The sequence below is a fragment of the Pseudomonas sp. genome, assembly GCF_036404235.1.
Lineage (GTDB): Bacteria > Pseudomonadota > Gammaproteobacteria > Pseudomonadales > Pseudomonadaceae > Aquipseudomonas.
In genome coordinates, this window is record NZ_DASWOT010000004.1 from 1 (window position 1) to 57,671 (window position 57,671).

The window sequence follows — 57,671 nt, forward strand, 5'->3', positions numbered from 1 at the left end:
CAACCTCAAGGCCGCCAAGGACAAGAACCCCGACGTGCGCGTGCAGTTGCAGGCCGACAACGGGGTGAACTATGGCGAAGTGGCGCGGGCCATGGCCTCGATTGAGCGGGCGGGGATTACCAAGTTGTCGGTGATTACCGCCAAGTGATCAGGGCGTCTCGCGCCAACAGTTCCGTGAACACGGTATTCGTAGGTTTCCCGTTTTTCTATCACTTCGATAGCAAGCGTTGATTCGCCGTATGCTGATCTCGGGCCTATTCTCCAAGCACTGAAAACAGTGCTTATTCGGTTTCAGGCTGGCTCGACGTCAGGCTGATCCGAATTCAGGAGAGAGATCATGCCCAAGTTCATCACCCAGCTGCACATCGAAGATTTCTTCAGCAACGCCAATAAAACCGGCATCTCATCGCACATCGCGCAGTCTTCGCTGGCGTTTGCGCTGTCGATCGTTTCGGGGTTGTTGCTGCTCGACGGCGCGCTGTGCGCCAGTGTGTCTTCCGCAGCTATCGGCATACTCGGCTTGATTGCCGCGCAAGCGATCAAAACCCGGAGCCGATAAGGGCTCGGGGCGCACGGCAATCAATACGCTAAATATCGTTGTTCAACCAAAAACCACCACGGTCTGGCGACTGATCGCCACCAACTCCCCATTCGGTGCCCACAACGCCGCTGCCGTATGGCCATAACCATCGCGGGCGTGCTCGATCACAGCCCGATACTGGGTCCAGTCATGGGTGGTCAGCTCGGGCAGAGGCTGCACGAACTCGATCGTCCAGGTCAGTGAGCTGCCCGGCGCCGGTTTATTCAAATGCGGCAATAGCGCAGGCGGCCAAGTGTCCACCAGTACCAACAGATGCGCTTCGCTTAGCCTCTCTTTTTCAACATCCTTCAAACGCGCGTAGCCTCCAATCGCAGGCGACTTGGTGTTGGAGAACGGCATCCCGCCCAACGCCCAACGCATTTCGATAAAGCGCAAATATTCGGGCATGACGCCAGGAATGAATGGAAATTGCGCGACCTCCTCCACCGGTTTGAACACCGGCGCAGGCTCGGCCTTGACCGCAATCATCGATTCACGCGGGGCGCCAAAACTGCCCTGAATCAATGTCATTACCTCACCGTCCTGCGTGGCGCGGCCCAATACCTGACTGACTGCCTTGCCCTCGCGCAGGATTTCCACCTCAAAGCGAATCGGTACATCCGGCATGGGCGGACCGACGAAGGTAATCGCCAACGAACGAACAAGCCGGCCTGCCGAGACTTTACCGCGCATGGCTTCAAACAGCAGCGCCGCCATCAGGCCGCCAAAACACGAACGGCCTTGGGACCATTCGCGGGGGATCGTCACCGATTGAGGGCTATCACGCACCGTATCGAGCAATTCAGAAAGCTTCATGCACACTCCGTTGGCAGGCGAAAGAGATTCAGGCATCTCGGACCAACGATCTTAGCGAGCGAACCCTGCCAGTGCAGGGTTCATATGCGCCAATTTGGAGGCGTGATTTGAGCGTTAGCGTGCGGCGTTTAACCGAAGCAGGCTTTGCCCAGCCGCGCCAGTGCCTTGTCCGACGACGTTTCAGCGCGAAGAATGCCCAACTGCCAACCGGCGATACACGATGCCAGGTCCGCCTGCTGCCCGGCCTGCGCCAGCCATTGCAGATGGTCGTGCCAGTCGCCCAATGCGTCTTGTGCCGCTTTCAAGCGCTGCTGCATACCGTCGGACTGGTGGCTGAGCTCCGGGTATGCCTGCGAGGCATAGCGCACGCGTTTGATCAGCAGGCGCAAACGATGCCGGTCATGGGCTGGATCGGCCATGCCCTCCTTGAGCTTTCCCCACTGTTTGTCCATGCGCTTTTCAATGCGTTTACGCAGCTTGCGTAGCAAACCCTGGCGCTGTTGCGTACGCAGGAAGCCAGGCAACTGGTCCATTACGCCGAACAGTCGATTGAGCTCGGCCGAGCTGGCCACCTTCGGACAGGCCTCATCCAGATACCGCAAGCGCTTGAGCGCAGCCGCGTCATGCCCTTGCTCATGAAGAAACGCCGCCAACACCTGCATGTCACGCAGCGGCGTGGTTAGATCGCCCACACCTTTAGCGGCCTCCTCGACCTGTTCGAGCCCAGGCAAACCGCGCAAGGGGCGCAGGACACTGCGCAGGCGACGCACCGTGGTGCGCAAATCGTGCAGCGCTTCGCTGTCAGTGGACGCCACCAACCGTGCATGGCAGGACAGCAACTTGATATTGAGACTGAAAATCTCGGCGATCAGGTGATCGACCATGGCAGACATGACTCACTCCTTTTATGACCGTGCTACTGATGACTGTCTTTGATCGCCGACAACCGCCATGGCAGGCTGCGGCGTACCTGCTTAAGGCACCGACGCAACTGACCCACCGAGTTTGCGCGGGCGCCATAACGTTGGGCTTCGAACTCCCTGGCAAACGTTTCAATCGCCTGCGCATGCGCCGGAAAATACAGCATGGCGCGCTGGGAAAAAGCCTGAGCACCTTCGCCCGGTAGTCGTTTGAGGCCGTGCCGGGCCAGCAAGCGCTCGAATCGGTTGAACAGACGCAGTTGTGAATCGCTTTCACGCTGCCAAGGCTTGAACAGCCACAATGTCAGTAGCGCCAGAATCGCCAGCACACCGCCGACAAATACCGGGGCATCAAAACCCGAGAACCAGCGCCCAAGCACCTGCAACTGTTGCTGCCCTTGATAGCCCAACACCCAGCGCTGCCAGCCGTAATTGAGATTATCCCAACTCATGCGCATTGCATTGAGCCACGGCACGTTTCGGTAGCGTAACGCCGACATGGGTGAGTCCGCGAGAAACTCCTCGTCAGCGGCCAACGCCTGCTCCAGGCCTAGCTCGACACGCAACGGCGCCACCGCAGCAGTCGGATCGACGCTGCGCCAGCCAATGCCTGGCTGCCAATATTCAACCCAGGCGTGGGCATCGAACTGGCGCACGCTGATGTAGTTACCCTGCGGGTTCAATTCGCCCCCCTGGTAACCGGCGACCACGCGTGCGGGAATGCCGGCGGCGCGCAGCACAAAGGTCATCGCGCCCGCGTAATGCGCGCAAAACCCTTGGCGGCTGGTGAACAGGAAATCATCGATGCTATTGGGCCCCAGCGTCGGCGGTTTAAGCGTGTAGCGATAAGGCTGCGTGGTGAAATAGCTGAGCATCCCATTGACCAACGCGTCGGCACGCCGATAGCGGCGTTGCAAGTCGGTGGCCCACTCCCGCGCCTGCGGATTGCCCTTGATCGGCAATTGCAGGTTCTGCAGGCGGGCGCCATCACTGAGCACGGTTTCGCGAACCGCGTCAGGCCAGGACTTCGCGTCGTACAGCACAGATTGCTCAATGGGCCGCCGACGCTGCCAGCGGAAATCGGTCATCTGCCGTACACCGGCCAATTGCGCTTGTGCGACGTCCAGGGTCATCAACCACGGCTTGCCGCTGGGCTCCATGACAATGCTGTAGGCCACCTCCTCGCCTTGCTTTTGCCAATCCGGCGCATCGGCCACCTGAGCCCTGGATGACTGCGACCAGCGCCGACCGTCGAACTGCTCAAGTGTCAGGCCGCGCCAATATTGCTGATCACGCGGCGGCACGGCGCCTTCGAAACTGGCGCGAAACACCAGCGACGCCGATTGGCTCAACTCGGCAATGTCACCTGGCGCCATATTGTCGGAAAGCCCGATCAATGCCTTGCTGCTCGGCTGCGGCAGCGACCATAACGGGTCCAGGCGCGGAAAAAACAGAAACAACAAGAGCATCAGCGGCACCGCTTGAAGCAACAGCTTCATGGCCAGCTTCCAGGTGCCAAGCGGTTTACTGGCCAGACTCGATTGCTGAAGGCCAATCAACGCCGCCAGCAAGGTACTGACCGGCAACAGCGTGAACAGCCCCCACAGCAAATCGTCCTCGAACAGGTAACCGACCACCACACAGAAGAACCCCAGAAAGATCAGCACCAACGCATCACGTCGGGTTTGCATTTCCAGCATTTTCAGGATGAACGCAGCAATCAGCAATGCGGCGCCCGCGTCCAGCCCAACCAGGCTACCGCGTGCGAGAAAGATGCCGCCTGCGGTGCCGACCAGTAGCCCGGATTTGATCCAGGTGCCGGGGATGCGCACGCGCATGCGAAAAATCTGAATACGCCAGAAGGTGCAGGCGAGCCACAAGGCAATCAGCGCAATGGGCACGTGCGACGCGAATGGCACGATGACCAGCGCTTGCCCGACCAACAGCCAGTTCAGGCTGATCCTTGGGATCGGTTGGCTGAGATTGCCTTGGGCGTTCATCAGCAGCGCTCACTCATGTTCGGGCGCCAAATAATGCAAGCGCCCTGAGACAGGTCTCACGGTGGACATGGCCGCTGTCGACCGCCGACAGAAAACCTGGCAAGCGCAGGGCGAACGGTTGCTGGCGTTGCGACAGTTCCAACACCCAATAGCAAAGACGCGACAGCCGCTCTTCGATATCGCCGCCCAACGCCATGAAGTCCAGACACAGGTCATTACCGCTCAGCTCGGTGAAGTCCTTGACCAACAATCCCTGGCCACGGGAGTAGGCTTTCCAGTGCAGGCGTCGTCGTGAATCGCCCGGCTGGTAAAGACGCAAGCCCTGATAGTCATCGACGCCCTGCCCGCGCGTCGCCTGGCCTTGATCCTCGACATGAGGCTGAGCGCCCTTGAGCAACGGCAGGGTGCCCGGCACTGGGCGCGGATAAATCAGCACGGTCTGCCCCAGGTCTAGCCAGCTCCAGGCCCGGAAGATGCTCAGCGGAAACACACTTTCGACCCGCAGGCGCGGCGCCTGTAGCCAGCCGCGACTCACCGCAGGCAAGGTCAGTTCGACCTCGATCAGGTGCTCGGCGGCGACATCGGTCTGCTGCAGTTGTTCGCTGTCCCAGCCTACTGCCACGGCCTGGTGGCTGTGCCCGGCGCTTTCCAGGCGCAAACGCAACTGCACCGGCTCGCCGACGAATACCGAGCGCGCAGAACCGGCGCTGAGGATCAGCCCACTGAGGTTTCGATAGGTATGCACAATGGCCAAAATTGCCACGGACAGCAGAAGAAAGGTCAGGCCGTAGGCCAGGCTGTTTTGATAGTTGATCGACACCAACAGCATCAAAAACAAAACCAGCGCATAAGTGCCACCCACCCGAGTGGGCAGAATGAAAATTCGGCGGTGGTCGAGTGTGATCCGCGAAGCCTGGGGAATGCGTCGAATCACCCAGCGCTGCCAGATCGGTTTCAGCCGTTGGATCAAAGCACCGGCACCTCACGCAGCAACCATTGAACCAACGCTGCGCCGCCATGCCCGGTGGGGTCTGTGCGTTCACGCAGGCGATGGCCGATCACCGAAGGCAGGATCGCTTGGACGTCTTCAGGGATCACGTAATCACGACCCATAAGCAAGGCCCACGCCCGGGCCGCCGCAAGAATCGCCAGACTGGCACGCGGCGACAGACCGTAGGCGAACTGCGGCTGACTGCGCGTGGCATCCACCAGCCGCAACACGTAATCGACCAGCGCGTCACTGGCCCGCACCTGCCGTGCCTGGGCTTGTAAAACCGCCAATTCAGCGTGATCGAGGATTGGCTCGATGCGGGGCAACAAATCGCGACGCGATTCTCCCTGCAACAACGCCTTCTCGGCCAGGCGCGCTGGATAACCCAGCGACAGGCGCATCAAAAAACGGTCCAGTTGCGACTCAGGCAAAGCGAAGGTGCCACCCTGGCTGAAGGGGTTTTGCGTGGCGATGACGAAAAAGGGATTAGGCAACAGGCGAGTGGCCCCCTCAATGGTGACCTGGCCCTCTTCCATGGCTTCGAGCAAGGCGCTCTGGCTTTTTGGCGTAGCACGGTTAATTTCGTCGGCCAGCACCAGTTCGGCGAAGATCGGCCCCGGATGGAAGGTGAACTGCCCAGTGTCGCGATCGAACACTGACGTGCCGAGAATATCGCCCGGCAGCAAATCGGAGGTGAATTGAATGCGTTGAAAACTTAACCCCAACACCCGTGCCAACGTGTGGCTGAGGGTGGTTTTACCCATGCCGGGCAAATCCTCGATCAACAAATGCCCGCCACCCAACAGGCAGGTAATAGCCAATCGCACCTGCGGCTCTTTGCCCAGGACCACTTCATTGATCGCGTTTAGACAAGCATCCAGTTTTCTGCCCATTGGAAAGCCTCCCCAGGCGACGGCTCATGGCTAATAGGACTGCGGTAGATGCCAGACATGTAGCCACTTTAAGGTCAGCGTAGGCCTTTTCGCCAGAGAGCAATGGGGAATTCAAGCGATGAAAGAGCAATGGGTTGGTGTAGGAGCCAACTTGTTGGCGAGAACGATGGTGCGATACCTAGGTATGGCGCCTCGCCAACAAGTTGACTCCAGTGAGACTCAGCGTTTAAACAATTCGATCAGCGCCCAGCGCGGGACTCGCGAATATAGAAACGGGCTTTCTCGGCTTTTTGCGAGCACCCTTCGAACGCCTCGAATTGTTGCTGGGTCTTGGCACCGGTCAGCAACGACAGCGCTTTGGAGTAGCTTACGGTGCCGGCAAAGCCTTCGGCCTTGGCCAGATCCAGTTCATGCCAGGCGCTGTCCAGTTGCGTGGCGCAACTGTCGCGGTAGGCGGTTTTACCGGCGCAACCTGTGAGAACCAGGGCCAGCAAGGGCAGGCAGATCCATGCTTTCATCGGGTGTTACCTCAACAAGAGAAATCGACAATGCGGCTTTGACGGTACTGTGTTGCAAAAGTGCCATGACCACGGCGCAGAGTAGCGGTTTTATTGCTTGACGGTGACCGCTATTTCGGAGGACACATTAAGTGTTACAGACTGTGAACGTACGACGATCGGGAAACGGCAGATGAAAAAGCGAATCGCGCTGGTATTGGGGTCAGGTGGCGCACGAGGATATGCACACATCGGCGTGATCGAGGAGCTGGAACGACGGGGTTATGACATCGCGTGTATCGCTGGCTGCTCGATGGGCGCCGTGGTCGGTGGGATCTACGCAGCGGGCAAGTTACCCCAATACCGCACCTGGATCGAAAGCCTGGATTACCTCGACGTACTGCGTCTGGTCGACGTCAGCTTTCGCCTCGGCGCAATCAGGGGCGAGAAAGTGTTTGGCCAGATCCGCGAGATCGTCGGAGAAATCAACATCGAAGACCTGCGCATCCCTTACACGGCGGTGGCGACCGATCTGACCAATCAACAGGAAATCTGGTTTCAGGAGGGCAATCTGCACTCGGCCATGCGCGCGTCGGCGGCGATTCCCAGCCTGTTCACCCCGGTCATGCAAGGCAACCGCATGCTGGTCGACGGCGGGCTATTAAACCCCTTGCCGATCGTGCCGGTGGTGTCCTCTCATTGCGATTTGATCGTGGCGGTCAACCTCAACTCCACCAACCAGAGACACTATCAACTGCCGGTGATCGAACGTGCGCCAGCGGTGAAAAAGCGCTTCGACAGCCTGATCAGCTCAATCGGCTCGCACCTGCCGTTTCGCCGCAAGCTCGACGTGGCAGGCGGCGATGTGTTGCGCATGGAGCAAGACAGCCTGAAAGCGTCCGCCGCGACCCTTGGCAATCCGTGGCTGGCCAATGAGTCGTCTGACCCGCAAGACCAGCAACCGGCCGCCGCCCCCCAGGCAGCCGGCGCACCGAAATCGGCGAGCGGCTCGATTATCGTCGACAACGTTGGCCCGGCGTCGCTGCTGGACCTGATCAACCAGAGCTTTGAGGTGATGCAGACCTCATTGGCCCAGTACAAAATCGCCGGTTACCCGCCGGACATCCTGATCAACGTGCCCAAACGCGTGTGCAGGTTCTTTGAGTTCTACAAAGCGCCGGAATTGATCGCACTGGGCCGTATGATCGCCAGTGACACGTTGGACCGCTATGAGAGCGAGCATGAGCAGTGAGGTGTTCGTCAGCTCCGCAGGTGATCAAAGAGATACTCCAATGGCGCGCCGCAGCGGACGAGCCGCAGTTCAATCTGTAGGAGCCAACGTGTTGGCGAGGCGGCCAACGTGGTGCGCCTGAAACATCACCTCGCGAACACGTTCGCTCCGACAATTGATCAACCGAGCTTGACTGGGAACAGGGTACCTACAGACATCACGTCGTGACTTTTCAGCGCTCTACCAACCGATACCCCACCCCCGCCTCGGTGACGATAAACCGGGGCGCCGCCGGATCATCCGCCAGTTTCTGACGCAAATGCCCAACGACGATGCGCAGGTAATGGGTGTCTTCGGTATGGGTCGGGCCCCAGATGTCCTTGAGCAATTGCTGCTGGGTGATGACCCTGCCAGGGTGGCGCGCCAGTTGCGCCAGCACGGCATATTCCTTGCGAGTCAGACCGACCTCAACGCCATCCAGTGACACCCGTCGATACGCCAGATCCACCGTCAACGGCCCGATCACCAGCGACGACTCGGGCTGCCCGCTGCCCGGCACCTGGCGTAGCAATGTGCGAATCCGCGCCAGAAACTCCTGAATCCCGAATGGTTTGGTCACGTAATCGTTGGCCCCGGCATCCAGCGCCCGGACCTTTTCAGCTTCGCTGGCGCGCACCGACAACACCAGGACCGGCACCACCGACCACTCGCGAAACTCGCTGAGGACGTCTTGTCCGTCCATGTCCGGCAGGCCCAGATCGAGCACCAGCAGGTCAGGTTTGTTCAATGCCGCCTGACTCAAACCTTCGGTGCCGGTGCCGGCTTCGATCACTTTGTAGCCCTGCGACACAAGGCTGATGCGCAGAAACTTGCGAATCTGCGGCTCGTCGTCGATCACCAGAATGGTTGCCGTCTGGCTCATGGCTGTCCTGTCGTTGCAATTGAAAAGGTGAGCGTAGCGCATTGCGGACTCACACCGTTTGCCCCATTTGTGCGTGGGGTTGCGCCTGTAACGGCAAGTGCAGGCTGATGCAGGTGCCGCGCCCATCGATACCGTCGCCGACACTGATCCGCCCACCGTGGGCACCAACCATCCCCTGACAGATCGCCAGCCCAAGTCCGGTGCCCTGCCCACCACGATCACCACGGGCGGCGGTGTAGAACATGTCGAAGATTTTCGCCCGCTCGGCGAGCGGAATGCCTGGCCCCTCGTCACTGACCGCAAAGATCAACTCATCAACGCTGGCCTGAACCGTCAGCTGCAGCCGTCCGTGCAAGGGCGAGAAGCGCGCGGCATTTTCCAGCACGTTGACCAGCGCCTGCTCGATCAGCGCCGCATGCACATACAGCAGCGGCAGATCGCCTGGCAGTTGAGTGCTGACCTGTAACGGCGCCAGCACAGCACGCAGACGATTCAACGCGCTGCCAACGATGTCGCCGGGGGATACCCAATCGCGCGCCAGCTTCAGTGCGCCGTGACCGAGCCGGGTCATGTCCAGCAAATTTTGAATGTAGCGATCAAGGCGTTCGGCCTCATCACGCGTGCCCTCAAGCAACTCCCGACGATCTGCCAGCGGAATCGCCTCGCCTAGCGCCAGCAGGCTGTCGATGCTGCCGCGCATGGACGTCAGCGGCGTGCGCAAATCATGGGACACCGACGCCAACAACGCACTGCGCAGTTGTTCGGTTTCGCCATGCAGGCGTGCGGCTTCCAGATCGGCTGCCAACTGAACCCGCGCCAACGCCTGGCCCAGCGGTTGGCTGAGCGCAATGAGCAGGCGTCGACGCTGAGGCGTGAACGTCTGCCCTTCACGCGCGCACAGGCCGAGCAACGCCAGTGGCGTGTCGTCGACCCACAACGGCAGCCACCACCAGCGCCCGGAAGGCAAGGTGCCAGTACCTTTGCCTGCGGGTTGCCCGTGCTGCCAGGCCCAATGGGCGGCAGCGCGCTCAAACTCGGAAAACTCAAGCGGCCCACCCATTTCGACCGTCCAGCCTTGTTGCCCGTCGGGGTTGAGCACGCACAGTTGCAACTCTTTCCAGCCACCCAAATGCTGCTCGGCGGCACTCAACACAGCCTGACGGTCAGTGGCGGCGGTCAGCTTGCGCGACAAATCCAGCAGCTCGCTGGTTTCCTCCTGGGTGTCGCGCAGGGCTTGTAACTGGCGCCGTTGACGCGCAGCCAGATTACCGGTGAGCGCTGCCATCAGCAGGAAGAACGACAGTGTCAGCACGTCCTCTTCACGCTGAATGCTCAGGGAGAAATTCGGTGGAATGAACAGAAAGTCGTACGCCAGAAACGACGCCACAGCGCACACCAACGCCGGGCCGAGGCTGCTGCGCACAGCCACCAGCAACACCGCCGCGAGAAATACCAGCGAAATATTCGGCAGCGCCAGCACGCCGGACACCACCCAGGCCAGGGCGCTGGCACCCACGGTGGCGACCAAGGCCAGTGCATAGTCGAACCCAATCAGCGCGCGGGGCGAGGCCGAACGCGGCTGATCCGGGCGCACTTCGCTGTCCAGCACGCTGATTTCCAGGCCATGGGCATTGCGCAACAGGCGCGCCGCGAGGCCTCCACCGAACACTCGTCTGCGCCAACGCGGTCGGGATTGCCCCACCAATATCAGGCTGGCGCGGCGCTCGGCGGCATGCTGGATCAGAGTTTTTGCCACTTCTGGCGCGCGCAACACCACCACTTCACCGCCCAGTCGCTCGGCCAGTTGTTGTGCATTTTGCAATCGGGTGCGCGCCAGCTCATCGAACAGTCGACCATTGTCGATATGCACCAGGCTCCACGGCAGGTGCCGACGCTGGGCCACACGGCTGGCATGCCGGACCAATCGCTCGGCCTGGGCATCGCCGTCAATGCCCACCAATAAACGACCACGTACCGCCGGAGCGGCTTGCCCCAACTGGTGATAACCTTGCGCCAGATCGTTATCAACCTGCGCAGCAGCGGTTTGCATCGCCAGCTCACGCAGGGCGTTGAGGTTGGTCTGCGAGAAAAAAGCATCGATGGCGGCCCTGGCCTGTTCAGGCACATACACCTTGCCGTCGCGCAACCGCTCCAGCAGTTCACGCGGTGGCAGGTCAATCAGCACCAGCTCGTAGGCTTCCTGCAACACCCAGTCCGGCAGGGTTTCGCGCACCAGCACGCCGGTAATGCCGCGCACTTGATCATTGAGACTTTCCAAGTGCTGGACGTTGACGGTGGTGTAGACGTCGATACCAGCAGAGAGCAGTTCCTGGATGTCTTGCCAACGTTTGGCGTGACGACTGCCAGGGGCATTGCTGTGAGCCAGTTCATCGACCAATACCAATTTTGGCGCGGCCTTGAGGAGGCCGTCGAGGTCCATTTCCTCCAGGGTTACGCCCCGGTATTCAGAACGCAGCAGGGGTTGTTGCGAAATGCCGCCGAGCAGTGCTTCGGTTTCGCTGCGACCATGGGTTTCCACGACCCCAGCCAACACCGAAACGCCCTGACGCATTTGCGTGTGCGCTGCCTGGAGCATGGCGAAGGTCTTGCCCACGCCTGGCGCGGCGCCAAGAAATACCTTCAGCCGACCGCGCCCGTCCTGGGGCAGGTCCGCCAGAATGGCATCGGCGCGGGTGGTTGAGTTCACGATGAGGGGTTCCTTATTAGTCCAGACACACACTCTGTAGATGCTCTGTTGCCGGTCAAGCTTTCAGCCGGTGTTTTTCGCTGAAAAGCTTGGCTGTATCAAATGCTTCACCGCTGCCGATGGCGTATGTCCTCAATGTAACGGGTGATCAGTTGTAAGCGCGAACTTGTCCGCGACCTGGCGCGCAGCGACAGTAAACCCGGTACGCGCGGTCGGCCTGTCACACTGCATGCGCAGGCTTTACGACGGGTTCCCCGCCGGTCGCGGGACAAGCCCGACTCCTGCATGGGGCGCACTTCATTTATCTGACACACCGTAATCGCGCCCGTCGTAACGTCCTAATATTCCTAGAGGATCCATTTACAACTGCGCAGACGGTAACGCATTCAGCGCCTGGTTCAAGCTCAATACGTTGACCACTGGCGGGCCGATCAGTGGGTTGTCCGTGTTGGCATCGACCAACCGCTGCACCGCGTCCGGCGAAACGTGCCGCGCCGCGGCCACACGAGACACCTGATACGCCGCCGCTTGCGGCGATACATGAGGGTCAAGGCCGCTGCCGGAGGTGGTCAGCAGGTTCAGCGGCACCGGGCCTTGCCCCGCCACCACTGTTTTGGCGGCCTCATCGGCAATGCGCTGTGCCAACGCCGGGTTGCTCGGCGCCAGGTTGCTCGCGCCGCTGGCAACCGTGGCGTAGGCGCCCGCCGAGGGTCGTGGGTGAAACCATTGTTCGCCGGTAAAATTTTGCGCAATCAACACCGAGCCGCGCACTTTCTCCTGATCGTCGTAGATCAAGCTGCCATTGGCCTGCTCGGGGAACGCCAGTTGGGCAATGCCCGTCACCGCCAGCGGATAGGCCACGCCCGTGATCAGGGTCATCAAAACGATCAGGCTTATGGCCGGACGCATTACAGTCGACATCATCAAATCCTCAAAAAATGAGCGCTACTGACGTTGGCCGCAGCGCTGCTATTGCTTAAACCAGATGCAGCGCGGTCAGCACCATGTCAATCGCCTTGATTCCCACGAACGGCACGGCAATCCCGCCCAGCCCGTAGATCAGCAAATTGCGCCGCAACAGCGCCGCCGCGCTCGCCGCCTGCACCCGCACGCCACGCAACGCCAGCGGGATCAGCACCACGATAATCAAGGCGTTAAACACGATGGCAGACAGGATCGCGCTCTGTGGACTGGTCAGGTGCATGACGTTGAGCACACCCAGTTGCGGGTAAATCGACGCAAACAGCGCTGGCAGGATGGCGAAGTACTTGGCCACGTCGTTGGCAATCGAGAACGTGGTCAGTGCGCCACGCGTGACCAACAATTCTTTGCCGATCTGCACCACGTCCAGCAACTTGGTTGGATCGCTGTCGAGGTCAACCATATTGGCCGCCTCGCGCGCCGCCTGAGTGCCATCATTCATCGCCATGCCGACGTCCGCCTGAGCCAGCGCCGGGGCATCGTTGGCGCCGTCGCCGCACATTGCCACCAACCGCCCCTCATTCTGCTCCTGACGAATGCGCTCCAGTTTTTTCTCCGGAGTCGCTTCGGCCAGCACGTCATCGACCCCCGCTTCGGCAGCAATCGCGGCGGCGGTCAGCGGGTTGTCGCCGGTGACCATCACGGTACGGATTCCCAGTTTGCGCAGTTCGTCGAATCGCTCGCGGATACCTGGCTTGACCACGTCCTTGAGGTGAATCGCCCCCAGCAGCTTGCCGTCGCCACACACCAGCAACGGCGTGCCACCGGTCTTGGCGATCTTGTCGATTTCCCGCGCCAGGGTTGGCGGCAGGTCATTGCGATCACGCTCAAGGAACTTCAGCAGCGAATCCACCGCGCCCTTGCGATACACACGGCCTTGATAGTCCACACCGGACAATCGGGTTTGCGCGCTGAATGGCACCGCAGTCAGGTCGCTCAGCGCAGGCTCGGTCATCGGGTGCAGCGCACGCAGGTACTCGACGATGGATTTGCCTTCGGCGGTGTCATCGGCCAACGAGGCCAGCAAGGCGCCCTCGCCCAGCATGGTGGCGCTGATGCCAGGCGCGGCATACAGCGCCGAGCAGCGACGGTTGCCAAAGGTGATGGTGCCGGTCTTGTCCAGCAACAGGACGTGAACGTCGCCAGCCGCTTCCACCGCACGCCCGGATTTGGCGATCACGTTCAGCCGCACCAGCCGGTCCATGCCGGCGATACCGATGGCCGACAGCAGGCCGCCGATGGTGGTCGGGATCAGCGTGACCAGCAGCGCCACCAGAAACACCAACGGCAGTTGACCGCCCGCGAAGTGAGCGAACGGTTGCAAGGTGACCACGACCAGCAGAAAGATCAGCGTCAGGCCGATCAGCAGGATGTCCAGTGCCACTTCGTTGGGGGTTTTCTGGCGTTTGGCGCCTTCCACCAACGCGATCATGCGGTCCAGGGTCGACTCGCCGGGGTTGGCGCTGATGCGCACCAGCAGCCAGTCGGACACCAATCGGGTATTGCCGGTGACCGCCGAGCGGTCGCCACCGGACTCGCGGATCACTGGCGCAGACTCCCCGGTGATCGCTGCTTCGTTGACCGCCGCAATGCCTTCGATCACTTCGCCGTCACCGGGAATCAGCTCCCCCGCTTCGACCCGCACGACGTCACCTCTGCGCAGGGTACTGGCGTTGACCGTCACAAACGCGCCGTTGTCGCCTTTCAAACGTGCCTTCAAACCTTCGGTGCCAGCTTTGAGGCTGTCAGCCCGGGCCTTGCCGCGCCCTTCGGCCAGTGCTTCGGCGAAGTTGGCGAACAACACCGTGAACCATAACCACACGGCAATTTGCACCGCCACCGAGGTCGGCACCGCCGGATCAGGGAGCAGGCACAGAACGGTGGTCACAATGGCGGTCAATTCCACCACCAGCATGACTGGCGCACGCTGCAACTGACGCGGGTCGAGCTTGATGAATGCCTGGATCAACGCCGGTCGCCACAAAGCGGACATCGAGGTTTTGCCAGGTACAGCCATAGTCGGCTGCTGATCTTTTTTAGTCGCAGGAAGCTGCATGTTCATGATTCGCTCCTCAGAAGGCCAGGCTCAAATGTTCGGCAATTGGCCCCAGTGCCAGGGTTGGCAGGAACGTCAGCCCACCCACCAGCAAAATGGTCACGGTCAACAGGGTGACGAATAGCGGACCATGGGTCGGGAAGCTGTTTTGGTCGCTATTTTTCCCGAGGCGCGCGGATTTCTTCGCCGCCAGACTGCCTGCCAGCGCCAGCACCGGCACGATGTAACCAAAGCGGCCAATGAACATCGACAGGCTAAGCATCAGGTTGTGGAACAGCGTGTTGGCACTGAAACCGCCGAACGCCGAACCGTTGTTGGCGGTGGCCGAGGTGTAGGCGTAAAGCAGCTGACTGAAGCCATGAGCGCCAGGGTTGCTGACCGCACCCGCAGGGCCGGGCAACGAGGCGGCCAGGGCGCCAAACACCAGTACACCGACCGGCATCACGATCAGGGTCGCAACCAGTAGCTTCACTTCACGCGCTTGTAGTTTTTTGCCCAGATATTCCGGTGTGCGACCGATCATCAAACCGGCCAGGAACACAGCGATCAACACGTTGAGCAACATGCCGTACAGGCCTGCGCCGACGCCGCCGAAGATCACTTCGCCGACCATCATGTTGGCCAGCGCGACCATGCCGCTGAGCGGGTTGAGGCTGTCGTGCATGCCGTTGACCGAACCGTTGGACGCCGCCGTGGTTGCCGTCGCCCATAACACGGTGGCGGTGGTGCCGAAGCGGGTTTCCTTGCCTTCCATCGGCGCGGTCTGTTCCACCGAGGCCATGCTCAGGGTCGGGTTTGGCTGGTACTCGGCCCATAACGCCGTGGCGCCGCCGATCAAAAACAACGCCAGCATGCAGGCAATGATCGCCCGGCTCTGACGCAGATCCTTGACGTAGTGGCCAAAGGTGAACACCAGCGCCACCGGAATCAAAATGATCGACACCAATTCGAACAGGTCGCTCCAGGCGGTCGGGTTCTCGAATGGGTGCGCCGAGTTGACGCCGAAGAAGCCACCGCCGTTGGTGCCCAGTTGCTTGATGGCGATCTGGCTGGCAGCCGGACCGAGTGGAATCGTCTGATCGGCGCCCTGCAAAGTCACGGCATCGACATAATGGGCGAACGTTTGCGGCACGCCCTGATAGACCAGCACCAGCGCCAGTACAATGCACAGCGGCAACAAGCCATAAAGGGTCGCGCGGGTCATGTCGGCCCAGAAGTTGCCCAAATGCTGCGTTGAACGGCGGCTAATGCCACGGCACAAAGCCACCAGCACGGCGATCCCAGTGGCAGCGCTGACAAAGTTCTGCACGGTCAGGCCAACCATCTGGCTCAGGTAGCTCAGGGACGCCTCACCACTGTAGTTTTGCCAGTTGGTGTTAGTGACGAAACTCATCGCGGTATTGAACGCCAGCGACCACTCCATACCCGGCAAACCTTGTGGATTGAGGGGCAACGCGCCTTGAAAGACCAGAATCAGAAACAGCGCGAAAAAGCCCGCCAGATTGAACGCCAGCAAGGCAAGCGTGTAGGTTTTCCAGTTTTGCTCAACCGTGGAGTCAACCCCGGACAGGCGATAGCACGCGCGCTCAACAGGTCCGAGGACCGGAGTCAGAAAGGTTCGCTTCCCCTCCATGATGTTGTAATAGAAACGACCCAGCATCGGTGCGGGCAACAACACCAGTGCAAAAAAGACCAAGATCAGCAGGTAGTCATAACTGTGCATGGCCGTCACTCCTCAATCTGGCCAGCGCGTAACAGCGCCACCAGCAAGTACACGAACAACCCTGCCGCCAACAGCAGTGACACCCCATCCAGAACGCTCATGGAAAACTCTCCGTCATACGGCGATTGCCGCTTGGGGCAATTGTCCTCAAGGCAGGTGTAAAGGAACGAGAGCGAAGGCTATGGCTGAGCATAAAGAACGCGTAAAGAGTGCCGGATTCAGGGCTCGGAACTGCGTAACGGGATCGTTTACGCGAATCCCCTTCTGTAGGAGCGAATTCATTCGCGAGACGATTAACCGCTTTCACGCGCGGTCGCCTCGCCAACAAGTCGGCTCCTGCAACGTGTAGCTTTCCTGATACATTACCGACAACCGCTCGACACCCTGACCACTCACCCTTCCGCCCGACGCGCCAGCGCAGTAGCATGGCGGCGTCGTTCTTCATTCGCGGCCAGTCGATGGCGGCCCCACATGGCGGCAGCAGTACCATGCAAACACTTTCCGACAGCAACCCCGCCAACAGCGCTGACGAGCGTCGCTGGAACACCCGTGCGCTGATCGTCGACGACGACGTGCCGATCCGTGAGCTGCTGTGTGATTACCTGGCACGCTTCAATATCCACAGCACCGGCGTAACCGACGGCACCGCCATGCGCCAGGCGCTTGCGGAGGAAACCTACGACGTGGTCGTGCTCGACCTGATGTTGCCCGGTGAAGACGGTTTGTCGCTGTGTCGCTGGCTACGCAGCTCGTCAGACATCCCGATCCTGATGTTGACCGCCCGTTGCGAGCCCACTGATCGCATCATTGGCCTTGAATTGGGCGCCGACGATTACATGGCCAAGCCGTTCGAACCTCGTGAACTGGTCGCACGCATTCAAACCATCCTGCGCCGGGTCCGCGACGACCGCAGCGAAGAGCGCACCAACATCCGCTTCGACAACTGGCGCCTGAACAGCGTATTGCGTCAACTGACCGCACCCGATGGCTTGGTGGTGCCGCTGTCCAACGCCGAATTCCGGCTGCTGCGAGCCTTTCTGGAACGCCCGCGTCGCGTACTCAATCGTGAGCAATTGCTTGATGCTGCCCGTGGCCGCTCTATTGAAGCGTTTGATCGCAGCATCGATCTGTTGGTCTCGCGCTTGCGGCAAAAACTGGGTGATGACCCCAAGTCGCCGCAGTTGATCAAGACCGTGCGGGGGGAAGGTTACTTGTTCGACGCCAGGGAAATCGGTTGATCCGCTCGATAGACACACTCTTCGCCCGAGTATTCGGCGGCGCGTTGTTGGCTATCATTCTGGCGCACCTGCTGGCGTTCACCTGGTTCAGTTACTACGGTTTTCCACCTCCCCCACCACCGCCGCCTGGACATCAGGCGTTCGATCAAGCCGTACCGCGTCCGCCGCCAGAGATGCGGGGTGAGCATCCTCCGCCGCCGCTGGGTGGGCCGATCGTACCGTTCGTGTTTCAACTGATCACCTTGATCATCGCCGCCTGGTATGGCGCCAAAGCCCTGGCCCGACCGGTGCAACGCATCAGTGAGGCCGCCGAACGCCTGAGCGAAAACCTCGACAGCCCACCGCTGCAAATCAACGGACCACGAGAAGCTCGACAAGCCGCCATGACGTTCAACCTGATGCAGCAGCGCATCCGTGAACAAGTGCAGCAACGCGGTCGTATGCTCGCGGCGGTTTCTCACGATTTGCGAACGCCATTGTCGCGCCTCAAATTACGCGTCGAGCAGATCGAAGAACCCAAATTGCACGGGCAGATGACGCAAGACCTGAACGACATGATCGGCATGCTCGACGCGACCCTGACCTATCTGAATGAACAGCGCACCAGCGAGGCATTGCAGTATTTTGACGTGCAGGCGCTGATCGAGTCCCTCGCCGAAAATGCCCAGGACAATGGCGATGATGTACAAAGCAGCGGCCAATGCCGACCGCTCAGGGCACAACCCATGGCACTTCGGTCATGCCTGAACAATTTGATCGACAACGCCCTGCGCTACGCCGGGCATGCATGGGTTGAGATCGAAGACTCGGTGGACCGGCTGCAAATTCGGGTTCGTGATAATGGACCAGGAATTCCGGAAAACCTGCGTGAAGCGGTTTTCGAGCCGTTCTACCGACTGGAAGGTTCGCGCAATCGCAACTCCGGTGGCGTTGGCATGGGCATGACCATCGCCCGGGACGCGGCGCTGCGCCTGGGAGGTCAACTGCACCTGGAAGAGACACCAGGAGGCGGGCTTACCGCGGTGCTCGATTTACCTCGTGGGTAATGCCCCTGTCCTACAGGATTTGTGTTCGCCGCGCACGTAAGCCCCTCGTTACACAACCCACATACCCACGACACTTAACCCAACGACGCTGCATAAGCCGGCGCTCCGTTCCGGCTTTATCAACCTGATGGGGAGTCAGTCCGATGATCAATGGCGTCAGCGGTAGCAGCAGTTATTCCAGCTACATCAGCACTAGCACGAGTACGACCTCGAGCAGCAACAGCAAAAAATTTGCCGACGAATTGCTGAGTAAGCTCGACACCAACGGCGATGGCAGCATCGACAAGGACGAGTTGAGCAGTGCGCTGTCGTCAGACAATAAAGACGGCATCACGGTCAGCTTGAGCAAGGCGTTCGGCGACCTGGACAGCAACGACGATGACAGCCTGAGTGCCGATGAACTGTCGGCCATGACCCCGCCGCCACCGCCGATGCAGTTGGACGCAGCTTCCGCCGCAGACGATGCGCAGAACCTGTTGAGCGCGCTGGACACCGACGGCGACGGCTCAGTCAGCAGCGATGAACTGACCACAGCCCTGAGCAGTTCCGGCAGCGACGCAGACAGCACTCAAGTATTCGATGCGCTGGACACCAACCAGGACGGCACCGTCAGCCTCGACGAGCTGACCGCCAGCCTGCAGACTCAACAACCATCGCCTCCAACGCAAGATTCAACCGAACAATTGTTCAGTTCACTGGACGCTGACGGTGATGGCGGGATCAGTGCGAGTGAACTGACGTCTGCACTGTCCTCAGGCAACGACACTCAGCAGCAGAGCACTAGCCAATCGGCCGAAGCCCTGAGTCGCATCGTCGCGGCTATCAGCGACAGCTACAACCTCACCAACAACTCGACCGCAGGCAAATACGTCAGCGTTTCTGCCTGAGCCCTCTCGCAAAAAACCGCCGCTGACATGAGTCCTGCGGCGGTTTGTTCAGTAACAGACCCTATGGGCGTGGCGACTGCGCTCGATTGCCGCCGGCCCAGTCCAGCAACAAGCTGTAAGCCACTGCCAGCAACGTCGGCCCGATAAACAAACCGATGAAACCAAACGCCAGCAAGCCGCCAAAGACACCGAGTAACACAATCACCAACGGCAGGTTACCGCCACGGCTGATCAGGTACGGTTTGAGTACGTTATCGACACCACTGACGATGAAGGTCCCCCACAGCCCGAGAAAGATCGCCATGCCGTATTCACCTTCCCAAGCCAGCCAGGCAGTGGCTGGAATCCATATCAGCGGTGGCCCCATGGGCACCAGACTGAGCAGGAACGTGCCAATCCCCAGCACCAGCGCGCCCGGCACACCCGCAATCAGGAAGCCAATCAGCGCCAGCAATGCTTGAGCGGCCGCCGTGCCGATCACCCCGTTGACTACCCGCTGCACGGTGCCGGCCACCAGATCGGCGTAATACTGCGCCCGATCACCGATCAAACGCTCCAGCAAGCTGAGCACAAACGCTGCCAGCCGCGGACCGTCGCGATAGAAAAAGAACACGAAAACGATGCTCAAGGTCAGTTCGACAATCCCGCCGCCGATCTGCGCACTGCGTGCCAACAAAAAGTTACCGACCTGGCCCAGATACGGCCGGACGTTCGCCAGCATCGCCGCGCCTTGTTGATCGATGGTGGTCCAGAACCGCACCAATCGCTCGCCCACGAACGGTACGCTGATCAACCAGGCGGGTGGGTCCGGCAGGCCATCGACCTGGACGTCTTTGACGAACAGTGTGGCATCGCGCACGTGGTCGGCAAGATTGAAACCCAGCCACACCAGCGGCGCGAGCACCAACACCGCCCAACCGAGGGTCAGAATGGCCGCAGCGAGGGACTCTCGCCCCTTGAGCCAGCGCGTCAACAGACGCATCAGCGGCCAACTGGCAAAAGCCAAAACCGCGCCCCAGAACAGCGCCGACCAGAACGGCGCCATCACCCACAAACAAGTGCCTAGCAATGCCAGGAGCAAAATCTGCACCAACAGGCGATCGTTATTGAACATGGTTCATCCAGAAGAAAAAAGATCGGTTGCCATCAGCATAACGGTCAACACCCATCCTGCCAGTGTTCATCGAGTGGCGATGGCGTACCTCATAGAGCGCCGATCAGCGAATGAGTTCGATGGCCACGCCCTTCGAATCACTGTTGCCCGCCTCCAGCCGCGCGGCGCGCACACCCTTGGCCACCAATGCTTCGCGCCACGCCTGGGCATCGCTGCCCGAGACCGTGACTCGCAGGCTGCTGTCCAGGTTCAGGCCACGAGACAGCAAGGTAATCCAGGGTTCCTGTGGTGTACCGGTAAGCATCGGCAAATCCAGCTCGCCGGTGCTCTTGAGCTGACGCAGCAATGTCGCCGAGGTCGGCAGCAATTCGCCCAATGGCGCTACAGCCTTGAACTGCTCGACATGCAGATACGCGCGACGATTGCCGCGTGTGATGCCGTACAACGCCACCAGCGTGTCGGTGTCCGGCGCGGCCAGACGCAGCAGCAAGTAGGCTTGCTGGTCATCGGCGCCATACAATTTGGCATTGCCGAAGACTTCATTGGCCCACAAGCTGCTTTCACCGCAATCGCGCGCCTGACACCAGAACAGCAACTGTGCGCCCTGCTTCTGCAATGCCTCACGGGCAGCGGTGAAGGCTTCATCGGAGGTGTGCTCAAGCGGGATCTGATAGGTGATGGCAGTGACATTACCGCGTGCATTCACCTGACCGTCAAAGCGCAACTGGCCACTGATCTTGCGAATCGAGCCCATGGGATAGACCCGCTCCAGCTCGACACTGGGTCGGTAATCGACGATTTCGGCGTCCGTCAAACGCGGCACATTGACCAGGTCCTGGCTGCCGGGCACATCATCGGCCTGGCTGAACGCGCTGAGCGCAGAAAAACAAAACATCAACCCGAGGGCACTGGATAAACGCATGGGTGCTCTCATCGGCTCGATGTCAAAAAAGGAAGGGTACGAAGCAAGCTCGTGAAGGAGCTGAATGAAATACCGGCAAGGTTGCCAGAATTGGCGGGATGTTGGTCCGTCATGGTTGTCTCCTGTCTCAACCCGCTCAGCCTCGACAGTTGCCGGTCGCAAGTCAAGGAACAGCGAAGAACCGATTGAAACAGTCTGCAACAGAGCATGCTCCCGCCTCGTCATTGAGGTGTACGTGATGCCCACCCGCAAGGTGTTTGACTTCAAAACGCAGGCTGGACAATAGCTCAGTGTTTTTCGCCAGCATGCCGTCTTCGGCGACGATCAATTGCGTTGGGCAAGCGATAGCGTCGACAAAAGCCAGCGCCTGAGCCCGAGTAAGCCGGATCGGCGAAGCCAGCGTAAGGCGACTGTCGCTGCGCCAGGTGTAACCGCCCGGCACCGGCATCAGACCGCGCTGCGCCAACAGTTGCGCAGCCTCGCGAGTGACGGCCACAACGCCTTTCATGCGCGCTTCGACGGCGCGGTCCATGTCGGTGTAGACCGGCTTGCGTTTACTCGATTGATGCAACTGCGCCTGCAACGCCTCACCCATGCGTTCAGCGACGGTTTCTGCTTCTCCCAACGGCGGAATCAGACCATCGATCAAGGCCAGCCGATTGACGCGCTGCGGCAAGGCGCCCGCGACAATCACCGAAACGATTGCCCCCAACGAGTGGCCCAGCAACGAAAACGTGTCCCAGCCCAATTGCTCTGCGACGTGCAACACGTCGAGGGCATAATCCGGCAGGCCGTAACCGGCTCCGCTCGGGCGATGACCAGAATGACCATGGCCCGCCATGTCCAGTGCAACGATGCGCAGCCCTTCGAGCTTGGGCGCCAGCCGCGCAAAGCTGTTGGCGTTGTCCAACCAGCCATGCAAGGCAATGACCGGCAGGCCATCTTCTGGACCAAAAAGATGGGCCGCCAATTCGATATGCGGCAGGCTCAGTCGGACTTCTTCAACGCAGCAGCTCATGCGCTGGCGTGCTCATGGGTCGAAAGGTCAGTGGCAGCCAGGCGGCGAGCGGCCCAACGGGAAAACAGGTTTTTGAGCATCTGTGCGGTGTCCTCTGGGTGCTCCAGCGGAAACATATGCCCGCCCGGCACTGAAAGGTACTCCCCTTCAGGCATGCTTTTCACCGAATACGCGTGATGGCGCCTCACCACTTGACTGAGTTCGCCACGCACCAGCGCCAGCGGCACTCGTAATTGGCGCGCCAGGCCGGGACTGGTGTGGGGCACACTGCGATAAATGCTGATCTCGGTGGCAGGATCGAAGCGCAGCCGCAACTGTTCGCCGTCTGCTTGCAGACCATGCGACAGATAAGCCTCGAAGCACTCAGGATCAAAACGGCGAAACAGGCTTTTACCCGAAAAATAATGCCGGGCGGCGTTGATGTCGCCGAACACTTCACGACGCCCAAGCGTACGCCCGGCCGGCGTAATGCGATCAATAAAGCCAAAGCGCTTGGCAGCGCGGATCATCCATTGATCGAAGACCGTCAGCACAGGCGAATCGAGCATCACAACGCCCCGATACAGCTGCGGACAACGCAACGCGGCGTGATAATGCAGCACGCCCCCCAATGAATGCCCAACGCCCCAGACGGGCCCAGGCTGTTGGCGCAGGTGATGAAGCAATTCGTCGACCAGATTAGGCCAGTTATCGGTAACCGGAAAACGCGGGTCATGCGCATGCTGCTCCAGATGCGTCACCTGGAAATCAGCACCGAGCGAGGCGAACAACTTGCCGTACGTTGCGCTAGGAAAGCCGTTGGCGTGAGCGAAAAACAGGTGTTGAGTCATGCCGGCGCGTCCCACTGGAACCAGATCAGGGGGCAATTGTGGGCATCTGCTGCGCGCACGGCAATGACTGGAAGTGCCATCGATGATGACACTCCGGTCATAGTCGCGAAGAAAACGCCGTCCAGGGTCAACTACCCGGCGGCTGCTCGCCGTGGGGCACGACAGCGATGGTCAACCGCGAGATGCAGCTGGTCTTGCCTTGATCGCTCGTCAGCCGAATATCCCATACATGAGTAGTACGACCGATATGCACCGGGCGGGCAACGGCAGTGACACGACCGCTGCGCAATCCGCGCAGATGGTTGGCATTGATTTCCAGGCCCACACAGAAGTATTTGCTGGTGTCGATGACCAGGTAACTGGCGGTCGAGCCAACGGTCTCGGCCAGCACCACCGAAGCACCGCCGTGCAGCAGGCCATAAGGCTGATGAGTGCGATGATCGACCACCATGCTGGCGGTCAAGGACTGGTCATCGACTGCCTCGAAGCGAATGTCGAGTACCTCGCCGATGGTGTTTTTCTGCATCGTATTCAGGGCATCGATGTTCGGAGGGGTACGCCAAATCGTCATGTTCGGTCCTTATTGTTATTAAAAATACGTCGACCATGGCCCTGCCAGACGCAAAATCGTCGGCAACCACATTGTAGGCGCGCTTGCCCGCTCTTAGAGATCACGGCAAGAAAAGCGGCGTCCGAGAACACCGCCACCATGGCCAAAGCTACTCAGGATGCCGCACACTCACCAAGCCCATCGCTGCGGCCAGAGGAAAATCCCCTTCCAGTTCGGCGAGGCTGGCGGTATGCATCGGTTGGGTCTGCTGCATATTGCCATGTATCGCAAGGCCGATCAGCGTCCCCACCAGAGGCTGATGGCTGACCAGCAATACGTCATCGCCAGCGTACAGATCCAGATTATCCAGCACTTTGCGCGGGTCGCTGTCCGGCGTCAGCCAAGAGGCCGTGATGATCGGATCATCCCGTCCCAACGCCTGACGCACGAGTTCAGCGGTCTGCTGCGCACGCACGTAGGGGCTGGCAATAATCCAGCGCAACGGCTGCCCCAACAAATACCCCGTACTGCTCAATACTTCTTCACAACCCTTGGTGGTCAGCTCTCGTTCGGCGTCACTGTGAGCTCGGCTTTGAGCCTCACCGTGACGCAGAATCCATAGCTTCATAGTTTGGGTTCCTCATCGCGCACCGGATGGGCAGCGGCAGGCACCGTGTGCGGCGCCTCCCCCTCAGGTGGCCGTGGAATCGGCCAATCGGCGAACGGCCAGGGCTTTTGCTCGGTATGGAAGGTCCCGAATCGGCCTATCTGAGCGAGAAACTGGCTCAGACTGTCTCCGAACTGCATCAGGCTCAAGCTGGGCGCCCCGTAAAACAGCCTGTAAGCCAGTTGCACCAGTACCACCACGGCCAGGACCAGCTCGGCGACCTGCCACACCACCACGAACACCACCATCCACAGAATGCGCAGCAGTATTGACTCGTTTTGCTTGAATTTTGATTCGTTCAAGAGCTTCTCCACCTGGATTTATTCAGTTGAAACCGCTGGTCGAGATGAAGTCGACGTCAGTTTTGGGTTCCGCGCGCATCAGCACTTCAATCACCTGATCGAGGGTACGACCTTCGAACAGAATCGCATGCAGACCCGCGACCAGCGGCATATAGACGTTCAGTTCCTGAGCCTTGGCTTTTAGCACTTTGAGCGTGTTGACGCCCTCTGCAACCTCCCCCAAACGAGTCACCGCCTCATCCAGGCTTAGCCCCTGGCCCAGCGCAAAACCCACTTGATAGTTGCGGCTCTTGGGCGAGGAACACGTGACGATCAGATCGCCCACGCCCGCAAGACCAAGAAACGTCATCGGGTTGGCCCCCTGACTCACCGCAAACCGGGTCATCTCAGCCAAGGCACGGGTGATCAGCATACTTTTAGTGTTCTCCCCCATGCCCAGCGCCACGGCCATCCCGGAGATGATGGCGTAGACGTTTTTCAGCGCCCCACCCAACTCAACACCGAAGCGGTCGGCACTGGCGTAAACACGAAAGGTGCGGCCATGCAGCGCGGTCTGAACCTGTTGGCAGAGGTCTTCGTCTTCGCTCGCAACCACCGTGGCGGTCAATGCATGCTCGGCGATTTCACGTGCCAAATTAGGGCCGGATAACACACCGATACGCGCTTGCGGGGCAATCTCTTCGAGGATTTCGCTCATCAGCTTGAAAGTGTGCGCTTCAATACCTTTGGTCAAGCTGACCAACATCTTGCCAGCCAATAGCTCGACATACGGGGTGAGCACTGTACGCAAGGCGCTGGACGGCAATGCAACGAAGATCAGCGCACAGTTTTCAAGCGTGGCTTTTAGATCCGTGACAGGTTCGACCAAATCAAGGACCTTGATGCCTTTTAAATAGCGCGGATTTTCACGGTTGACGCGAATCGCCTCGGCCTGCTCGGGATCACGCATCCATTGAACGACCCGGTGGCCGTTTTCCGCCAACAAGTTGGACACGGCCGTACCGAAGCTGCCGCCGCCAAGGACTGCGATAGGTTGCTGTCGGGTCATAACACAATCCATTTAGAGCCATCACGTCTGGCGATGGCAGCATTATACGGAGCGCCACGGTGGCGACCAGCGGCAAACGTGCTGCAGCAGGCATCTAGCCCAAACCCTACAGTCGGCGAGGAAAACAGCTACGGCTCGATTAAGATGCGCTGGCCCGAGGAAAATTCCTATTTTTTACAAGGCTCTGTTGCCGCTTGGTTGTGGCTCACAACGAAACGTCAACAGCCCCTAATGAGCTATCGTTACAGCGCCGCCTGATGAGATTCGATTCAATGACACGGACTTACACCTCTATCTGGCCTAAATTGCCCATGATGTGGTCAATGTTCGACGGAAAACCACGATGATCCTGCGGCGCAGCTGGAGCATCAGCACCCGAACGCAAATTCTCAGCCTCGGACCAGCCCTGCTGCTGACCTTGCTATTGATCAGCTTCTTTACCGTGGTGCGCATTCAAGACCTGCGTCAAGAGCTCAATCACACCGGCCAGCTCATCGCCAACCAACTGGCCCCGGCCTCCGAATACGGCGTGATCGCCGGTAACAACGACGTGCTCTATAACTTGATGAAAGCCACGATGGCGACCCCTCATGTGCAGTTTCTCCAAGTGCAGAACGCCGGTGGACAGGTGCTGGTACATCTCGAACGCACTAACGATAAAAATGCCCCGCCACGACAGATCGAAGTGTTCCAGTCACCCATCCGTTTGCAGCGGACCAAGCTGGATAGGGTCATGACTCCGAGTGCCAGTGAGGCCAGCACGGCCACCGAGGATTACCTGGGCCGGGTATTGGTTGGGATGTCGGGCGAAGCCTTCAATCAACGCGAGCAGGAAATCCTCTTCAAAGCCGGCATCCTTGCGCTTTTCGCGTTGCTGTTCACCTATATTCTGGCTCGCGGCCTGGCAATGAGCCTGTCGCAGCCGATCAGCGCCATGAGCAACGCAGTCAAGGCGATCCAGCACGGCGACTACACCACGCCGCTGCCCGTTGCCGACGATGCCGAGCTGGGCGACCTGGCCCGCCATATCAACAACCTCGCCATGGGCCTGGAAAAAGCCAGTCACGAACAGAAAAAAGCCATGGCCGAGCTGATCAGAACCCGCGAAGAAGCCGAGCGCGCCAACAGCGCCAAATCGGAATTCCTGGCAATGATGAGCCATGAGTTGCGCACACCCATGAATGGCGTGCTGGGCATGCTGCAACTGATGGAAACCACGAGGCTGACTGAGGAACAGGCGGAATATTCAGCACTCGCCACCGAATCCACTGAACACCTGCTGCGAGTCATCAACGATATTCTCGACTTCTCGCGTTTCGAACGGGACGCACTTGAGCTGGAAAACATCGCGTTCAACCTCGCGGACCTGATCGCTACATCGGTCCACGCGTTTGCCCATAACGCGCTGCAACGCGGCCTGGCGCTGGAGTTGCACGTGCAACCGGGCCTTGATCTGTTGCGAGTCCAGGGCGATCCAACACGGATTCGGCAGGTGCTGGTAAACCTGATTGGCAATGCCCTCAAGTTCACGGAGTTCGGCAGTGTGCGCATTGAAACGGCATGGACCCAGCCGGACGCCCAACACATCATGTTCACGTGTGCGGTGCGCGATAGCGGCATAGGTATCTCGCCAGATCTGCTCGAATCGATGTTCGATGCATTTCAACAGGCCGACAATTCGATATCCCGACGTTACGGCGGCACCGGCCTTGGGTTGCCCATTGCGCGCAATCTGGCTGAGCGGATGGGAGGCTCCTTGTCTGCCGAAAGCGATGAGGGCCTGGGCTCGGTTTTCACCTTGCAGATCCCCCTGCAATTGGTTCAACAGGACCAAGCAGTGGCCGAACAACGGGTGACCAGCGATCCACAGGAAACTCGCGAGGGCCGTGCCCTGTTGGTGGAGGACAACCCGGTCAACCGCACGGTCATTGAGGCCATGCTGCGTAGCCTGGGGCTGGACGTTAGCGTGGCCGGGGATGGTGCACAGGCGGTCAGCATGGCGAGCCAGGAAAAATTCGCACTGATACTGATGGATTGTCGACTGCCGGTCATGGACGGGTATGAAGCGACGCGACGCATTCGCGCTCTGCCAGGGCTTGAGTCGCTGCCCATCATCGCGCTGACGGCCAATGCACGGCATGGCGATCGTGATCTCTGCTTGCAGGCTGGAATGAACGATTACTTGGCCAAGCCGTTCAAACGTACTGATTTACAGCAGGTTTTACAGCGTTGGCTGACCTTTAAGGCATCTGCGACTGGCGATAAATGCTAAATTGCGGCAGTCTTGTCTACCAACTCGTCCCGTGGGAACGCGTGGACGAGAAATTTCAGTGCACAGGTGTACATTCATTTCACCCGTGCTGTGACTTTCACTACAACGAAATAGTCTATGAGTAGGCTACCGGCACAGATCAGGGTGCGTAAAAGCGTAGCTACTACACACCCTGGGATGACCTGCTGGTCAGATTGGGTAAATATCGCCGCACCCTGCCGCACAGGATTATCGAGGAGCTCGCATGACCAAACAAAACGCCTTTACCCGGGAAGACCTGCTGCGCTGCAGTCGCGGCGAGCTGTTTGGCCCAGGTAATGCGCAACTGCCCGCCCCTAACATGCTGATGGTTGATCGCATCGTTCATATCAGCGAAGAAGGCGGCAAGTTCGGCAAAGGTGAATTGGTCGCCGAACTGGATATCGCTTCGGACCTGTGGTTTTTTGGCTGTCACTTTGAAGGTGACCCGGTGATGCCAGGTTGCCTTGGCCTGGATGCCATGTGGCAGTTGGTCGGCTTTTTCCTGGGCTGGCAAGGCCTGCCGGGCCGCGGCCGTGCCCTTGGCTCCGGTGAGGTAAAGTTCTTCGGCCAGGTCCTGCCGACCGCCAAGAAAGTCACCTACAACATTCACATCAAGCGTGTCCTGCGCGGCAAGCTCAACCTGGCCATCGCCGATGGTTCGGTCAGCGTCGATGGCCGCGAGATCTACACTGCCGAAGGCCTTCGAGTCGGCGTGTTCACTTCCACTGAAAATTTCTAAGGGTATTCGCATGCGCCGCGTCGTTATCACTGGTCTGGGCATTGTTTCCTGCTTGGGCAATGACAAAGACACCGTTTCCGCCAACCTGCGTGCAAGCCGCCCTGGCATCCGTTTCAATCCGGACTATGCCGAAATGGGTCTGCGCAGTCAGGTATCCGGCTCCATCGACCTCAATCTTGAAGAATTGATCGATCGCAAGATCTATCGCTTCGTCGGTCATGCTGCGGCCTACGCCTATCTGGCGATGAAAGATGCCGTCACCGACTCCGGTCTGACCGAAGAGCAGGTTTCCAACCCGCGTACTGGCCTGATCGCAGGCTCGGGCGGCGCTTCGACGCTGAACCAGATGGAAGCGCTGGACATCCTGCGCGAAAAAGGCGTCAAGCGCGTCGGTCCATACCGCGTGACCCGCACCATGAGCAGCACCGTATCGGCCTGCCTGGCAACGCCGTTCAAAATCAAAGGCCTGAACTACTCCATCGCGTCTGCCTGTGCCACCAGTGCTCACTGCATTGGTAACGCCATGGAACAGATTCAGATGGGCAAGCAGGACGTGGTTTTCGCCGGCGGTGGTGAAGAAGAACACTGGAGCCAATCGTTCCTGTTCGATGCCATGGGCGCACTGTCCAGCCAGTACAACGAAACCCCGGAAAAGGCCTCCCGCGCCTACGACGCCAAGCGTGACGGTTTCGTCATCGCCGGTGGTGGCGGCATGGTCGTGGTAGAGGAGCTGGAACACGCTCTGGCCCGTGGCGCTAAAATCTATGCGGAGCTGGTCGGCTACGGCGCGACCTCCGATGGCTATGACATGGTTGCGCCAAGTGGTGAAGGCGCCATTCGCTGCATGCGGCAGGCGTTGTCCACCGTCGAAGGCCCGATCGACTACCTGAACACCCACGGGACTTCCACGCCTGTCGGCGACGTCAAGGAAATGGAAGGCGTGCGCGAAGTGTTCGCCGGTAATGCGCCAGCGATCAGTTCCACCAAGAGCCTGTCCGGTCACTCACTGGGCGCCGCCGGCGTTCACGAAGCGATCTATTGCATACTCATGATGGAAGGCAACTTCATGGCAGGCTCCGCGAACATCGAGGAGCTGGACCCAGCGGTCGCCGATATGCCAATCCTGACCAAGACCCGTGAAAATGTCGAAATCAACCAAGTGATGAGCAACAGCTTCGGCTTCGGTGGCACCAACGCTACCCTGGTGCTGAAACGCTGGACTGGTAAGTAATACGAGCAGTTGCTGCACATGAACAGGCGCCTTGCGGGGCGCCTTTTTTGTGCCTGGAGGAACGCCGCCGATGGAAGTGCTTACCCGCGATGGCAATGCGTCAGGCGATGAAACCCTATCGATACCCGCAATAGCACAGACGATCCATATACGACGGTTTATGCTGTGTAATCTGCCGCTCGACCCACGAGACGATGCCTATGTTGACGATCAAACCCCGCGCTGAAGAGGTTGAAGGCCAACCGATTTTGCGCCCCTTGCCCGCCGCTCAATGCCGCAGTGTTGGGCCATTTGTGTTCTTCGACCACATGCTGGAAACCGACTATCGTCCGGGGACCGGCATGAACATTCGCCAGCACCCACATATTGGCCTGTCGACCCTGACCTATTTGTTTGAAGGACAAATCCAGCACAAGGACAGCCTGGGCAGCGATCAGCGTGTGCTGCAAGGAGAGGTCAGCTGGATGACCGCAGGCCGGGCCATTGCACACATCGAGCGCACGCCTGACGACTTGCGCAGCAACGGCTCCCGGCTGCATGGGTTGCAAGTCTGGCTGGCGTCACCCAAATCCCATGAACAAGGCGACGGTCATTACAGCCATCACCTCGCCGATAGCCTGCCGATCAGCGACAACATGGGCATCCGTATCCGCATGATCGCTGGCAGTGGTTTTTGCCTGACCTCCCCCGTTCCGGTGCTGTCACCGACGCTGTACGCCGAAATCAACATGCAAAACGCCACCACGCTGCTGATCCCCAACGAACATGCAGAGCGCGCGCTGTATGTCATAGCGGGCGAGATGCGGCTCGACGGCGAACCTGTCCAGCCCCGCAGCCTGGTGGTGCTTACCCCTGGAGATGAACCGACCTTGTGCGCAGAAAGCGAGTGCCATGCCGTGTTGATCGGCGGAGCCGCATTGGACGGACCTAGACGAATGAACTGGAATTTCGTCGCCAGTGATCCGGCATTGATCGATCAGGCCAGGGCACGCTGGGCAGCCGGGGATTGGCCGACGGTGCCGGGGGAAGTGGAGCGCATTGAGTTGCCAGCCAGCCCGAAAGCCAAGCCGCAGCCTCTGTGATTTGGCGATAACCCTATGGAGCGAGCTTGCTCGCGAAGCGATATGCAAACGACGAAAATTTGTCGAATGCACCGGCATCTTCGCGAACAAGTTCGCTCCTACCGAGTGGTGTATTTACTGGGTGAACACTTCATCCAACAAGTTGTACATCGACTGAAACGCCCGGTCCGAGACCTTTTTGTTGTACACCTGCGTGCCGGGATTGTTGGCGTGCGGGTCAGTGAACGAATGGTACGCGCCGCCATAGCTCAGCAGCTGCCAGTCCACACCAGCGGCGTTCATCTCGCTCTCGAACGCCGGCAATTGCTCTTTGGGCACCAAGGGATCGGATGCGCCATGCATGACCAGCACCGCACCCTTGATGTGTTTGCCACCCGCAGGATTAGTCGTGTCCAGCGTGCCGTGGAACGACACGGCAGCCTTCAACGGCGCACCAGTACGCGCTAATTCCAGCGAGCAGCAACCACCAAAGCAAAAGCCAAAGGTAGCCAGTTTGCCAGCATCTACCGCCGCGTCGCTTTGCTGGACCAACTGATCCAGCGCGGCTTGCATGCGCTTGTTCAGCAAAGCCCGATCATTTCTTAGCGGCATCATGGCGGCAGCCGCTTCGTCACCATTTTGAGGACGCACCTGCTGGCCATAAAGGTCTGCAAGCAACACGACAAAACCATGCGCTGCTACGTCTTTAGCAATCTGCTCAGCGCTTTCACTGACGCCCATCCAGTTGGGTGCCATCACCAAGCCCGGGCTCGCCGCTGCCCCCTCAGTGAACGCCAGACGGCTTTCATAACTCTGACCATCGATCTGATACACCACGGAACGAACAGTAACGTTGCTCATTGCTGACTCCTGGGTTGAGAAGGGACTACCACAAATGACAAAACCCGCCGAAGCGGGTTTTGCATTCACCGAATGTTAAACCGACAATTCAACCAATAACTTGTTCAAACGGCGCACATAAGCAGCCGGATCTTTCAAGCTATCGCCTGCCGCCAGTGCAGCCTGGTCGAACAGGATGTGCGACAGGTCGTCGAAACGCTCTTCGTTCTGCTCGTTATCCAGCTTGCCGATAAGCGGGTGAGCCGGATTGAACTCGAAGATCGGCTTCGAATCCGGCACTTTCTGACCGCTGGCTTCGAGGATCTGACGCATCTGCAGACCCAGGTCCTGATCGCCGATGGCCAGAATCGCCGGTGAGTCGGTCAGACGGTGAGAAACCCGTACTTCACTGACAGCTTCACCCAAGGCGGTCTTCAGGCGCTCGATCAGCCCCTCTTTGTCCTTGGCGATTTCTTCCTGAGCCTTCTTGTCCTCTTCGGAGTCAAGCTTGCCCAAGTCCAGATCGCCGCGCGCCACATCAACAAACCCTTTGCCGTCGAAATCGTTGAGGTAGCTCATCAGCCACTCATCGATGCGGTCGGTCAACAACAGCACTTCAATGCCTTTTTTGCGGAAGACTTCGAGGTGCGGGCTGTTCTTGACTTGCGCGTAGCTTTCGCCGGTGAGGTAGTAAATCTTGTCCTGACCTTCTTTGGCACGCGCCAGATATTCGGCCAGAGAAACGCTCTGCTCGCCGTCTTCGCTGGAGGTTGATGCAAAGCGCAGCAGGCCGGCGATTTTTTCCTTGTTGGCGAAATCCTCAGCCGGGCCTTCTTTCAAGACCTGACCGAAGTTTTTCCAGAAGCCCTTGTATTGCTCAGGCTCGTTCTTCGCCAGCTTCTCCAACATGTCCAATACGCGCTTGGTCAGCGCCGACTTCATGGAGTCAATGATCGGGTCTTTCTGCAGGATTTCGCGGGACACGTTCAACGACAGATCGTTGGAGTCCACCACGCCCTTGATGAAGCGCAGGTACAACGGCAGGAACGACTCGGCCTGATCCATGACGAACACGCGCTGGACGTACAGCTTCAGACCGCGCGGTGCTTCGCGTTGGTACAGATCGAACGGTGCGCGAGCCGGTACGTACAGCAACGAGTTGTATTCCAGCTTGCCTTCGACCTTGTTATGGCTCCAGCTCAGCGGGTTCTCGAAATCGTGGGCAACGTGTTTGTAGAATTCCTGGTATTCCTCGTCCGTGACTTCAGCGCGTGGACGGGTCCAGAGGGCGCTGGCACGGTTGACGGTTTCCCATTCAACAGCCGGCGCTTCTTCGCCTTCAGCAGCAACCTGTTGCTTGGGCAGCTCGATCGGCAAAGCGATGTGATCAGAGTATTTCTTGATGATGTTACGCAGGCGGTAACCATCGGCGAACTCGCTCTCACCCGACTTCAAGTGCAAGACAATGCGTGTACCACGGTCGGCTTTCTCGACAGTCGCGATTTCGAAATCGCCTTCGCCCTTGGACGACCAATGCACGCCTTCGCTGGCAGAGAGGCCAGCACGGCGACTGAAGACGTCAACCTTGTCGGCAACGATGAATGCCGAATAGAACCCGACGCCAAACTGGCCGATCAGGTGCGAGTCTTTCTTCTGGTCACCCGTCAGGTGCTTCATGAAATCAGCAGTGCCGGATTTTGCGATCGTCCCCAAGTGGGTGACTGCATCTTCCCGGCTCATGCCGATACCGTTGTCTTCGAGGGTGACGGTGTTGGCGTCCTTGTCGAAGCTCACCCGGATTTTCAGCTCTGCGCCGCCTTCGAGCAGGTCCGGTTTGGACAAGGCTTCGAAGCGCAATTTGTCGACAGCGTCAGAGGCGTTCGAGATCAATTCGCGGAGAAAAATCTCCTTGTTCGAATACAGCGAATGGATCATGAGGTGAAGCAGTTGCTTTACCTCGGTCTGGAAGCCCAGGGTTTCCTTTTGAGTTTCCACACTCATGGTCATCAAACTCCAATTAGATGGCATAAGCCGCCGGTACAGGTTGGGCCTGCGCCTGGCGGCGGGTTGTCATCAAGGTGGGGGCTGGGTCGAGGATTTCAAGAGCCGTAATAGGCCGATTGTTGAATCTTCGATGGCTGCTTGCTCATCTGGCAATAACAACGGCCACCGGTTAGAGCCAAACCGTTTAACGCGCAAGGCAGACTAACCCATCATAAAGAGGGCCGAAGACGTTATTTATTTCCTTCGGCGAAACATGGAACTTAATTTATCGGACTGCGTTCGAAAGGCCCGTAGATATTCAATAAGGAGAAACACCCATGCGTAAATCTTTAGCTATTGCCCTCATGCTCTCTGCCACCCTTGGTCTTGCTGCGTGCGATAAAAAATCCGAGGATAAACAGGAAGATGCCAACAAAGCAGCACAACAGTCCCAGGAGTCAATGCAAAAAGCTCAGGACAAAGTGAACGACGCAGCCAAAGAAAGTCAGGAAGCGGCTCAGAAAAATGCCGAAGCTGCGCAAGAGCGCGCTAAAGAAGCGAACGAGCAAGCACCTGCACCAACTAAGCCATAAGCTCGTAAGTTTCAAAACAATAAAGCCCGCGTCCGCGGGCTTTATTAGTTTCAACGAAGGGTCGATTGGGCACTGTTATTCAACACGCCCTCCCCTCAAGCCAGCGCTTGGCTGCGCTTGCCCAATAGTCGGTCCACCACAAACGCGCAGAACAAGGTAATCAACGCGGGTACCAGCCACGCCAGCCCTTGCTCACTGAGCGGCAGATGAGCGAATGTCGCTGGCAGGTAGTCACCCAAACCTGCGCCCTTACACGCATCGACCATCCCAAACAGCAGCGATACCAGCATCACGGGCGCCACGACCCGGCCTTGCAAATACCAGAAATCCTTGCAGAAACTCAACGCCACCAGCGCAATGCACGGCGGGTAAATGGCTGTCAGCACAGGGATCGAGAACTGGATCAGATTGGTCAGCCCCAGGTTGGAGACCAACAGCGAGAACGCCGCCAGCACGATCACCAATGTCTTGTAGGACAGCGGCAGTACACGGCTGAAATATTCGGCACAGGCGCACGTCAGGCCCACCGCAGTGACCAGACACGCCAGGGAAATCAAAACGGCCAGAAAGCCACTGCCCAACGAACCAAAGGTATGTTGCACGTAGGCATGCAACACGGCCGCGCCATTGCTGGCACCTGCAGCCACGGCGTGACTCCCGGCACCCAGACGGAAAAGGCTGATGTACACCAGCGCCAGACCGAGGCCCGCGATAAGTCCGGCAATGATGGCGTAACGGGTGATTAGCCGAGGAGATTCAATGCCGCGCGAGCGAATCGCGTTGACGATGACGATGCCAAAAACCAGGGCACCCAAGGTGTCCATGGTCAGATAACCGTTGATGAAGCCCTGTGAAAACGGCGCCGCAACGTAGGCAGGCTCAGCCACACCGATATCGCCTGCGGGCAACGCAAAGGCAGCAATACCCAGGACCGCCAACGCAATGATTTTCAGCGGCGCAAGAAAGCGCCCGACCGTGTCGAGCAAACGTCCCGGATACAGTGACACCCAAAACACCAGCAGGAAATAAACCAGGCTGTAGAGAAACAGGGCAAGCGGGCTTTCGCCAGTCAAGGGTGCAAGGCCCACCTCGAACGAGACAGTGGCAGTGCGCGGCGTGGCAAACAACGGACCCACCGCAAGATAGGCCACCGCTGCGAGCACGCCGCCCGCGACCTTGCCAATGGGGCTGCTCAACGCATCCATCGCGCCACCGACCTTGGCCAGCGCAATGACGGTCACGACGGGAAGACCTACTGCCGTAACCAAAAAGCCCAGGGCAGCCACCCACACATGCGGTCCGGCCTGCAAGCCAACGATAGGAGGGAAAATGATATTGCCAGCGCCTACAAATAACGCGAACGTCATGAAACCCAGTGCCAGGATGTCCTGACCTTTCAACACTTTCATCAAAGAAACCACACGGCTAAATCGGAATTTAAGAAGAGGATTTCCCCGTGGATGAGGGAAATGCCGCCGGCCCTTTTAGGGCTGACTCGCTACGCATTGCGAACCCTTGTGGGACCGGCGGCGCAAAATGGCGGCCATCCTACCTTAATTAACGCCCCCTTACAGGGCGTAGCGACCGATTCATGCACGTTCGTGTCGCATTGACGTTATCCCATGCAATTTGCTGCTGATCTATGTACCCGTTGCTGTCGTGGCTACTTCGGACAACCTTCCTGCCGACACGCCACGTACTTTTTGAGCTGCTCGACTCGTACTTTGGTCTGCTCCGCCAGGCAGTTGGTCTGCAATAACGGCCAGATCGAGCCCGAATCCGCGCGTTTCCCTACCTGATACAGACAATCGGCATCGCGCAAGGCAATCCACTTTTTCTGTGCGTCCTGTAAGGCCTGTTTGCGCGCCGGGGTCTTCAGGTAATTCATTTGCGCCTTGTATTGCTGGTTCAAATCAGCATCCAGCGTCGCCAGCTCTTTGGCCGCGCACTGGTTCATGGCTGCCTGATTGGCGTCGCAATCTTCGGCATTTGCCGAAGCCGAACAGCCGATGCCCAATGCCATGAACATCCCGACCGCTATCATCCCGTATCGCATGGTAAGGCTCCTGAGTTGATTGATCGTCCAGTCTGAGCCAAACGACCGCGCAGACTAATGCAAGTCTGGCTCAGGTATGCTCCCGGACAACATTCAGACATAAAAAAACCGGCCGCTGCATTAGGACCGGTTTTTTATTTTCCATCGCCCCATCAATCCAGCATGCCCACGTAACCCGGCTGCTCTTTCACCCGTGCCAGCCACTGCACAATCGCCGGAAACTGCCCGAGGTCGAAGCCGCCTTGATGAGCGACATGGGTGTAGGCGTATAGCGCGATATCTGCGATGGAGAACTGATCGCCTACCAGAAACGGCGTACGAATCAGCTGTTGCTCCATGACTTTCAGCGCCTTGTAACCCAGCTTGTGCATCGCTTTGTATTCCTCGAGGCGCTCTTGCGGCATGCCGAGGTAGAACTGAATGAAGCGCGCAACGGCGATGCTCGGCTCGTGGCTGTATTGCTCAAAGAACTGCCACTGCAACATCTGCGTGCGCAAACGCGGCTCGCTCAGCAGATACGGCGTGCCTTCGGCCAGAAAATTCAGGATGGCATTGGATTCCCAGAGAAAGGTGCCGTCCTCCAATTCCAGGACCGGGATCTTGCCGTTGGGATTCTTCGCCAGAAAGGCTTCAGTCTGGGTTTCGCCCTTGAGGATATCCACCGCAATCCATTGATACTCGATGCCCAACAGGTTGAGCATCAGTTTGATCTTGTAGCAGTTGCCCGAATTGTAATCACCGTAGACCTTGTACATCCCTTCGTTCTCCTGATCCGGTTTCTTGACGTGTGGTGGTGAGTCAAGCGGCCTTGGCCGCCAGCGCATTGCGCAAAACGCTGGCCAATCGCTTAAGTCCCTCGTCCAGTCGCGCTGGATCGATGTGGCTGAAGTTCAGCCGGATATATCCAGGGTTGGCATCTGGATCGCAAAAAAACGGCTCGCCTGGCATGAATGCTACGTTTTGTGCCAGCGCGGTATTAAGCAGCGTTCGGGTGTCCAACGGCTGCTTGAGCGTGAGCCAGAAGAACAGGCCACCCTGCGGCGCATTCCAATCGGCCAGGTCGCTGAAATGCGTGTGCAACGCAGCCTCGAACTGATCGCGTCGTTCACGGTAGAAACTGCGCAGTTGCAGCAGATGACTGCGGTAATGCTCGGTGCCAATCCATTGCAGGGCCTGCCATTGGCCGATGCGGTTGGTGTGCAGATCAGCCGATTGCTTGAGTTTGAGCAAATGGGGAAACAGGTCCGGCGTGGCGATCAGATAGCCAACACGCAAACCCGGCATCAGGGTTTTCGAAACGGTTCCGGTGTAGATCCAGCTGGCCTTTTTCAGCCGGCTGACAATCGGATGAGCACTGCCACCATCGAAGGTTAACTCGCGGTAGGGTTCGTCTTCGATCAGCGTCACGCCGAACTCATCCAGTAACGCCGCCACCGACTCGCGCGCGGCCTCGCTGTAGCGCACAGCGGAAGGGTTCTGAAACGTCGGGATCAAATAGGCGAACGCAGGCGCGTGCTGTTCCAGACACTGACGCATAGCGACCAGATCGGGCCCCTCGGCCAGCAAGGGCACGCTCAGGCAATCTGCGCCGAACAGCTGGAAAATCTGCAATGCCGCCAGATAGGTCGGCCCCTCCAGCAGAGTCTCCGTACCCTTATCGATGTATAACTTGGCGACCAGATCCAGCGTCTGTTGTGAGCCGCTGACAATCATCACCTGACTGGCATCGCACGGCACACCCAACGCTCGGGCCTCACTCGCCAATGCTTCACGTAGCGCAGGCTCCCCTTCACTCATGCCGTATTGGCCTAACGCACGAGGCATGTCCGACCACTCGGTTTTCGGCAGCATGCTTTCGGCAGGCAGGCCACCCGCGAAGGACATCATGTCCGGACGCTGAGCAGCGGCCAGGATTTCACGAATCAAAGAACTCTTCAGGCGTGTCACTCGTTCGGAAAAAGCCATGTCATCACCGCTAGCCGAAATAAATAGAAATACGTCAAACTGGTTGACCGAAATTACGACGCTACGCATGGATACGTCAACATGCTTGACCTTAAAAATTCATCCACTCAGCAAATTGCCATGGAAGCGTTCTTTTTCGGCTATCAGGCGTTCACTGCCAAAGCCGATGAGATGCTCGCCAATCGCGGCCTGAGTCGCGTACACCAACGCATCGTGTTCTTCATCGCCCGCTATCCGGGCCTGAGCGTGAAGGAGCTGCTGAGTGTATTGGGCGTCAGCAAGCAAGCGCTGAATACGCCATTGCGCCAGTTGATCGAAATGGACCTGGTGCTGAGCATTGCCGCCGACACTGACAAGCGCAAGCGCTTGCTGGAGCTGACCGCCGAGGGCGCGTTGTTCGAGGAGTCGCTGCGTCGCGAGCAGGTAAAGCTGTTGCAACGGGTGTTCACCGAAGCTGGACGGGACGCGGTGGACGGCTGGCTGGCGGTAAATCAGGCGTTGGGGAATACGCTGAAACCTGCTTCAGCACAAAATCCACCTGACTAAAATGAATGCCCGCATCGCCCATGGGGTTGTAGCGAACCGATCAGACAGGCAACTGTGCCGACCAATGCGCTGCTGGCTGTATCGCAATACTGCGTAACGACTGCGTATAGGCTTACGGCCAATGCCCACCCTGCCGTTCAAGGAACGTTCGCATGACTGAAACGACTCAGGCGCCGCTGCGCCCACTGGCCGATTCTTCGCTTTCTGCTGTCGTGGCCGGTTTCATCGCCATGATGACCGGCTGCACCAGTTCGCTGGTGTTGATGTTTCAGGCCGGACAAGCCGCAGGGCTGACATCGGCGCAAATTTCTTCGTGGATCTGGGCGCTGTTCATCGGTATGGCGGTGTGCAACATCGGTTTGTCATTGCGCTACCGCTCGCCCATCACCGTGGCATGGTCAACACCGGGCGCGGCATTGCTGGTGACCAGTCTTGGCGGAGTGGCTTATCCCGAAGCCATCGGCGCGTTCATCACCTGCGCGATCCTGATTACCCTCTGTGGTGTGACTGGCAGCTTCGAACGCTTGGTCAAACGCTTGCCGGCCTCGTTGGCAGCAGCCTTACTGGCGGGGATTCTGTTCAAGATCGGCAGCGAGATTTTTGTCGCCGCGCAGCACCGCACAGGTTTGGTGCTGGGTATGTTTTTCACCTATCTGATCGTCAAGCGCTACTCCCCACGCTACGCGGTGTTAGGTACGTTGCTGATGGGCATCGCGTTGTCCGCCATGCTGGGGCTGTTGAATTTCGATGGTTTCGCCCTGGAGGTTGCGGTACCTGTGTGGACCACGCCGGCGTTCTCGCTGGGCGCGACTATCAGCATCGGCATTCCATTGTTCGTCGTGGCAATGACCTCGCAGAACATGCCGGGCATCGCCGTGCTGCGCGCAGACGGTTACAGCGTGCCTGCCTCGCCGCTTATAACAGCGACCGGTATTGCTTCGTTGATCACCGCGCCCTTCGGCTCCCATGGCATCACACTGGCAGCGATCAGCGCCGCTATTTGCACCGGAACGCATGCCCACGAAGACAAAGACAAACGCTATACAGCGGCGATCTGGTGCGGGATTTTCTATGCCATAGCCGGCATTTTCGGCGCGACGCTCGCGGCCTTGTTCGCCGCGTTCCCGAAAGAACTGGTGCTGTCGATTGCGGCACTCGCGTTGTTCGGCTCGATCATCAATGGCTTGACCGTGGCGATGAATCAACCCAAGGAACGCGAAGCGGCGCTGATCACCTTCATGGTCACAGCGTCGGGATTGACGCTGTTTTCCGTTGGCTCGGCGTTTTGGGGGATTGTCGCCGGGGTGTTGACGCTGGTGATTTTGAATCGCGGTAAGGCGTGAATACGATAAGGACCCTGTAGATACTCTGTTCCCGGCCAAGCTTTCAGCAGGTGTTTTTCGCTGAGAAGCGTGGCCGTATCAGATGTTTCACCGCTGCCTATGGCGTCTGTCTTCAATGTGGCGGGTGATTGTAGGAGTGCGGCTTGTCCCGCGATCTGGCGCGCAGCGGCAGTAAACACGGTGCGCGCGGCCTGCCTGTCATACCGCATGCACAGGTTTACGACGGGTTCCCCGCCGGTCGCGGGACAAGCCCGACTCCTGCAGAGGATGCTGACCTGATCGTGGTCAATTACAACCTGAAATGCCCGACCATGCCCTTCAATTCCATCCCCAACGAAGCCAGCTCGATGCTCGACGCGGCATTGCCTTGCATCGCCAGTGCCGACTGATCGGCACTGGCGCGAATGCTGGTGACGCTACGGTTGATCTCTTCGGCCACCGAGCTTTGCTCTTCGGCGGCAGCGGCGATCTGCTGGTTCATTTGCTGGATTAACGATACGGCCGCAGCAATGCTGCCCAGCGCGCTCTCGGTCTGCAGTGCGTCACTGACGGCCAGCTTCACTAATTCGCCGCTGCTCTGAATCTGCGCCACGGACGCCTGCGCACCGCTTTGCAGACGGGTGACCAAACGTTCGATTTCTTCAGTCGATTGCTGAGTACGTTTTGCAAGCGCCCGAACTTCATCGGCCACTACCGCAAAGCCCCTGCCCTGCTCGCCGGCCCGTGCCGCTTCAATGGCTGCGTTGAGGGCCAGCAGGTTGGTTTGTTCGGCAACACTTTTGATCACGATCAGGACTTTGCCGATGTTCTGGATTTCGGCGCTGAGGTTTTCGATCGAATGGCTAGCAGAACTGGCTGAAGTCGCCAACTCTTCGATACGGGCCATGCTTTGACGCACCACTTGCTGACCGCTGTCGACCTTACTGTCAGCGGTCTGCGCAGCCACGGCCGCTTCCTCGGCGTTGCGTGCGACGTCATGCACTGTCGCGGTCATTTGGTTCATCGCCGTGGCGACTTGCTCGGTCTCCTCTTTTTGGCTGCTGACTTCCAGATTGGTCTGCTCAGTGACGGTCGACAACGAGTGCGCCGATGTCGCCAACTGCTCGATTCCGGCCTGCAGGCCGCTGACGATACCACTTAGCCCTGCGCCCATTTGCTGCATCGCGGACATGAGCTGACCAATCTCATCACGTCGACTGACCGCCAGATTACCGCTCAAATCCCCGGCGGCGATACGTTGGGCGGTGGCGATGACACTGCGCAGCGGTGCCACGATCAGACGGGTGATCAGCAAGGCCGCAATCAGACCGACGAACAGCGCCAGCACCGACGAGCCGATGATTTTCAACGTGTTTACCTGCAGCTCACTGGATACCGACTGGTCTTCAGCGTCATAGGCGTGATTGACCTGCTCCACCACGGTTTTGGCGTTGGCGGCAAGTTGTTGCGATACCTTCGCCTCGTCAGCAAGCAGCCCTGTGTATTCGTTGAGCTTGTCGCCGAAGTTGGTGATGTGATTGCTGACCTCGGTGAGCACGGTCAGGTAACCCGAGTCTTTGATTACGCCCTTGAGGTCTTCGGCCAGTTTTTGAGCCTCGACGGCCTGCTCGATTTTGCCGGTCTTGGCTTCTTCACCTGAACCGGTCTTGCGACTCTTGTCCAGGCGCACGCGGGCCTCGTCCAGCGCCTGCATCATAAGCTTGGAGATTTGACTGACCTGAGCCGACTGCTCAATGAACTCAGCGCCTTGCTGGCCTTGGGAATCCTTCAGGCCATAGGCGCCGTCATCGGCCAGCCCAGCCTGCAACACGTCCAGATTATTGGCGACGCTGGACACCGACCAACTGGCCATCTCCAGTGCCAGATCTTTGCTCTGACTGATGCTGACAAACTGATCGAAGGACTGGCGATACGCTGTAAGGCCTTGCTGGACTTCAGCCATCATGGTTTGGTTGGCGGTTGATGCGGTCTTCAGTTGCCCGGCTTGGGCAGCGAGTGCATCCAGCCCGGCGTGCATCGAATCGACCAACCTGGGGTCGCTGTGCAGGGCGTAATCCTGCTCCATCAGGCGAACTCTGTTCAAGCCGCTATTAAGCGCGTTCATGTCCTTGAGGCTGTCGAAATGCACACTGATGGAGCGCAGCGACCAGATGCCGATGCCGGCGACAACCGCAGTCAGGAGCAGTACGAGAAAAAACCCGATACCCAGTTTCTTTGCCATTCCAATATTGGCAAAACGCGTGTTCACGGCCGACATCATAACGCTCAATCCCCGTTCGACAGCTTGAAGGCGCACACAGTGAGGCCATTGAAATCATGACCATTGAACTATCGTGCAGGTTGGCAAGGGGCAGGCGGCAACACAAGTCTTTGACGGCAGAATAATGGCTATTTGCTACATCAACGTCGTTTATAGAATGGTTATCGGCGTTATTGGCTGGAACCGCAGGGCGCAACCGCAATCACGACCCTTAAATAGCCCTTTATGCGACGAAAGGAAAACCATGCGCTGCCGAGGAACACTCGTCAGCGTGCTGCGGCCGCGACCGTTAGCATGCCGGAATCGGCATCAAGGCGCGCATAGGTGCCCAGCGCCACGGCAATATTGCGATCACCATGGCCGATGGGTAAGCCACCCAGCAGCGGAATGCCCAGATCACCGAGGCGCTCTACCAGCACATCCGTCGGATTGATCGACACGCCACCATTGCCCCTCGCGCTGAACTGCCCGACCGCGACACCGGCCAGGCGCTGCAAAATGCCGCAGTTGCGCAGATGAGTGAGCATGCGGTCGACGCGATAAGGAGCTTCACCGACGTCCTCGATCAGCAAAATGGCGCCTTCAAGATCGGGCATATAGGGGGTGCCGACGCTGGTACTGAGCAAACTCAGGTTGCCGCCCAGCAGAATGCCCTCTGCAATACCCGAAGTGCGCACATTGAAGGTGGGCTCGTCGGCATTCGCTTCGACCACCACAGGCTCGGTGCTCATCAGCGCATGCTTGACGGTGCTGGCGAACAAGCCGCCACGTTCCAACTGTGCGGCCACAGGCCCATGAACGGTTGCCAGACGTGTGTGTGTCCACAGTGCCGCATGCAGTGCAGTGATGTCGGAGAAGCCGATCAGCAGCTTCGGATCGCGGCGTACCGCGTCGAAATCCACATGCGCAAGAATTCGCTGCACGCCATACCCGCCGCGGTTACACAGCACCGCGCGAATGTCCGGATCGGCCAGTGCATCGTTCAGGTCCGCAGCCCGGTGCTCATCGGTCCCGGCATAAAACGAATACGTGTCCAATGCGTGTGGATAGACCCGAGGCCGCAAGCCCCAGCTCGTCAGTACCTGCACCGCTGCCTGAACCCGCGCCTCGGCCACGGGGCCCGCGGGCGACACCAGGGCAACGGCATCGCCAGCGCGCAGTACATTCGGGTGCAAGGTTTGACGTGTCACAGGCATTCACTCTCTCGGTATTTCAGTGCATTTCGATAGCGCGGCAATTTAGATCAGCATTGCGCTCGAATCCAGTGGACGTTTCAGCTGAGCTTGTCAGTCGCTTCCTTACGGGGCACCTGAAAGCGTGTCACGCGCTTGCGCAGCCAGCCAACAAAACCACTGTTGTCAGCGACTTGCGGCTTGCTCTCGAGCACTGACGCCTTGGCCTTGGCGCGGAATTTCTGTAGCCCGGCCAACGCACCAATCAGTTCGCTGTGCTCTTGCAGCCAAGGCTCCAGGTCCGCGCGGTCAATGCTATAGATCATGCAGTCGGTATACGCGCAAAACCGCGCCAATGTAGGTGATTGGTCGACAAAACCACTTTCGCCGATCAACTCGCCAGGCCCCATGCGGCCGATCTCCAGCCAGCCGTCGCCGTGCTGCACAGCCGCCGACACTACCCCAGACTCGATGATATACAACGCATCCGGCACCACGTCCTGTGCGAGCACCACTTCGCGGGCTGCGAAAGCGCTCAGGCGCATATTGCGCTCCAACTCAGCTTTATCCGCTTCGCTGAGCATGCGCAACGCGCCGACACTGTTGAGCACCGCAGACTGCCGATTGGTGGGGCGCACTTGATCCTGGCGGGTCTCCGTGGAGGCCAATTGACGATGAATCAAGTCGAACAATTGATTGCGCACGGCAGCGCTGCGATCGCGAGACTTCACATAGCCGGTCACTTCGTATTCCACGACGCGAATCCCGGACTTGACCACCACCGCCGACGCCGCGGGCTGCACGAGCAACTCTCGACAGCCTTGCAATGCCTTGTTGAGCGAATCCAGGACCAGACTTGGACGCAATCGGACCGACAACTCGATGCTTAGCGTGACTGAATGAAAGTGGTCAGGTCGGCTGAAGTTGACAATACGGGTCTTGGCGGCCATGGCATTGGGGATCACCGCCATGCTGCCTTCGGCGGTCAGCAGGTGGGTTGAGCGCCAGTCGATTTCGATGACTTTGCCTTCTATGTCATCGACTCGAATCCAGTCATCGACCCGAAACGGCTTGGTGGCATTGAGGACGATCCCGGAAAACACGTCCCCCAACGTACTTTGCACGGCCAGGCCGACAATGATCGCCACCGCGCCGGAGGTGGCGAGCAAGCCTTTGACTGGCAGGTCAAGCACATAAGCGGCGGCCGCCACTGCGGCGACCAGAAAAATGATAGCGCCTACCAGATCCTGCAGCAGGTGACCCTTGCCGCCGATTCTCGGCTCCATGATCAACAACACAACCATCGTCAGCGTACGCGCACCGAACAGCCACCAGGCAATGCTCAGAATCGTCGCCAACACATGACGGGGCACGTCCCACTCGGCGGGCACTTGAAACAGCGGGCTCAATCCGCCATCGAGCAACGCCATGCTGAACAGCACGAACAGCAACAGCCGCCCAACCATTTTCCAACGTTGCAGGCGAATCGGTACCCACTGCCAAAGAACCATGTCGGCAATCAGTAACAGCGATGCGCTGATCAACGGAAAAGCGAACCACGGGTGATTCATTGAGACTCCCCAAGCCTGAAACAGCCAATGCAGCGCAGCTTAGCTGATCGGCATGGGGAGTGGTGGAGACCTTTGTGTAGCTGGCGCATGAGACGGCCAGGTAAAGGCTGCAATCAGGGCTTTGGGCATTCATCCGATACTGGCGGGACAACTGCGCCAACCTTGCCTTCGTCAACCAGCTGCGCGCGTTTGATTGCATTGCGATCGCGCAGCGCACGATAGTAGTCCGGTTGTGTTTGCAGCTTGTCGGTCAGTGGCAACGCTTGAGCACGTTTATCAACGACCCCGCCCACACTCTGCGCTGTGCCCACGGTAGCCACCGTATCGCTATTGTCGCCGAATGGATTGGCAATCAAGCCCACCAGCACGCCCGCAGTATCGCGTGTGTTGTGCGTACCCAGTAGCGGCAGTTCAAGGATGGGGCCGTTTGCCAGCCCCCACACCCCAAAGGTCTGCCCGAAATCGGCACTGTGATGCGGCAGTCCCATGCGCGTTGCGACGTCAATGAAACCGAGTAATCCGAGCGTGGTATTGAAGGTGAACCTGGCGATGGTGTTGCCCGAACGACGCACATTGCCTTGCATCACGTCGTTGATCAGCACCTTGGGTTCGCCGAAATTACCGACGAAGTTATGCACCCCACTCTGTATGAAGTCAGGCAGATGCCGGTAGCCGCGCGCGACAGGTTTGAGCACATAACCGTCCACCACCTGATTGAAGCCAAATACGTCACGGTTGAACGACTCAATCGGATCATTGATCTCGAGCGCGCCGTCACAAGGGGCCTGTGTCGTTATTTGCGAACACGCCAGCAGGCTGGATAACGCCAGCCCCAATGCCAACGGGCGCAAGAACAGCGCGTGATTGACGACCTGACACCACAAGGACGTGGGCCCAGCCGCAATGTCGGTGGTCAGAGTACGGCTGGACAGCGTGAATATTGATCTCGACATGCGGGGACTCCTCAAGGGTTAACCCACGGTGCCCGTCGTTTTTTGCTGTGGTATGTCGCGTTTATAACCAGGCCGCAAGAATGTTTCCGCACTGAAATATTCCGGGAACGTCGTAAAAAGGCTTTAAATTAGGCGCTCGAATGACCCAAACGTGATGCCCTGTGAACACACTCCTGATTGTCGACGACGACGTGGAAATCCTTGCCCTGCTGAAGAAATTCTTCCAACAGCATTCCTATGAAGTGGACGTGGCCCGCGACGGTCCGTCGATGTGGACCGCGCTCTCGCGACAACGACCCGACGTGATCATTCTCGATGTCATGCTGCCAGGCGAAGGCGGCCTGAGCCTGTGCAAACGCCTGCGGGCGGAGTCGAATATTCCCATTATCATGCTCACCTCCATGGGTGAATTGAGTGACCGGATCGTCGGACTTGAGCTGGGCGCCGATGACTACCTGGCCAAACCGTTCGACGCTCGGGAACTGCTGGCGCGCTTGCGAGCGGTGCTCAGGCGGGTTGGCGAAAAGCCACTCAGCGCCAGCGACCCGCAACGGCCCATGATTACCTTCGACCAATGGCAGCTGGACGTGACCCGGCGCGAGTTGCGTTCGGCTGAAGGGGTGATGATCCCGTTGTCGGCCGGTGAGTTCGACCTGCTGTTGGTGTTCGTCGAGCATTCGCAGCGGATTCTCACCCGCGAGCAGCTCCTCGACCTGTCCAGAGGGCAACGGCACGACGCGTTCGATCGCAGCATTGACGTGCAGGTCAGCCGCCTGAGGCGCAAGATCGAGCCAGAAAACATAAGCCCGGAACTGATCCGCACCGTGCGCAACGGCGGCTACATGTTCACCGCCAGGGTCACTCGTTCATGAAGTCGCCGATCAATGCCCACGACACCATCAGCCGCTGGATCGCGTTGACCATCGCCATGGCGATGCTGGTGTTGTTGCTGCTCAACACGCTCTTCACCCAAGCGGCGGGCGTCTGGGCCAAGCCGCCGTTGAGACAGACCGGCTTGCTCGAACAGATCGCCAGTATCAGCCGGGTGATCCAGGCCGCCCCCGTTGAATTGCGCGATCATTTAGCAACGGCTGTCACCAACCCCGGTTACACCGTCCGCTGGTTTCGCCACCAGACCGACATTGCGACGCCAGTCCACACCAATGATCACGACATCACCCGCACACTGCGCGCCGTGCTTGGGCGCGCAGATCGCGGCATAGAAGCCTTTGAGCCGCAGGATTGGGGCGATGATCAAACCCACAAAACCTACCTGATGCTGGTTGAGCTGGACGACCGCAGTTGGCTTTCATTCGAGACGCCAGTGCGCAGTTGGGGACTGGATAAAGAGGTACGTAATGGCATCGTCTTTGTGCTGACACTGGTGTCGACGCTGCTGGTGGCACTGGTCGCCACCCGACGCCTGGCCAGACCGTTGCAAAGCTTCGCCCGCGCTGCGCGGCGTTTCGGTGATGACTTTCACGCGCCGCCGATCATTGCCCTCGGCCCGCGTGAAATCCGCGAAGCCACAGTCGCGTTCAATACCATGCAGGCGCAGATTCAGCGCTTTGTGGCTGATCGCACACACATGCTCGCGGCCATTTCCCACGACCTGCGCGCGCCCTTGACCCGTATGCGCCTGCGCGGTGAGTTCATCGAAGATCCGGAGCAGCAGTCCAAGCTGTTCCGTGATGTCGATGAGATGGATGTGATGATCAACAGCGCCCTGGAGTTCTTCCGCGACGAAGCGCGACTGGAGCAAACCACGCCTTTTGACCTTGCCGAACTGTTACTGACCATCATCGACGACTATCGCGATCAGGGCATTGCCGTTGAGTTCGAAGGCCCGCTAAAACTGGTGTATGCGGGCAGGCCTCAGGGGCTCAAGCGTGCCATTGTCAACCTGATCGAGAACGCGGTGAAGTACGGGACTTGCCCGCGTTTGCTGCTGGCACGGCATGCAGAGGGGGTGATACTTGAAGTGATAGACCGCGGGCCAGGGATTGCGCGGGACTCGCTGGAGCAGGTATTCGCCCCGTTTTTCCGCCTGGAACAATCACGCAACCGTACCACCGGAGGCGTCGGCCTGGGTTTGCCGGCCGCCAGGGCGATCGTCGTCGGGCATGGCGGCCACCTGAGCCTGCGCAATGCCGCCGAAGGCGGGTTGATTGCCAGGATTGAACTGCCCACCACGCAACCAGGCGCTTGATCAGACCGCTGTCACCCCGCCACCTTGCGCCAGCATCAGCGGCAATGGGTACTTCATGCACTGCCAGACGCCTTTGACGTTGACACCCATGATCGCGTCAAACTGAACTGCGCCCCAAGAGCTGGACACACATCCAACCTCTGGGGCGCAGTTCAGAAAGGTGCCTGTCTTAGAAGTCAATCGTTCCGGAAAACTTCACGGTGCGAGGCTCGCCCTGGGTCAGGTAACCGCCGTTGGTGGAGGCCCAATAGTCTTTGTCCGCGATGTTTTCGACATTGGCGCGCAAGGTGATGTCTTTCTGAGACACCCGGAAGGTGTAGCGTGCGCCAAGATCGAAACGGTTCCAGGTCGGAATGCTTAGGGTATTGGCCGCGTCGACGTATTGGCCGCCCGTACGCAACATTCTTGCGTTCAGCGCAGCGCCCTGGATGCCTGGGATATCCCAGTCGGCACTGGCGTTGAACTGGAACGTCGGAACGCCCGGTGCGTCGTTACCGTCGTTGGCACCTGCCGCCGTGTCATGCAGCTCGGCGTCCATCAGCGTCAGGCCGGCAATCAGGCGCAGACCTGAAACAGGCTCGCCAAAGACGTTCATCTCCACGCCCTTGTTGATCTGCTTGCCATCAACCACGTATTCGGTCCTGCCACCACCGATATCCGCTTCGTAGCCGTCCCCGACCTTCTCGATGCGGTACACACCCAGGCTTGCGCCAAAGGTCTCCATGTCCAGCTTGACACCCGCCTCCAGTTGTTTGGAGCGCGCAGGTGCAAAGACCTCACCGGGGTTGACTATCGAGGTATTGACCGGCGCAGTGTCGCCCTGCGTCAGACCTTCAATGCGGTTGGCGTAAAACGAAACGTACTGCCACGGTTTGATCACGATGCCGTAGACCGGCGTCGTGATGGCCTCGTCATATAGGGATGTTCGAGGGCCAGAGCCATAAGCGTAACCCTGAACGCGCAATTGCTGGCGTCGAACGCCGGCGGTCAGCAACACCTTGTCATCGAACAAGCCCAGCGTGTCGGACAACGCCGCGCTGCGGTTACGTGTCTTGCCGACAATCCCAGGATCGTTCACGTCCCCGCCCACCAACGCGCCGAGCGCCGGCTCGGGCTGAGAAACCGGATGATAAAGATTGGTGGTGTAACGACTGCCGCCGAAGTCGTATGCGCTGCGCTGCTCGGCCCAAATGCCAGCCAAACCAAAGTTGAGCTTGTGACTGATCGGCCCGGTCTGCAGCTTGCCATTGATACCGGCCATGGCGGTGGTGTTGTCTTCATCGTGGGGGATGAATGAACTGCCGATGGAAATATCGCCCTGGTTATTTTCCAGTCGCGGCGTGCCGTAGTCGCCCACTTCGCGAGTGTGCTTGGCGCCGCCTGCGGCATAAACCGTCCAGTTCTCATTGAGGTCGTACTCGCCGCGTACCATGCCGAAGGTGTCTTCGGTTTCAGTGCTGTACCAACTCGGCGCGTAATTGGTGTCAGCGTCAGGCGCATGCGGGACTTTGGTCACTGCGCCGCCGAGTTGAACGGTGTTACGACCCTGGTTGATGGCCTGCTTCTGATACGCGAAATCACCGGACAGACGGAAATCGTCGCCGCGATAATCCAGCCCCAGCGCGAACAGCTTGCTGCGGTGTTTCTCGTCCTCGATCCCGGTCTCGCCTTCGCGCTGGGACAAGTTCAGCCGCGCGCCAAAACGGTTGTCTTCGCCGAAACGCTGACCCAGGTCCAGATGCTCACCGACACGGCCATCGGTACTGATGTCTTGGGTATAACGACGTGTTGGAGTGTCCTGTGCGCGCTTGGGTTGCAGATTGATACCGCCGCCAATGCCCGAACCAGTCGGGGTAACGCCATTGATGAAGGCGTTCGGGCCTTTGAATACCTCTACGCGCTCAAGCGCGTCAGTGGAGATAATCTGACGCGGCAATACGCCATAGAGACCGTTATAGGAAATGTCATCGGTGTTCAGCGCCAGCCCTCGAATCACAAAGACTTGCGAGGAGTTACCGAAGCCGAACGACTGCCGTACCGAAGAATCATTGGCCAGCACATCGCCAATATCCTCGGCTTGCTGATCTTCGATCAACTGCTCGGTGTAGCTGCTCATGGTAAACGGCACGTCCATGATGTCGGCATTGCCCAGCACACCGAGCTGGCCACCGCGTGCTACCTGCCCGCCGCTGTAGGCCGGTGGCAGCGCATGTTCGTCAACCTTGTCGGCGCTGATCGCGGTGGCGCCAATCTCCAGGGTACCGGCCTGGCTGGCCGATTCAGCTGCAGCGGCCAGCGCAGGAATAGCCAATGAACAGCAAAGGGCCAATGCGGTATGACGATAGGGAATTTGAGAAAGGACGCGTGTCTTGCGCATGGTAAATCCAGTGATAGATGAGAGAACTCAAATTTGGAACGCCTCCTGCCCTGGATGGCCAAAATCTGATGTCGCGAAATATTATCAGATAGTAATGAGAATATTTATTAACCACTACCGCAAATGTGAAAATTTCGTTAATGCGACAAAGAGCGATCACCGCTCAACCCTGTAAATTCGCTGAACAACTCGTCGATCATGCTGCCAGAACCACCTCAAGGCGCGCTCTGGTGTAAGCTCGTGCGCTGTTGATTCGACCCATCGAGAGGCTTATGCGGGCCACCTTCCGACGCTCCACGCTTTCCAGACTTCGCGGTTTTCAATTACCCCGCGATGCGCTGAAGATCTTGCCCAGTGCTGCCGACTACCGTCGTTGTCTGCTGGAGAAAATCTCATCGGCGCAACAGCGCATCTACGTGGTCGCGCTTTATCTGCAACAGGACGAAGCCGGCCAGGAAATCCTCGATGCGCTGTACGCCGCCAAAACAGCCCGACCAGACCTCGACATCGTGGTATTGGTCGATTGGTTTCGGGCCCAGCGTGGCTTGATCGGCGCTGGCAAGCAGGCGGGTAACTCGACGTGGTATCAGGCACAACACCTGGAGCACGACGAGGAAGTGCCGATCTATGGCGTGCCAGTTCAGACCCGCGAGCTGTTCGGCGTGCTGCATCTCAAAGGCATCGTGATCGACGACTGCGTGATCTATAGCGGCGCCAGTATCAATAACGTTTACCTGCACAAGCTGGGCAAATACCGGCTTGACCGCTATCACCTGGTGCAGAGCAAACCGTTGGCCGATACATTTGAGCGCCTGATTCAGGAAGAAATCCTGCCGTCGGATGCTGTACACCGACTCGATCTGCCCTCCCCGCCGACCTCGCGTAGCCTGCGCGGGGAGATCCGCCAGTTTCGTCAGCGCCTCAAACGCGCCAGCTACAACACCGATGCCGGCCTAACGGATAACGGCGAACTGCGGGTGATTCCACTGCTGGGGATTGGCAACAAAAACCCCCTCAGCCGAACCTTGTGCGATCTGATTGCTGCCACCCATCAGCAGCTCACGCTGTGTACCCCGTATTTCAACATGCCGCTGGTGATCAAGCGCGAGATCACCCGTGCGCTGAAACGCGGAGTGAAGATCGATATCATCATCGGCGACAAGACCGCCAACGACTTCTTCATTGCGCCTGAGGAGCCGTTCAAGGTGATTTCGGCACTGCCGTATCTGTATGAGATCAGCCTGCGGCGATTCATTCAGAAACATCAGTTGGCGATTGCCAGGCATCAGTTGAATATCCATTTGTGGAAGGACGGCGACAACACGTTCCACTTGAAGGGCTTGTGGGCAGATCAGCGCTACACCCTGCTGACCGGCAACAATCTCAACCCGCGGGCATTTCAACTCGATCTGGAAAATGCGTTGCTGATTGACGATCCGAAAGGCGAATGGGCAGAGCCACGCGAAGCTGAGATCAAGCAATTGATGCGCAACACTCAACGAGTGGGCAAATATGACGAGCTCGATACGCTGAACGACTACCCGGTGGGCGTGCGCACGTTTTTGCGTCGGGTCAGCCGCGTGCGGGTCGAGCGCCTGTTGTACCGCATCCTGTGACGCCGGAGTTTGCAGCATGAACAAGAAGACCGGAATCCGCGCCCGGCAGGCCGACCAGACACGGGCGCGAATCCTTCAAGCAGCGATCAAGGTGTTTACCGAAGACGGCTATTCGGGTGGGCGTATCGAGCGTATTTCCGCCGAGGCCGAGTCCAACGACCGCATGCTTTATTACTACTTCGGCAGTAAAGAAAAGCTCTTCGTACGGGTGCTTGAGCACACCTATGAGCAGTTCAACCTGGCAGAAAGCACGCTGCATCTGGACCCGACAACGCCCGTGCAAACCCTGCGGCAATTGGTGGCGTTCATTTGGGATTACTACGTGACGCACCCGGAGTTCGTCGCGATTCTCAGCATCGAAAACCTGCACAAGGGCAAGCACGCCAAGCAGTCCGGCGAATTGCGGCGCTTGTCAGGCGAAGCCGTCGACGTGCTCAGACCGATCATCGAAGCCGGTCAGCAACAGGGGCTGTTTCGGCAAGACATCGACATCAAGCACGTTTACCTGATGGTTGCCTCGCTCTGCTACTTCTATAACTCCAACCTGCACACCCTCACCTCCTTTCTTGATCAAGACATGGCCGAACCGCAGCATCGCCAGGATTGGCTGGGGTTTATCAGCGACCTGGTGGTGCGTGGAGTGATGAGGTTGCCTTGAACTATCTGAATCACACAATGCTGTAGGCGCGAATTCATTCGCGAAGGGATAGGCCAGGCGACACATTGGTATCGAATGTACTGCCTCGCGAATGAATTTGCTCCTACAGGGGCAATGGGATCGTTAGTGCGTCCCTGGATTGGCCCGCAAATGCGCGACCTTATCCGGCAACCCCGCCCACTGCGGCTCATTGGGCGCAAAGCGGTGGCGCAGGTAAGCAGTCAACTCACTGATCTGGGTGTTGGACAAACTGTCCTTGAAGCCCGGCATGTAACCGAGATCCGGGGTCGCCGGGTTGGCAACCCCCTGCAAAATCACCTTCAGCAGATTGTCCGGCATAGCGCTGTACACGTTGGTGTTGGTTGCCAATGACGGGCTGACGCCAAACAGTTTCGGCCCCAAACCGTCGGCGTGACAGCCCTGGCACGAACCTTCGAAAATCCGCTGACCGTTGTTCAACGAGACCGCGCTGACGCTTGGTTTAGCGACGTCTTGAGTGACGGATTGCGCGACCGTCTGCGCGGCCTCAACCGAACCCTTCAACGAGGCCAGATACACCGCCATGGCTCGCACATCCGACTTCGGCAGTTTCGCCAGTTCGCTCACCACCGGCCCCATGGGTCCCGCTGCTACGCCATGGGCATCGGAATAGCCGGTGCTCAGGTAATTGAACAACTGGTCTTCAGTCCATGGCGTGGGCGACTTCGACACGCGGTTCAGCGCCGGCGCCTCCCAGCCATCGACCCTACCGCCCGCGAGAAACGATGTACCGCCCTTCTGCGCGCCCATGAGGTTGCGCGGCGAATGGCAGCCCGCGCAGTGCCCCAGGCCGTTGACCAAATAATTGCCACGATTCCATTGCGCGCTTTGCTGCGGTTGCAGCTGGACTTCCCCGTTACGCAGAAACAGCGCGTTCCAGCCCGACATCAGTGGCCGCATATTGAACGGGAACTGCATGTCGTTGACCGTGGGCGCTTGTTTGACCGGCGTCTGCGACATCAAATACGCGTACAGCGCCTGCATGTCGGCGTCGTTGATATTGCGAAACGCGGTGTAGGGGAACGCCGGATACAGGTGCTTGCCATCACGACTGATACCGTCACGCATCGCCCGCTCGAACGCCGGATACGACCAGTTGCCAATACCGGTTTCTGGGTCCGGCGTGATGTTGCTGCTGTACAGCGTGCCGAACGGCGTCTGCATCGCCCGCCCGCCAGCGTTACTCACTCCACCTGGCGCTGTGTGGCAAACCGCGCAATCGCCGACAGCGGCCAGTTGTCTTCCTCGCGCCAGCGTCGAGGCCGACCAGGTGCCAGCGCTCGGCGGCGTGATGGGGGCGATTTCCGACTTCCATGGGAACGCCGTGGCTGCGATCCCCAATAACGCGCCAAAGGCTGCGAACAGCGAGCCAAACAGCCACTTCGAGCGCTTGGCTTGCGGCGATTGCGGTGGATTGGCATTGGCCGCTTCGTCCGCGCCTTTCAACGCCGCGAGCACGCGGTCGGCGGTGATCGGCAACTCACGAAAGCGAATGCCGGTGGCGTCATAAATAGCATTGGCAATTGCCGCCGCACTGGGCACCGAGGCCGACTCGCCAGCGCCCATGGGTGGCTCACTCTGACGCGGCATCATCATGACGTCTATTTTCGGCACTTCTGGAAAGGTCAGGATCGGATAACCGCCCCACTCCTTGCTGGAAACGATGGACTCTTCAAAGGTCACCCGCTCCTTTAGCACGCGACTGGTGGACTGAATGACGTTGCCGTGAATTTGATGTTGAACGCCCGCCGGATTGATCATCATCCCGGCATCGTGCCCGATCACCACCCGCGTCACCGACACATCGCCCGTGCGCTTGTCCACCGCCACATCAGCGACCCATGCGGCCCATGCCGCGCCAAAACCGGGAAACTTGCTGTGGATGTAACGCGCGTAGGCAAAACCCCGACCGCGCAACACCCCATCTTCTTCCGGGATCTGCATCGGCTGCGTACGTGGCGACCATTGCGCACGGGCGGCAGTGGCCCTGACCAGCTGCGAAGCACGTTCGTCATGCAGATAGCGCAGGCGGTATTCAATCGGGTCGACACCGGCCGCAAAAGCCAGTTCGTCGATGTACGACTCGTGGGCGAATGTATTGGGCAGCGCCGACACGCCACGCATCCACGAGGCGCGAACGATGGGCGCCATATCGTTGATGGTGACGCGCATGTGCTCAAAGTCGTAGGGCGGGATCGAGGTGCGGTCGCCCATTTCGAACATCGTGGCAATGGGCTCGACACGCCCGGTCAGCAACAGTGCCAGCGTCGGCGAGTTGTTGGACGGGTAACTGGTCTGGAAGTCATAACCGGCCACGCCCCCGTCGGCGTTGATCCCGCCATCGACCTCCATCAATTGCGCGGTGCCTTTGGGCTCCCATGCATGCTCTTGTTCGCGAGTCAGTTGCACCCGCACCGGCAACCCCACGGCACGCGATAACAACACTGCGTCGGCGCATACGTCATCCGCGCAATTACGGCCATAGCAACCGGCCGCTTCCATGCGGATGATTTCGATTTTTTCCTCTGGATACTCCAGCAGCCAGGCCAGATCGGCTCGCAACATATGCGGATTCTGCGTGCCGGACCACACCCGGATGCCGGTTTCCCGATAATCCGCCACCCCGCAGGACGGTCCGATGGAGCCGTGGATCTGGTAAGGCCAAAGGTAGGTGCGGGTCATCCGCTCACTGGCGCCGTCCAGCGCCTGGACGACATTGCCTTTGTCCATGACCACCCGCGCAATGCTGGGGTTATCACGAATGGCCTGCTCGATGTCGCTCATGTCCGGTAGTGTTTGATTCCAGGGCTTCCAGGTGACTTTCAGCTCGCGCGCCGCTTTTGCCGCTTGTTCTTCACGCAGGGCGACGATGCCGACGAAATCGCGAATCACCACCACCCGAACGATGCCGGGAATGTGCGCGATGGACGATTCGTCGACCGCCAGCAGGCTGTTGCCGACAAAGTCGCCGGTGTCGAAACCTGCGTACGGCGGACGCACCACTCGACCGTGGAGCATGTCCGGCAAGCGCATGTCGTGAACGTACGTCAGTTCCCCGGTGGCCTTGCCCGGAATGTCGACCCGCGCCGCGCCCTGGCCTACCAGCTTGTAGTCTTCGAGCTTCTTCAGCGGCGCAGTGCCAGAGATACACAGCTCAATGTGCCGGCCCCTGATCAGCTCGCCAAACCGAAACGCGCGACCGTCATCAGCCTTGATTACACCGGCGTGGATCACCAGCGAGTCGGCTTTCACCGACCAACGCTCGGCCGCTTCGTCCAACAGGAAATGCCGCGCCTGGGCAGCGGCATTGCGCAGCGGTATCGCAGAAATCTGAATGGTCGCGCTGGCGATGGTCGCACCTTGATTCGGCGCGCGATCAGTGTCGCCGAGAATCATGCTCACCTGGTCTAGGGTCAGGTCGAGTTCTTCGGCGACAATCTGTGCAAGCGATGTACGAATGCCGGTGCCCAGGTCCACATGACCATTGAACGCATAGACGCGGTCGTCTTCATCAATGGCAATGAACACACCCAGTTCCTTGGGCTTGAGGGTCGGCGTCCCGCCTTTGGCCACTGGGCCCGAGGGCGGCGTGATCTCATCGACGATCAACAGAACGCCGTTTTTCGCCAGCAATTGATCACGGGTAGGCGTGGTCTGGGTCATAGTCGTCGATCCGTTCAAGGCTGTTGGCGAGCGGCACGCATGACCGCACGGAGAATTTCGATGTGGGTTCCGCAGCGGCAGAGGTTGGCCGAGAGTTCGTTGCGAATCTGCACTTGGGTGGGGTGTGGGTTGCGATCGAGCAAAGCCTTGGCGGTCATGATCATGCCGTTCATGCAGTAGCCACATTGCGCGGCTTGCTCATCAATGAATGCCTGTTGCACCGGGTGCGGACATTCGCGGCTACCGAGGCCTTCAAGGGTCGTGATGTCGCGACCTTCGGCACCTGCCAGCGGGAACACACACGGACGAGCGGCGACGCCATCGATGATCACTGTGCATGCACCGCATTCGCCCAGCCCGCAGCCGAATTTAGGACCATTGAGTTGCAGATCATTGCGCAGGATCATCAACAACGGCGTGTCCGCCATTGCCGTCACCGTTGTGGTCTGCCCGTTAACCCTTAGCGTCACGGTCTTCTCTGCCGTGACTGCTCGCTCACTCATGTTCCGCCCCCTTTTGTTACCGACCGTCCCTGGCATTTGATGAAGTAGCTACTTCATGAAA

At 58.9% G+C, this 57,671-nt stretch carries 49 protein-coding genes and 4 pseudogenes; 18 read left to right on the top strand and 35 right to left on the bottom strand.

What is annotated here, in order from left to right:
• The coding region (locus tag VGC62_RS00355; RefSeq protein WP_331185169.1) for an ExbD/TolR family protein at positions 1–148 on the top strand (148 nt) is incomplete at its 5' end.
• Between the two features lie 189 nt (positions 149–337).
• Positions 338–559 carry a hypothetical protein gene (locus VGC62_RS00360; protein WP_331185117.1) on the top strand — a complete coding sequence of 74 codons (222 nt, stop codon included), beginning with the start codon at positions 338–340 and terminating at the stop codon, positions 557–559.
• Between the two features lie 42 nt (positions 560–601).
• Here the strand turns inward: VGC62_RS00360 and VGC62_RS00365 are convergent, their stop codons facing one another.
• From VGC62_RS00365 to VGC62_RS00390, 6 genes are all read right to left on the bottom strand, one after another.
• Complete coding sequence (locus VGC62_RS00365) at positions 602–1,396, bottom strand: thioesterase family protein (protein ID WP_331185118.1); 795 nt, start codon at positions 1,394–1,396, stop codon at positions 602–604.
• A 128-nt stretch (positions 1,397–1,524) separates the two neighbouring features.
• Positions 1,525–2,289: a CHAD domain-containing protein gene (locus VGC62_RS00370; protein ID WP_331185119.1), complete on the bottom strand. Its 765-nt coding sequence runs from the start codon at positions 2,287–2,289 to the stop codon at positions 1,525–1,527.
• A gap of 23 nt (positions 2,290–2,312) precedes the next feature.
• A complete protein-coding gene (locus VGC62_RS00375; protein ID WP_331185120.1) occupies positions 2,313–4,316 on the bottom strand; it encodes a DUF3488 and transglutaminase-like domain-containing protein in 2,004 nt (667 codons plus the stop codon).
• 13 nt (positions 4,317–4,329) lie between these two features.
• Positions 4,330–5,286 (bottom strand): DUF58 domain-containing protein, encoded by a 957-nt coding sequence (locus VGC62_RS00380; protein ID WP_331185121.1) that lies wholly within the window; start codon positions 5,284–5,286, stop codon positions 4,330–4,332.
• Complete coding sequence (locus VGC62_RS00385) at positions 5,283–6,200, bottom strand: AAA family ATPase (RefSeq protein WP_331185122.1); 918 nt, start codon at positions 6,198–6,200, stop codon at positions 5,283–5,285. Before VGC62_RS00385 ends, VGC62_RS00380 begins: the two co-directional genes overlap by 4 nt.
• A 239-nt stretch (positions 6,201–6,439) precedes the next feature.
• Positions 6,440–6,718 (bottom strand): hypothetical protein, encoded by a 279-nt coding sequence (locus VGC62_RS00390; protein ID WP_331185123.1) that lies wholly within the window; start codon positions 6,716–6,718, stop codon positions 6,440–6,442.
• 172 nt (positions 6,719–6,890) lie between these two features.
• Here VGC62_RS00390 and VGC62_RS00395 point away from each other — a divergent pair, with 172 nt between their 5' ends.
• The gene (locus VGC62_RS00395) at positions 6,891–7,949 is read left to right on the top strand and encodes a patatin-like phospholipase family protein (protein ID WP_331185124.1); all 1,059 of its coding nucleotides are present in this window, start codon (positions 6,891–6,893) and stop codon (positions 7,947–7,949) included.
• A 211-nt stretch (positions 7,950–8,160) separates the two neighbouring features.
• On the opposite strand, the gene VGC62_RS00400 is transcribed toward VGC62_RS00395, so the two are convergent.
• The 6 genes from VGC62_RS00400 to kdpF all read right to left on the bottom strand — a co-directional run bounded on the left by VGC62_RS00400 (position 8,161) and on the right by kdpF (position 16,418).
• Positions 8,161–8,850 carry a response regulator gene (locus VGC62_RS00400; protein WP_331185125.1) on the bottom strand — a complete coding sequence of 230 codons (690 nt, stop codon included), beginning with the start codon at positions 8,848–8,850 and terminating at the stop codon, positions 8,161–8,163.
• Positions 8,851–8,899: 49 nt separating this feature from the next.
• Positions 8,900–11,557 (bottom strand): sensor histidine kinase KdpD, encoded by a 2,658-nt coding sequence (locus tag VGC62_RS00405; RefSeq protein WP_331185126.1) that lies wholly within the window; start codon positions 11,555–11,557, stop codon positions 8,900–8,902.
• 360 nt (positions 11,558–11,917) lie between these two features.
• Complete coding sequence (gene kdpC, locus VGC62_RS00410; RefSeq protein WP_331185127.1) at positions 11,918–12,478, bottom strand: potassium-transporting ATPase subunit KdpC; 561 nt, start codon at positions 12,476–12,478, stop codon at positions 11,918–11,920.
• A gap of 55 nt (positions 12,479–12,533) precedes the next feature.
• On the bottom strand, positions 12,534–14,600 hold the full coding sequence (gene kdpB / locus VGC62_RS00415) for a potassium-transporting ATPase subunit KdpB (RefSeq protein WP_414705719.1): 2,067 nt from the start codon (positions 14,598–14,600) through the stop codon (positions 12,534–12,536).
• A 10-nt stretch (positions 14,601–14,610) separates the two neighbouring features.
• The gene (gene kdpA / locus VGC62_RS00420) at positions 14,611–16,317 is read right to left on the bottom strand and encodes a potassium-transporting ATPase subunit KdpA (protein WP_331185128.1); all 1,707 of its coding nucleotides are present in this window, start codon (positions 16,315–16,317) and stop codon (positions 14,611–14,613) included.
• 5 nt (positions 16,318–16,322) lie between these two features.
• Complete coding sequence (gene kdpF, locus VGC62_RS00425) at positions 16,323–16,418, bottom strand: K(+)-transporting ATPase subunit F (protein ID WP_331185129.1); 96 nt, start codon at positions 16,416–16,418, stop codon at positions 16,323–16,325.
• 387 nt (positions 16,419–16,805) lie between these two features.
• Between kdpF and VGC62_RS00430 the strand changes: the two genes are divergently transcribed.
• From VGC62_RS00430 to xopAW, 3 genes are all read left to right on the top strand, one after another.
• A complete protein-coding gene (locus VGC62_RS00430; RefSeq protein ID WP_331185171.1) occupies positions 16,806–17,555 on the top strand; it encodes a response regulator in 750 nt (249 codons plus the stop codon).
• Positions 17,552–18,601, top strand: a complete 1,050-nt coding sequence (locus VGC62_RS00435; protein ID WP_331185130.1) for a HAMP domain-containing sensor histidine kinase — start codon at positions 17,552–17,554, stop codon at positions 18,599–18,601. Before VGC62_RS00430 ends, VGC62_RS00435 begins: the two co-directional genes overlap by 4 nt.
• Positions 18,602–18,744: 143 nt before the next feature.
• The gene (xopAW, locus tag VGC62_RS00440; RefSeq protein ID WP_331185131.1) at positions 18,745–19,488 is read left to right on the top strand and encodes a XopAW family type III secretion system calcium-binding effector; all 744 of its coding nucleotides are present in this window, start codon (positions 18,745–18,747) and stop codon (positions 19,486–19,488) included.
• A 61-nt stretch (positions 19,489–19,549) separates the two neighbouring features.
• On the opposite strand, the gene VGC62_RS00445 is transcribed toward xopAW, so the two are convergent.
• From VGC62_RS00445 to VGC62_RS00480, 8 genes are all read right to left on the bottom strand, one after another.
• On the bottom strand, positions 19,550–20,602 hold the full coding sequence (locus tag VGC62_RS00445) for an AI-2E family transporter (protein WP_331185132.1): 1,053 nt from the start codon (positions 20,600–20,602) through the stop codon (positions 19,550–19,552).
• A 103-nt stretch (positions 20,603–20,705) separates the two neighbouring features.
• On the bottom strand, positions 20,706–21,536 hold the full coding sequence (locus tag VGC62_RS00450; protein ID WP_414705720.1) for a DUF4892 domain-containing protein: 831 nt from the start codon (positions 21,534–21,536) through the stop codon (positions 20,706–20,708).
• A gap of 151 nt (positions 21,537–21,687) precedes the next feature.
• Complete coding sequence (locus tag VGC62_RS00455) at positions 21,688–22,542, bottom strand: alpha/beta fold hydrolase (RefSeq protein WP_331185133.1); 855 nt, start codon at positions 22,540–22,542, stop codon at positions 21,688–21,690.
• Positions 22,539–23,372, bottom strand: a complete 834-nt coding sequence (locus VGC62_RS00460) for an alpha/beta hydrolase (RefSeq protein ID WP_331185134.1) — start codon at positions 23,370–23,372, stop codon at positions 22,539–22,541. The genes VGC62_RS00455 and VGC62_RS00460 overlap by 4 nt, the downstream gene beginning before the upstream one ends.
• Positions 23,373–23,499: 127 nt before the next feature.
• Positions 23,500–23,943, bottom strand: a complete 444-nt coding sequence (locus tag VGC62_RS00465; protein WP_331185135.1) for a hotdog fold thioesterase — start codon at positions 23,941–23,943, stop codon at positions 23,500–23,502.
• A gap of 148 nt (positions 23,944–24,091) precedes the next feature.
• Entirely contained in the window at positions 24,092–24,550 is a 459-nt protein-coding gene (sixA, locus tag VGC62_RS00470) for a phosphohistidine phosphatase SixA (protein ID WP_331185136.1), read from the bottom strand.
• A complete protein-coding gene (locus VGC62_RS00475; RefSeq protein ID WP_331185137.1) occupies positions 24,547–24,891 on the bottom strand; it encodes a DUF4389 domain-containing protein in 345 nt (114 codons plus the stop codon). Before VGC62_RS00475 ends, sixA begins: the two co-directional genes overlap by 4 nt.
• A 22-nt stretch (positions 24,892–24,913) precedes the next feature.
• A complete protein-coding gene (locus VGC62_RS00480) occupies positions 24,914–25,939 on the bottom strand; it encodes an NAD(P)H-dependent glycerol-3-phosphate dehydrogenase (RefSeq protein WP_331185138.1) in 1,026 nt (341 codons plus the stop codon).
• A gap of 343 nt (positions 25,940–26,282) precedes the next feature.
• Here VGC62_RS00480 and VGC62_RS27550 point away from each other — a divergent pair.
• The 5 genes and pseudogenes from VGC62_RS27550 to VGC62_RS00500 form a co-directional block, all read left to right on the top strand.
• Positions 26,283–26,553, top strand: a pseudogene (locus VGC62_RS27550) (hybrid sensor histidine kinase/response regulator); the annotation flags it as partial.
• Between the two features lie 68 nt (positions 26,554–26,621).
• Positions 26,622–28,211 (top strand): annotated as a pseudogene (locus VGC62_RS00485) (response regulator); the annotation flags it as partial.
• Positions 28,212–28,455: 244 nt separating this feature from the next.
• Complete coding sequence (gene fabA / locus VGC62_RS00490) at positions 28,456–28,971, top strand: 3-hydroxyacyl-[acyl-carrier-protein] dehydratase FabA (RefSeq protein WP_331185140.1); 516 nt, start codon at positions 28,456–28,458, stop codon at positions 28,969–28,971.
• Positions 28,972–28,981: 10 nt separating this feature from the next.
• On the top strand, positions 28,982–30,202 hold the full coding sequence (gene fabB, locus VGC62_RS00495) for a beta-ketoacyl-ACP synthase I (RefSeq protein WP_331185141.1): 1,221 nt from the start codon (positions 28,982–28,984) through the stop codon (positions 30,200–30,202).
• Positions 30,203–30,402: 200 nt separating this feature from the next.
• Positions 30,403–31,284, top strand: a complete 882-nt coding sequence (locus tag VGC62_RS00500) for a pirin family protein (RefSeq protein ID WP_414705721.1) — start codon at positions 30,403–30,405, stop codon at positions 31,282–31,284.
• A gap of 114 nt (positions 31,285–31,398) precedes the next feature.
• On the opposite strand, the gene VGC62_RS00505 is transcribed toward VGC62_RS00500, so the two are convergent.
• Together VGC62_RS00505 and htpG are read right to left on the bottom strand one after the other, a co-directional pair.
• Complete coding sequence (locus VGC62_RS00505) at positions 31,399–32,124, bottom strand: dienelactone hydrolase family protein (RefSeq protein ID WP_331185143.1); 726 nt, start codon at positions 32,122–32,124, stop codon at positions 31,399–31,401.
• Between the two features lie 75 nt (positions 32,125–32,199).
• Positions 32,200–34,104: a molecular chaperone HtpG gene (gene htpG / locus VGC62_RS00510; RefSeq protein WP_331185144.1), complete on the bottom strand. Its 1,905-nt coding sequence runs from the start codon at positions 34,102–34,104 to the stop codon at positions 32,200–32,202.
• Positions 34,105–34,424: 320 nt separating this feature from the next.
• Here htpG and VGC62_RS00515 point away from each other — a divergent pair, with 320 nt between their 5' ends.
• Complete coding sequence (locus tag VGC62_RS00515; protein ID WP_331185145.1) at positions 34,425–34,679, top strand: hypothetical protein; 255 nt, start codon at positions 34,425–34,427, stop codon at positions 34,677–34,679.
• A 95-nt stretch (positions 34,680–34,774) separates the two neighbouring features.
• Here the strand turns inward: VGC62_RS00515 and brnQ are convergent, their stop codons facing one another.
• The 4 genes from brnQ to VGC62_RS00535 form a co-directional block, all read right to left on the bottom strand.
• Positions 34,775–36,088, bottom strand: coding sequence for a branched-chain amino acid transport system II carrier protein (gene brnQ, locus VGC62_RS00520; protein WP_331185146.1), 1,314 nt, complete (start codon positions 36,086–36,088; stop codon positions 34,775–34,777).
• Positions 36,089–36,342: 254 nt separating this feature from the next.
• Positions 36,343–36,735, bottom strand: a complete 393-nt coding sequence (locus VGC62_RS00525; protein WP_331185147.1) for a lysozyme inhibitor LprI family protein — start codon at positions 36,733–36,735, stop codon at positions 36,343–36,345.
• Positions 36,736–36,887: 152 nt separating this feature from the next.
• Complete coding sequence (locus VGC62_RS00530; protein WP_331185148.1) at positions 36,888–37,490, bottom strand: glutathione S-transferase family protein; 603 nt, start codon at positions 37,488–37,490, stop codon at positions 36,888–36,890.
• A gap of 43 nt (positions 37,491–37,533) precedes the next feature.
• Positions 37,534–38,700: a PLP-dependent aminotransferase family protein gene (locus VGC62_RS00535; RefSeq protein ID WP_331185173.1), complete on the bottom strand. Its 1,167-nt coding sequence runs from the start codon at positions 38,698–38,700 to the stop codon at positions 37,534–37,536.
• An 81-nt stretch (positions 38,701–38,781) separates the two neighbouring features.
• On the opposite strand from VGC62_RS00535, the gene VGC62_RS00540 reads away from it, so the two are divergent.
• A complete protein-coding gene (locus tag VGC62_RS00540; RefSeq protein ID WP_331185149.1) occupies positions 38,782–39,246 on the top strand; it encodes a MarR family winged helix-turn-helix transcriptional regulator in 465 nt (154 codons plus the stop codon).
• A gap of 152 nt (positions 39,247–39,398) precedes the next feature.
• Complete coding sequence (locus VGC62_RS00545) at positions 39,399–40,589, top strand: benzoate/H(+) symporter BenE family transporter (protein WP_331185150.1); 1,191 nt, start codon at positions 39,399–39,401, stop codon at positions 40,587–40,589.
• A 289-nt stretch (positions 40,590–40,878) separates the two neighbouring features.
• On the opposite strand, the gene VGC62_RS27555 is transcribed toward VGC62_RS00545, so the two are convergent.
• From VGC62_RS27555 to VGC62_RS00565, 5 genes and pseudogenes are all read right to left on the bottom strand, one after another.
• Entirely contained in the window at positions 40,879–41,760 is an 882-nt protein-coding gene (locus tag VGC62_RS27555) for a methyl-accepting chemotaxis protein (protein WP_414705722.1), read from the bottom strand.
• Positions 41,740–42,849: pseudogene (locus VGC62_RS27560) on the bottom strand (HAMP domain-containing protein); the annotation flags it as partial. The pseudogene VGC62_RS27560 and the gene VGC62_RS27555, both read right to left, overlap by 21 nt.
• Positions 42,850–43,115: 266 nt before the next feature.
• Complete coding sequence (locus VGC62_RS00555; RefSeq protein WP_331185152.1) at positions 43,116–44,045, bottom strand: LD-carboxypeptidase; 930 nt, start codon at positions 44,043–44,045, stop codon at positions 43,116–43,118.
• Positions 44,046–44,122: 77 nt separating this feature from the next.
• Positions 44,123–45,592 carry a mechanosensitive ion channel family protein gene (locus tag VGC62_RS00560; protein ID WP_331185153.1) on the bottom strand — a complete coding sequence of 490 codons (1,470 nt, stop codon included), beginning with the start codon at positions 45,590–45,592 and terminating at the stop codon, positions 44,123–44,125.
• Between the two features lie 113 nt (positions 45,593–45,705).
• The gene (locus tag VGC62_RS00565; RefSeq protein ID WP_331185154.1) at positions 45,706–46,545 is read right to left on the bottom strand and encodes a VacJ family lipoprotein; all 840 of its coding nucleotides are present in this window, start codon (positions 46,543–46,545) and stop codon (positions 45,706–45,708) included.
• Between the two features lie 161 nt (positions 46,546–46,706).
• Between VGC62_RS00565 and VGC62_RS00570 the strand changes: the two genes are divergently transcribed.
• Both VGC62_RS00570 and VGC62_RS00575 read left to right on the top strand, forming a co-directional pair.
• Positions 46,707–47,417 carry a response regulator gene (locus VGC62_RS00570; protein ID WP_331185155.1) on the top strand — a complete coding sequence of 237 codons (711 nt, stop codon included), beginning with the start codon at positions 46,707–46,709 and terminating at the stop codon, positions 47,415–47,417.
• Positions 47,414–48,754, top strand: a complete 1,341-nt coding sequence (locus VGC62_RS00575) for an ATP-binding protein (RefSeq protein ID WP_331185156.1) — start codon at positions 47,414–47,416, stop codon at positions 48,752–48,754. The genes VGC62_RS00570 and VGC62_RS00575 overlap by 4 nt, the downstream gene beginning before the upstream one ends.
• Before the next feature lie 15 nt (positions 48,755–48,769).
• Here the strand turns inward: VGC62_RS00575 and VGC62_RS00580 are convergent.
• A pseudogene (locus VGC62_RS00580) lies at positions 48,770–48,859 on the bottom strand (short chain dehydrogenase); the annotation flags it as partial.
• 64 nt (positions 48,860–48,923) lie between these two features.
• Positions 48,924–51,131 (bottom strand): TonB-dependent receptor, encoded by a 2,208-nt coding sequence (locus VGC62_RS00585; RefSeq protein WP_331185157.1) that lies wholly within the window; start codon positions 51,129–51,131, stop codon positions 48,924–48,926.
• Positions 51,132–51,403: 272 nt separating this feature from the next.
• Between VGC62_RS00585 and pssA the strand changes: the two genes are divergently transcribed.
• Positions 51,404–52,747 carry a CDP-diacylglycerol--serine O-phosphatidyltransferase gene (gene pssA, locus VGC62_RS00590; protein WP_331185158.1) on the top strand — a complete coding sequence of 448 codons (1,344 nt, stop codon included), beginning with the start codon at positions 51,404–51,406 and terminating at the stop codon, positions 52,745–52,747.
• A gap of 16 nt (positions 52,748–52,763) precedes the next feature.
• The gene (locus VGC62_RS00595; RefSeq protein ID WP_331185159.1) at positions 52,764–53,405 is read left to right on the top strand and encodes a TetR/AcrR family transcriptional regulator; all 642 of its coding nucleotides are present in this window, start codon (positions 52,764–52,766) and stop codon (positions 53,403–53,405) included.
• Positions 53,406–53,528: 123 nt separating this feature from the next.
• Here VGC62_RS00595 and VGC62_RS00600 read toward each other — a convergent pair whose 3' ends face one another.
• Positions 53,529–57,107 (bottom strand): molybdopterin cofactor-binding domain-containing protein, encoded by a 3,579-nt coding sequence (locus tag VGC62_RS00600; RefSeq protein WP_331185160.1) that lies wholly within the window; start codon positions 57,105–57,107, stop codon positions 53,529–53,531.
• Between the two features lie 14 nt (positions 57,108–57,121).
• Positions 57,122–57,610, bottom strand: a complete 489-nt coding sequence (locus tag VGC62_RS00605) for a (2Fe-2S)-binding protein (RefSeq protein WP_331185161.1) — start codon at positions 57,608–57,610, stop codon at positions 57,122–57,124.
• Positions 57,611–57,671: the final 61 nt, after the last annotated feature.

Bases quoted from the DNA above. Each gene is read 5' to 3' on its own strand.
- VGC62_RS00540 (WP_331185149.1), top strand. From the start codon at position 38,782: ATGCTTGACCTTAAAAATTCATCCACTCAGCAAATTGCCATGGAAGCG.
- VGC62_RS00445 (WP_331185132.1), bottom strand. From the start codon at position 20,602: ATGTTCAATAACGATCGCCTGTTGGTGCAGATTTTGCTCCTGGCATTG.
- VGC62_RS00535 (WP_331185173.1), bottom strand. From the start codon at position 38,700: ATGGCTTTTTCCGAACGAGTGACACGCCTGAAGAGTTCTTTGATTCGT.
- VGC62_RS00605 (WP_331185161.1), bottom strand. From the start codon at position 57,610: ATGAGTGAGCGAGCAGTCACGGCAGAGAAGACCGTGACGCTAAGGGTT.
- VGC62_RS00500 (WP_414705721.1), top strand. From the start codon at position 30,403: ATGTTGACGATCAAACCCCGCGCTGAAGAGGTTGAAGGCCAACCGATT.
- VGC62_RS00450 (WP_414705720.1), bottom strand. From the start codon at position 21,536: ATGAGAGCACCCATGCGTTTATCCAGTGCCCTCGGGTTGATGTTTTGT.
- fabB (WP_331185141.1), top strand. From the start codon at position 28,982: ATGCGCCGCGTCGTTATCACTGGTCTGGGCATTGTTTCCTGCTTGGGC.
- VGC62_RS00545 (WP_331185150.1), top strand. From the start codon at position 39,399: ATGACTGAAACGACTCAGGCGCCGCTGCGCCCACTGGCCGATTCTTCG.
- VGC62_RS00525 (WP_331185147.1), bottom strand. From the start codon at position 36,735: ATGCGATACGGGATGATAGCGGTCGGGATGTTCATGGCATTGGGCATC.
- VGC62_RS00480 (WP_331185138.1), bottom strand. From the start codon at position 25,939: ATGACCCGACAGCAACCTATCGCAGTCCTTGGCGGCGGCAGCTTCGGT.
- VGC62_RS00455 (WP_331185133.1), bottom strand. From the start codon at position 22,542: ATGAGCTGCTGCGTTGAAGAAGTCCGACTGAGCCTGCCGCATATCGAA.
- VGC62_RS00465 (WP_331185135.1), bottom strand. From the start codon at position 23,943: ATGACGATTTGGCGTACCCCTCCGAACATCGATGCCCTGAATACGATG.
- kdpA (WP_331185128.1), bottom strand. From the start codon at position 16,317: ATGCACAGTTATGACTACCTGCTGATCTTGGTCTTTTTTGCACTGGTG.
- VGC62_RS00565 (WP_331185154.1), bottom strand. From the start codon at position 46,545: ATGTCGAGATCAATATTCACGCTGTCCAGCCGTACTCTGACCACCGAC.
- VGC62_RS00430 (WP_331185171.1), top strand. From the start codon at position 16,806: ATGCAAACACTTTCCGACAGCAACCCCGCCAACAGCGCTGACGAGCGT.
- VGC62_RS00385 (WP_331185122.1), bottom strand. From the start codon at position 6,200: ATGGGCAGAAAACTGGATGCTTGTCTAAACGCGATCAATGAAGTGGTC.
- sixA (WP_331185136.1), bottom strand. From the start codon at position 24,550: ATGAAGCTATGGATTCTGCGTCACGGTGAGGCTCAAAGCCGAGCTCAC.
- VGC62_RS00395 (WP_331185124.1), top strand. From the start codon at position 6,891: ATGAAAAAGCGAATCGCGCTGGTATTGGGGTCAGGTGGCGCACGAGGA.
- VGC62_RS00595 (WP_331185159.1), top strand. From the start codon at position 52,764: ATGAACAAGAAGACCGGAATCCGCGCCCGGCAGGCCGACCAGACACGG.
- VGC62_RS00390 (WP_331185123.1), bottom strand. From the start codon at position 6,718: ATGAAAGCATGGATCTGCCTGCCCTTGCTGGCCCTGGTTCTCACAGGT.
- xopAW (WP_331185131.1), top strand. From the start codon at position 18,745: ATGATCAATGGCGTCAGCGGTAGCAGCAGTTATTCCAGCTACATCAGC.
- kdpC (WP_331185127.1), bottom strand. From the start codon at position 12,478: ATGTCGACTGTAATGCGTCCGGCCATAAGCCTGATCGTTTTGATGACC.
- VGC62_RS00360 (WP_331185117.1), top strand. From the start codon at position 338: ATGCCCAAGTTCATCACCCAGCTGCACATCGAAGATTTCTTCAGCAAC.
- brnQ (WP_331185146.1), bottom strand. From the start codon at position 36,088: ATGAAAGTGTTGAAAGGTCAGGACATCCTGGCACTGGGTTTCATGACG.
- VGC62_RS00600 (WP_331185160.1), bottom strand. From the start codon at position 57,107: ATGACCCAGACCACGCCTACCCGTGATCAATTGCTGGCGAAAAACGGC.
- VGC62_RS00555 (WP_331185152.1), bottom strand. From the start codon at position 44,045: ATGCCTGTGACACGTCAAACCTTGCACCCGAATGTACTGCGCGCTGGC.
- VGC62_RS00505 (WP_331185143.1), bottom strand. From the start codon at position 32,124: ATGAGCAACGTTACTGTTCGTTCCGTGGTGTATCAGATCGATGGTCAG.
- pssA (WP_331185158.1), top strand. From the start codon at position 51,404: ATGCGGGCCACCTTCCGACGCTCCACGCTTTCCAGACTTCGCGGTTTT.
- VGC62_RS27555 (WP_414705722.1), bottom strand. From the start codon at position 41,760: ATGTCCGCGATGCAGCAAATGGGCGCAGGGCTAAGTGGTATCGTCAGC.
- VGC62_RS00585 (WP_331185157.1), bottom strand. From the start codon at position 51,131: ATGCGCAAGACACGCGTCCTTTCTCAAATTCCCTATCGTCATACCGCA.
- VGC62_RS00365 (WP_331185118.1), bottom strand. From the start codon at position 1,396: ATGAAGCTTTCTGAATTGCTCGATACGGTGCGTGATAGCCCTCAATCG.
- VGC62_RS00460 (WP_331185134.1), bottom strand. From the start codon at position 23,372: ATGACTCAACACCTGTTTTTCGCTCACGCCAACGGCTTTCCTAGCGCA.
- kdpF (WP_331185129.1), bottom strand. From the start codon at position 16,418: ATGAGCGTTCTGGATGGGGTGTCACTGCTGTTGGCGGCAGGGTTGTTC.
- kdpB (WP_414705719.1), bottom strand. From the start codon at position 14,600: ATGAACATGCAGCTTCCTGCGACTAAAAAAGATCAGCAGCCGACTATG.
- VGC62_RS00560 (WP_331185153.1), bottom strand. From the start codon at position 45,592: ATGAATCACCCGTGGTTCGCTTTTCCGTTGATCAGCGCATCGCTGTTA.
- VGC62_RS00370 (WP_331185119.1), bottom strand. From the start codon at position 2,289: ATGTCTGCCATGGTCGATCACCTGATCGCCGAGATTTTCAGTCTCAAT.
- VGC62_RS00530 (WP_331185148.1), bottom strand. From the start codon at position 37,490: ATGTACAAGGTCTACGGTGATTACAATTCGGGCAACTGCTACAAGATC.
- VGC62_RS00515 (WP_331185145.1), top strand. From the start codon at position 34,425: ATGCGTAAATCTTTAGCTATTGCCCTCATGCTCTCTGCCACCCTTGGT.
- VGC62_RS00375 (WP_331185120.1), bottom strand. From the start codon at position 4,316: ATGAACGCCCAAGGCAATCTCAGCCAACCGATCCCAAGGATCAGCCTG.
- VGC62_RS00400 (WP_331185125.1), bottom strand. From the start codon at position 8,850: ATGAGCCAGACGGCAACCATTCTGGTGATCGACGACGAGCCGCAGATT.
- fabA (WP_331185140.1), top strand. From the start codon at position 28,456: ATGACCAAACAAAACGCCTTTACCCGGGAAGACCTGCTGCGCTGCAGT.
- htpG (WP_331185144.1), bottom strand. From the start codon at position 34,104: ATGAGTGTGGAAACTCAAAAGGAAACCCTGGGCTTCCAGACCGAGGTA.
- VGC62_RS00575 (WP_331185156.1), top strand. From the start codon at position 47,414: ATGAAGTCGCCGATCAATGCCCACGACACCATCAGCCGCTGGATCGCG.